Genomic DNA, 55347 nt, shown 5'->3' with positions numbered 1-55347 from the left:
CCTTCTCGCTCGACGGCGGGGACACCTGGCTGACCAACTGGATCATGGAGTTCACCCGGGCTTCCTGAAGGCCCGCAGCGCGAACACCGGGTCGGCGCGCGGCCGGTCCTGGTCCGGCAGTGCCTCGAGGCGGGCGGCGAGCGCATCGGTGCGCGGGTCGCCCGGCGGCAGCAGGGTGAACCAGCCGCGCCGCAGGTCGGCGGCCGTACGGCGGGGGCTGCGGCCCTGCCCCCGGCCCAAAAACCGGGCCCGCCCGGCGTCGACCAGGCCCTGCGCGGCGGCGTGCGCCTCGACGCGGGGCTCGGCGTCCGGGGCGGGCCGACGGGGGCGCGGGGCCAGGACGGCGTCGATGTCGCTGCCGACGTCGTGCGCGGCGGCCTTGTCGACGGTGGTGACGTACACACCGCCGGGCCGCAGCACCCGGGCGCACTCGGCGACGATGCTCCGCACGTCCTCGGCGTCGTCGACGAGATGCAGCAGCCACACACTGGTCACCGCGTCGAACACCCCGTCGGGGAAGGGCAGTCGGCGGCTGTCCGCGAGGACGATCGCCCCCGGCAGGCGGGCCGCGGCCATCCGCGCCATGCCGTACGTCAGGTCGGCGCCCGCCACCCGCAGCGCGGGCCGTGCCCCCGCGAGCCGCCGGGTGACGATCCCGGTGCCGCAGGCCACGTCGAGCAGACGGCGGGCGCCCTCGGGGACCAGGCCCAGCACGGCGTCGGCGGCCGCGGCGGCGCGGGGCTCGCCGCCGCGGGTGATGTCGTAGGCGTCGGCCTCCTTGTCGTAGTCCAGCACCTCACCGGGCTCCGTGGCCGGGGGCGAGCGCCTCCACCTTCTGCGCGAGTTCGAAGTCCTTCTCGGTCACCGCGCCGCCCACGCTGTGCGTGTTCACGGTCAGGGACACCGTGTTGTAGCCGAGCGTGAGGTCCGAGTGGTGGTCGAGCTCCTCCTGGACCTGGGCGATGTGGACGACCATCGCCGTGGCCGCGAAGTGCGAGGACAGACGGTAGGAACGGGCGAGGCGGTCCCCGTCGAGCGACCAGCCCGGCAGTTCCGCGAGCCGGTCCTCGATGTCCTTCTGCGACAGCGGTTCGAGGGGCATGACGCTGCTCCTTCCTGGACTGCGGGTTCTCCTTCAGCGTGCCACACGGAGCCCACCGAAGCCCTGGTCACAAGGGTCCCCTTCCCCGACGTACCCCTTCGTCGTCTACGGTCCTCGTATGACCACCACAGCCGCCGGAAAGGGCGTCGGCCCCCTGCTGCGGGCCTGGCGGGAGCAGCGCCGGGTCAGTCAGCTGGAGCTGGCGCTGCGGGCCGACTCCTCCGCCCGGCACATCAGCTTCATCGAGACGGGCCGTTCCCGGCCGAGCGAGGAGATGGTGCTGCGGCTGGCCGAGCATCTGGACGTCCCCGTGCGGGAGCGCAACGCGCTGCTGCTGGCGGCGGGTTACGCCCCGCGCTACTCGCAGACTCCGCTGGACGACCCGGCGCTGGACTCCGTGCGTGCGGGCATGGAGCGTCTGATCCAGGGCTACGAGCCTTATCCGGCACTGGTGTTGGACGCGATGTACAACGTGCTCGCGGCCAATCGCGGCATTCTCATGCTGCTCGACGGCATCCCGGAGTCCCTGCTCGAACCCCCGCTGAACGCGATGCGGCTGACGCTGCATCCCGAGGGCATGGCCCCTCGGATCCGCAACCTCGGTGAGTGGCGCGGGCATCTGCTCGCGCAGATGGAGCGGCAGATCGCGCTGCACCGCTCGCAGCCGCTGCGGGAGCTGTACGAGGAGGTGGCGGCGTATCCCGTGCCGGACACCGGTTGCGGTGAACCGCTGGAAGAGGCACCGTACTTCGCGCTCCCGATGCTGATCGAGCACGAGGGCCGGGTGCTGTCGTTCATCTCCTCCATCTCCACCTTCAACACCCCCATGGACGTGACCGTCGCCGAGCTGGCCATCGAGACGTTCCTCCCGGCCGACCCGGCGACGGTCAAGTACCTTCAGTCACTGATGTCCTGACGGGCCTTCAGGGCCACGTGCTGGAGGACGGCGAACCCGGCCACGGTCGAGGCCTGCACGACGGTCCACACGGCGCCCGCCGTCGAAGGGGTGAGCCACAGGACCAGGGCGAGGCAACTCACCGCGGCCCAGGCAAGGTTGATCTCGACGACGGCCCGGACCGGCAGCGTGGCGGGCCGTGCCCGGGAGGCCAGCAGGCCGACGGCCGCGGCGTACACCACCAGGAACGCCCCGAGTTCGAGCAGCAGCGTGGAGCCGACCCCCGTCAGGCGGCCCAACGGCCCGGAGAGGGCCAGGTAGGCGAGTGCGTTCGCGCCGGTCACGACCGCGTCGAGGGCGAGGAAGCGGCGCAGGGCGACGTGCGGGTCACCGGTGCGGGCAAGAGCGGACAGCTGGGTGGCGGACATGGCGAATCACCCTCCGACGGGGTCGATTTGAGGCTCTGGGAGAAGGCGGGACCCGGGTTCCGGACCGGAGTGCGCCGGCCCGGAACCCGTTGTCACCACGATCCCGCCGCCGGCCGGCACCGTCGATTACCCCCGGAGTAATGCCACACGTGGCGAGCGCCTCACCCCCGACCCCGTGAGACCGACAGCGGAACATGGCACACTGCCCTGCATACTTCGGCGCGTAGGGGAGGCGTGGCGTGAGTGAGCGGCGGCCTGCGCCCACCGTGGGTCAGGTGGTGCTCGGCAGACGGCTCCAGGAGTTGCGGGAGGCGGCCGGGCTCAAGCGCGAGGAGGCCGCGAAGGTTCTCCGCGTGGCCCCCGCGACCGTACGGCGCATGGAGATGGCCGAGGTCGCGCTGAAGATCCCCTATGTGCAGCTGCTGCTGTCCACGTACGGTGTCGCGGAGGAGGAGACGGACGCCTTCGTCGCGCTGGCCGAGGAGGCGAACCAGCCGGGCTGGTGGCAGCGGTTCCACGATGTGCTGCCGGACTGGTTCAGCCTGTACGTGAGCCTGGAGGGTGCCGCCCGCATCATCCGCTCCTACGAACCGCACTTCGTGCCCGGCCTGTTGCAGACCGAGGCGTACGCCCGCGCCGTCATGGAGGCGGGCACGATAGCGCAGCAGGGCTCCGACACCATCGAGCGGCACGTGTCCCTGCGGATGACCCGGCAGCAGCTTCTGGAGAAGCCCGATCCGCCCCACCTGTGGGTGATCATGGACGAGACGGTGCTGTGCCGGCCGGTCGGACAGGGCGGCGAGATCATGCGGGAACAGCTCGACAGACTCCTGGAGTTGGCCGAGCGCGACCGGGTCACCCTGCAGATCGCGGAGTTCGCCGCGGGCCCGCACCCGGGGACGTACGCGCCCTTCTCGCTGTTCCGTTTCGCCGAGCCGGAACTGCCCGACATGGCGTTCACCGAGTATCTGACCGGCGCCCTGTACCTGGACTCCCGCGCGGAGGTCTCCGCGCATCTGGAGGTCCTGGACCACATGACGGCGCGCGCCGCGTCGGCCGAGCGCACCAAGAAGCTCCTGCGGGAACGCCGCGCGACCTATTGAGCCACGCGCCTCCCGGGCCGCGCACGGCAACCTTCCGGCCACCCCCCGACGACTCCCGAGCAGACCCCCGTCAGGCACCGCGTACCGAGGAGAAGACACCGCATGACCGGATCCGGATCCGAAGCCGCGCCCAGCACCGTCGACACCAGCCGGCCGCATCCGGCGCGGGTGTACGACTGGTGGCTGGGCGGCAAGGACAACTACCCGGTGGACGAGGCGCTGGCCCGCAGGATCCTCGCCACGGACGGCACCGCGGTGCGCGGGGCGCGCGCCAACCGCCGGTTCATGCACCGGGCGGTGCGGACGGCCGCCGAGAGCGGGATCCGCCAGTTCCTGGACATCGGCACCGGCATCCCCACCGAGCCGAACCTCCACCAGGTGGCCCAGGAGGTCGCCCCGGAGTCGAGGGTGGTGTACGCCGACAACGACCCGATCGTCCTCAGGCACGCCCAGGCGCTGCTGCACAGCGCCCCCGAGGGCGCCACGAACTATGTGCACGCCGACGTCCGGGACCCCGACACGATCCTGCGGCTGGCCGCGGAGACCCTGGACTTCGCGCGGCCCGTCGCGCTGTCCCTGGTGGCGCTCACCCACTACCTGGACGGCGAGCCCGACGGCGACGACGCGTACGGCCTGCTCGCGCGGTACGTCGCCGAGCTCGCGCCCGGCAGCCTCGTGATCCTGTCCCAGGTCACCCCCGACCTCAGCCCGGAGGCGATCGCCAAGGTCACGGAGCACTTCCGGGCCGGCGGTACACCGTTCCACCCGCGTTCCCTGGCCGAGTTCGCGCGCTTCTTCGACGGTCTGGAGCTGCTCGGCCCCGGCGTGATCCCGGTCTCCGGCTGGCGGCCGGGCCCCGAGGACGTGGCCGCCCAGGCGGAGGGCATCGTGCCGGTCTACGCGGGGGTCGCCCGCAAGGCGTGACCTGACCCGAACGGGCGCCGCCGACGGGTGCGCTCCCCTGCCCAGCCCTAGCTTCGAGAAGCACGGGCAAGCAAGGGAGCGCATGTGACCGACAACCGGACACCGCCCTCGGAGCCGGGTGCGGCGCTGCTGCGGGCCGGGAGGTTCTTCCGGCCCGGCACGCCCGCGTCCGACCTGCACAGCATCGGGCTGACGGGTGGACGCGAGGCGGACGCCTTCTACCGGGACCGGTGGAGCCACGACAAGGTCGTGAACTCCACGCACGGCGTCAACTGCACGGGTTCGTGCCGCTGGAAGGTGTACGTCAAGGACGGCATCATCACGTGGGAGACCCAGCAGACCGACTACCCGAGCGTCGGCCCCGACCGCCCCGAGTACGAGCCGCGCGGCTGCCCCCGGGGCGCCGCCTTCTCCTGGTACACCTACTCCCCCACCCGGGTCCGCTACCCGTACATCCGCGGTGTGCTCCTGGAGCTGTACCGCGAGGCCCTCGGCCGGCTCGGCGACCCGGTGCTGGCCTGGGCGGACATCCAGAACGACCCCGAGCGCCGCCGCCGCTACCAGCAGGCCCGCGGCAAGGGCGGCCTGGTGCGCGCCACCTGGGACGAGGCGGTGGAGATCGTCGCGGCCGCACAGGTCCACACGATCAGGACCTACGGCCCCGACCGCATCGCCGGCTTCTCCCCCATCCCGGCGATGTCGATGGTGTCGCACGCGGCGGGCGCCCGGTTCCACTCCCTGATCGGCGCCCCGATGCTGTCGTTCTACGACTGGTACGCCGACCTGCCCGTGGCCTCCCCGCAGGTCTTCGGCGACCAGACCGACGTCCCGGAGTCGGGCGACTGGTGGGACGCCGCGTATCTGATGATGTGGGGCTCGAACGTCCCGGTGACCCGCACCCCTGACGCGCACTGGATGGCGGAGGCCCGTTACCGGGGCCAGAAGGTCGTCGTGGTCGCGCCCGACTACGCCGACAACGCCAAGTTCGCCGACGAGTGGCTGCACCCGCACCCCGGCACGGACGGCGCGCTGGCCCTCGCCATGGGGCACGTGATCCTCAAGGAGTTCTTCGTCGACCGCGAGACACCGTTCTTCGCGGACTACGTACGGAAGTTCACCGACCTTCCCTTCCTGGTGACCCTCAGCGAGAAGGACGGCGGCTATGTCCCGTCCAAGTTCCTGCGCGCCACCGACCTCGGCCAGGAGGGCGAGGGCGCGGAGTGGAAAACGGTCGTGCTGGACGCGGCGAGCGGTCGCGCGGTCGTCCCCAACGGCTCCCTCGGCTTCCGCTGGACCGAGTCCGGCAAGGGCCGCTGGAACCTCGAACTCGGCCCGATCGAACCGACGTTGACCCTGTACGGGCAGAAGATCTCCAGGGGCGTCGAGGTGCTGCTCCCCCGCTTCGACACCGAGGGCGGCGAGCACGGCCAGGGCCGCGGCGACGTCGTACGGCGCGGTGTCCCGGCGACCCGGCTGGGCGGCCCTGACGGCCCCCTGGTGACGACTGTCCACGATCTACTGCTGGCGCAATACGGTGTGCGGCGCCCCGATCTCCCCGGCAGCTGGCCCGCCTCCTACGAGGACACCGAGGCACCCGGCACCCCCGCCTGGCAGGAGGTGCACACCTCCGTCCCGGCCGCCAAGTGCGTCAAGATCGCCCGCGAGTTCGCGCGGACCGCCGAGCGCTCCAAGGGCCGCTGCATGATCCTGATGGGCGCCGGCACCAACCACTGGTTCCACTCCGAGACCATCTACCGTTCCTTCCTCGCCCTGCTCCAGCTGACCGGCTGCCAGGGCCGCAACGGCGGCGGCTGGGCGCACTACGTAGGCCAGGAGAAGTGCCGCCCGGTCACCGGCTGGGCGACGCTGGCCGCCGCCTCCGACTGGTCACGGCCGCCGCGGCAGATGATCGGCACGGCCTACTGGTTCCTCAACACCGACCAGTGGCGCTACGACCACTTCAGCGCCGACGTGCTCGCCTCGCCGCTCGGTGAGGGCCGCTTCAAGGGCATGACGGGCGCCGACTGCCTGGCCCTGTCGGCGCGTTCGGGATGGATGCCGTCGTATCCGACCTTCGACCGCAACCCGCTGGAGCTGGGCGAGGCCTTCGGCGATCCGGTGGCGAAGGCGGTGGCCGAACTCCGGGCGGGAACACTGAGCTTCGCGTGCGAGGACCCGGACGCCCCCGAGAACTGGCCACGCGTGCTGACGCTGTGGCGGGCCAACCTGCTCGGCTCGTCGGCGAAGGGCGCCGAGTACTTCACCAGGCATCTGCTGGGCACGCACTCGTCGTTGAACGCCCAGGAGGCCGAGCCCGACGAGCGACCCCGGGACGTGACCTGGCGCGACGAGGCCCCCGAGGGCAAGCTCGACCTGCTGCTGTCGCTGGACTTCCGGCAGACCTCCTCCACGCTGCTCTCGGACGTCGTCCTGCCGGCCGCGACCTGGTACGAGAAGCACGACCTGTCCAGCACGGACATGCACCCCTACGTGCACTCCTTCACCCCGGCCGTGGACCCGCCCTGGCAGGCCCGCACCGACTTCGACACCTTCAAGGCGCTGGCCGACCGGCTGAGCGAGATGGCGGTTGTGCACCTGGGCGTCCGCAAGGACCTGGTGGCGACCCCGATGCAGCACGACACCCCGGGCGAGACGGCCCAGCCCGGCGGCGTCGTCCTGGACTGGAAGCGCGGCGAGTGCGATCCGGTGCCCGGGAAGACGCTGCCGAACCTCACGGTCGTCGAGCGCGACTACACGGCGATCGGCGCGAAGTTCCGGGCGCTGGGCCCGCTGGTCGAGGAACTGGGCCTGCCCTGCAAAGGCATCGCCCTCAGACCGGACGAGGAGGTCGACCACCTCCGGGAGCTCAACGGGGTGGTCCGCGAGGGCCCCGCGGCGGGCCGCCCGTCCCTGGACACGGCCGTGAAGGCCGCCAACACGATCCTGTCCCTGTCCGGCACCACCAACGGCCGTCTCGCCACTCAGGGCTTCCACACCCTTCAGGAGCGCACCGGCCAGGAGATGGCACACCTGGCCGCCGAGCACGAGGGCAAGCGGATCACGTACGCCGACACCCAGGCGGCGCCCGTCCCGGTGATCACCTCGCCGGAGTGGTCCGGCAGCGAGGCCGGCGGTCGACGGTATACGGCTTTCACGCTGAACACCGAGCATCTCAAGCCGTGGCACACCCTCACCGGGCGCCAGCACTTCTTCCTCGACCACGACTGGATCCACGAGCTCGGCGAGGCACTGCCGATCTACCGTCCGCCGCTCGACATGAACAAGCTGTTCAACGAACCCGAGCTCGGCCCGGACGGCCAACGGGAGGTGACGGTCCGTTACCTCACCCCGCACAACAAGTGGTCCATCCACTCCGAGTACCAGGACAACCTGTTCATGCTCGCCCTCTCCCGCGGCGGCCAGTCCATCTGGATGTCCCCGCAGGACGCGGACGCCATCGGCGTGCGGGACGACGACTGGATCGAGGCGGTCAACCGCAACGGCGTCGTCGTCGCCCGCGCGATCGTCTCGCACCGGATGCCGGCCGGCACGGTCTACATGCACCACGCGCAGGAACGCACCGTGAACGTCCCCAAGACGGAGAGCACCGGAAAGCGCGGCGGCATCCACAACTCGCTCACCCGTCTGATCCTCAAACCGTCCCATCTCGTGGGCGGCTACGCCCAGTTGAGCTGGGCGTTCAACTACCTGGGCCCGACAGGCAACCAGCGCGACGAGGTGACGGTCATTCGCCGTCGGTCGCAGGAGGTGGAGTACTGACATGCGAGTGATGGCCCAGATCGCGATGGTCATGAACCTCGACAAGTGCATCGGCTGCCACACCTGTTCCGTCACCTGCAAGCAGGCGTGGACCAACCGGCAGGGCATGGAGTACGTCTGGTTCAACAACGTCGAGACCCGGCCCGGCCAGGGTTATCCGCGCCGCTACGAGGATCAGGAGAAGTGGCGCGGCGGTTGGGAGCTGAACAAGCGCGGCGCCCTCAAGCTCAAGGCGGGCGGCCGCTTCCACAAGCTCCTCGGGATCTTTTCCAACCCGAAGCTGCCGGAGATCAAGGACTACTACGAGCCCTGGACGTACGACTACAAGAACCTCACCGACGCCCCGCTCGGCGACGACTACCCGGTGGCCCGGCCGGTGTCGCAGATCGACGGCAAACCGATGAAGATCGAGTGGTCCTCGAACTGGGACGACAACCTCGCCGGCGCCCCCGCCTACGGCGACCTCGATCCCATGGTCGAACGCACCCGCCAACAGGCCGCGGACAAGGTGAAGTTCGAGTTCGAGCAGACCTTCATGTTCTATCTGCCGCGCATCTGCGAGCACTGCCTCAACCCGTCCTGCGTCGCCTCGTGTCCCTCGGGCGCGATGTACAAGCGGGCGGAGGACGGCATCGTCCTGGTCGACCAGGACCAGTGCCGGGGCTGGCGGATGTGCGTGACCGGATGCCCGTACAAGAAGGTCTACTTCAACCACCGCACCGGCAAGGCCGAGAAGTGCACGATGTGCTATCCGCGCGTCGAGGTCGGCCTGCCGACGGTCTGCTCGGAGACGTGCGTGGGCCGCCTCCGCTACCTCGGCGTGATCCTCTACGACGCCGACAAGGTGACCGCCGCCGCCTCCACACCCGATGAGAAGGGCCTGTACGAGGCCCAGTTGGACGTCTTCCTCGACCCCGACGACCGTGCCGTGCAACGGGCGGCGGCGGAGGCCGGGATCCCGTACGACTGGATGGAGGCGGCCCGCCGCTCCCCCGTGCGGGCGCTGATCAGCACATACAAGGTGGCGCTGCCCCTGCATCCGGAGTACCGCACCATGCCGATGGTCTGGTACATCCCGCCGCTGTCGCCGGTGGTGGACGCGCTGACCGAGACCGGTCACGACGGCGAGGACGCCCAGAACCTCTTCGGCGCCATCGACACGCTCCGCATCCCGCTGGAGTACCTCGCGGAGGTCTTCACCGCGGGCGACACCGCCCCGGTGCGGTCGTCCCTGGAGAAGCTCGCGGCGATGCGCGCCCACATGCGCGCGATCAACCTCGGCGAGGACCCGGACCCGTCGGTCACGCAGGCCGTCGGCATGACGCCCGAGGAGATCGAGGAGATGTACCGGCTGCTGGCGATCGCCAAGTACGAGGACCGCTACGTCATCCCGACCGCGGCCGTCGGTGACGCGCGCCGGCTGGAGGAGTCGGCGATCCCGGACGACTGCAGCCTCGAATACGACGGCGGCCCGGGCATGGGCGGCGACGGGCCGTTCGGCCAGGACTCCGGCCGCAAGCTGCTGCCGGTGGTGTCCGTGGAGAACTTCCACGGGCTGCGCAGACGCCAGACGTCCGACGACCCGGCAGACGCCGAGGAGGTCTGATGCCCTCGTACGCCGTGCTGTACCAGGCAGCCGCGCTCTGTCTGACGTACCCCGACGACGACTTCCGTGCCCGGCTGCCCCTGCTCCGTGAAGCGGCCCCGCAACTGCGGGAGTTCGTCGACCACGCGGCGCTCACCCCGCCGCAGGAGCTGGCCGCGCACTACGTCCAGGTCTTCGACTTCAAGAACCGGCACAGCCTCTATCTGAGCTGGTGGCAGGACGGGGACACCCGCCGACGCGGTATGTCGCTGGTCCGCTTCAAGGAGGTCTACCGCGCCGCCGGACTGGAGTTCACCGGCGAGGAGCTGCCCGACTTCCTGCCCGCGGTCCTCGAGTTCGCGGCCCGCACCGGCAGCACCGACCTGCTCACCGAACACCGGGACGGCCTGGAACAGCTGCGCTCCCGGCTCACCGGCTTCGGGACACCGTACGCGTCCGTCCTGGATGCCGTATGCGCCACACTGCCGAACGCATACACCGGGGTGCGCTCATGACCACACTCCTCTGGGGCGTCCTGCCGTACGTCGCCTTCGCCCTGCTCGTCGCCGGTCTGATCTGGCGCCACCGCTACGACAAGTTCGGCTGGACGACCCGCTCCTCGCAGGTCTACGAGTCGAAGCTGCTGAACATCGCCTCGCCGGCGTTCCATTACGGCATTCTCTTCGTGCTGGCCGGGCACCTCGTGGGCCTGTTCGTCCCGATGTCGTGGACGGACAAGCTCGGGGCCGGCGAGCACACGTACCACCTGCTCTCGCTCTACGGCGGCACGGCGGCCGGGCTGCTCGCGGTCGGCGGGATCCTGTTGCTCGTATACCGTCGACGCACGAAGGCACCCGTCTTCCGGGCGACGACCGCCAACGACAAGCTCATGTACCTGGTGCTGCTCGGCGCGATCGCGATGGGCATGATCGCCAAGCTCACCCACGCCACCGGCGACGGCTACAACTACCGCGAGTCCATCGGCCCCTGGGCGCGCAGTCTGTTCACCCTCCAGCCCGACATCGACCGGATGGAGGGTGTGCCGGTGCTGTACCGGATCCACGCGGTCATCGGGATGGCGCTGATCGCGTTCGTGCCGTACAGCCGGCTGGTGCACATGTTCAGCGCGCCGGTGCAGTACCTGTTCCGCCCGTATGTCGTGTACCGCAGCCGCGACCCCGAGCAGTTGGGGCCGCGGCCGGAGCGGCGGGGTTGGGAGAAGACGGGCGCGTAGCCGCCGTCAGCCGCCGTCGATGTGGCCGGCCGGGGCGGCGCCGCCGTCGTAGTGGCCGTCCGTGCTGTTCTCGTGATGTCCGGCCGGGGCCGCGTCCACGGACCAGTCCCGGTTGTCCGGCGTGTCCACGCCCCAGGGCATGCCCACGGCCGCGGCCCCCGCCAGCAGCGAACCCGCCGCCAGAGCCGCTGACCGTGCGCGCCGTGTCCTGTTGTCACCCATGCTCGTGTCCCTCCGTGAAGTCCGCTGCGGCCGGCCTCTCAGGCCGCCCCGCCCTTGGGATCCTTGTCGTCGTCGACGATCTCCGCGTCGACCACGCCTTCCTCCTCGGGAGACGCGGGCTGCTGGTCGGTGGGTTCCGCCTGGGCCTGGGCGTACATCGCCTGACCCATCTGCTGGCTGACGGTGGCGAGTTTCTCGACGCCGGTGCGCAGGGCGTTCGTGTCGGCGTTCTGCTCCAGGAGCGTCTTCAGCTCGGCGATGGCCGACTCCACCTCCGACTTGGTTTCGGCGGGGACGCGTTCCTCGTTGTCACGGATGAACTTCTCGGTCTGGTAGACGAGTTGCTCGGCCTGATTGCGGGTCTCGGCCGCCTCCCGGCGACCCCGGTCCTCCTCGGCGTACTGCTCCGCCTCGCGCATCATGCGGTCGATGTCGTCCTTGGGCAGGGCCGAGCCGCCGGTGACCGTCATCTTCTGTTCGCGGCCGGTCGCCAGGTCCTTGGCGGAGACGTGCATGATCCCGTTGGCGTCGATGTCGAACGCGACCTCGATCTGCGGGACGCCGCGCGGCGCGGGCGGCAGTCCGGTCAGGTCGAAGACGCCCAGCTTCTTGTTGTACGCGGCGATCTCCCGCTCGCCCTGATACACCTGGATGCCCACCGAGGGCTGGTTGTCGGTCGCCGTCGTGAAGATCTCCGAACGGCGGGTCGGGATCGTGGTGTTGCGCTCGATGAGCTTGGTCATGATGCCGCCCTTGGTCTCGATGCCCAGGGACAGCGGGGTGACATCGAGCAGCAGGACGTCCTTCACATCGCCGCGGATGACCCCGGCCTGGAGGGCCGCGCCGACGGCGACGACCTCGTCCGGGTTGACGCCCTTGTGCGGGTCCTTGCCGGTGAGTTCCTTGACGAGGTCGGTGACGGCGGGCATCCGGGTCGAGCCGCCGACGAGGATGACGTGGTCGACCGCGGCGAGCTTGATGCCGGCGTCCTTGACGGCCTGGTGGAAGGGGGTCGTGCAGCGGTCGAGGAGGTCGGCGGTCAGCTCCTGGAACTGGGCGCGCGTCATCTTCTCGTCGAGGTGCAGGGGGCCCTCGGCGGAGGCGGTGATGTAGGGGAGGTTGATCGTCGTCTCCGACGAGCTCGACAGCTCGATCTTGGCCTTCTCGGCTCCCTCGCGCAGCCGTTGCAGCGCCATCTTGTCCTTGCCGAGGTCCACGCCGTACTGCCCCTGGAACCTCTTCACCAGGTGCTCCATGACCCGCTGGTCCCAGTCGTCGCCACCGAGGTGGGTGTCGCCGTTGGTGGCCTTGACCTCGATGACGCCGTCGCCGATCTCCAGCAGGGAGACGTCGAAGGTGCCGCCGCCGAGGTCGAAGACGAGGACGGTCTGCTCCTCGCCCCGGTCCAGGCCGTAGGCGAGCGCGGCGGCCGTGGGCTCGTTGATGATCCGCAGCACGTTCAGGCCCGCGATCTCCCCGGCCTCCTTGGTGGCCTGCCGCTGGGCGTCGTCGAAGTAGGCCGGGACGGTGATCACCGCGTCGGTGACGTCCTCGCCGAGATAGGACTCGGCGTCCCGCTTCAGCTTCTGCAGCACCCGCGCGGAGAGCTCCTGCGCCCGGTAGCGGGTGCCGTCGACATCCCCCTGGTCCGGGAAGCGCCAGCCCCCGTCGCCCATGTACCGCTTCACCGAACGGGCCGTCCGCTCGACGTTCGTCACCGCCTGCCGTTTGGCGACCTCCCCGACGAGCACCTCGCCGTTCTTGGCGAAGGCCACGACCGACGGTGTGGTCCTGGCTCCCTCCGCATTGGCGACGACTGTGGGGTCGCCGCCCTCCAGGACGGCCACCACGGAGTTCGTGGTCCCCAGATCGATCCCGACCGCGCGTCCCATCGCTGTCCCCTTCCGCCAGGGCACTTCCCGGACTCCAGCACAAAACTTGAGTGGGCTGTTGTCAATGCCGCGTACCCGTGCCGGGTACCCGGAAATGGGCGATGCCGCGCCCCCCTCGCGAGGGAGGCGCGGCATCGCGGGACGTACGGGTGTCAGCCGAGTTCGGCCGTGAGCGTGATCGTCGTGCCGGTGAGTGCCTGGCTGACGGGGCAGTTCTTCTTGGCGTCCTCGGCGGCCGAGGCGAAGCCCCCGGCGTCCAGGCCCGGCACCTCACCGCGCACGGTGAGGTGGATGCCGGTGATGCCCTCGCCCGGCTGGAAGGTGACGTCGGCCTTCGTCTCCAGCCGGGTGGGCGGCGTGCCGGCGCCGGTCAGGCCGTGCGACAGCGCCATGGAGAAGCAGCTGGAGTGGGCGGCGGCGATCAGTTCCTCGGGGCTGGTCTTTCCGTTGGCCGCCTCGGCGCGCGACGGCCACGACACCGGCTGCGACCCGATGCCGGAGGAGTCGAAGGTGACGGTGCCACTGCCCTTGAGCAGTTCGCCTTCCCAGACGGTGTGTGCGGTACGCGTGGTAGCCACGGTCAGTCCTTTCGCATGCGGTCCCGGTTCCGGGTTGCCCTCCCATCCGATCACATTCCGGCCCACCGCACCCGGAAGACCGGACCACGCGCGCTGAAGGGGGACCGGGCCCCCTCCGGGATCAGACAGGCGTGCTCGCGTCGCACCCTCAGGACCTCGCACCAGCCGTCCGTGATCACCAGCACGGGCGCGCCCCGGCACCGCTCACGGGTGGGACGGGGTGATATGTGCGGGGCGCTCGGCAGTGACCGGAATGTGCCCTGGGCAAACCCGTGCCGCGGTGACACGGTGTGCGCGGTCCTCCGTGTGAGCCGCTCCTCCGTTCATGGGGGTATGGAGGAGCGGCAGACCTCGAGAGCTAGGCCGCGCGCCGGTCCTCGGTCTGACGTGTCGTCAAAGGCACCTGGGGGCCGTCCGATTCGCGCAGCCAGCGGCGCAGGACGCGGTGGACGTGCTCGGCGCCGACGAGTTCCTCGGCGTCCGCCACGGGCGCGGACAGGACGACGGGCGACAGCAGGAACGGCCGGCCCTGGGCGCCGCCGAGACCGCCGTGCGAGCCGATCTGCTCCTCGAAGGCGAGGACTTCGCCGTCGACCGGGTCGTACCAGGAGTTGACCATGATGTCGGCGGTGTGCGCGAAGCCGTGCGTGCGGCGTACGACGTCGGCGGCGCCCGGCCCGAACGCGGCCAACGGGCCCGGTTCCTCGTCGAGTCGGCCGACCGGGATCTCCGTGCCGAACGGCCCCAGGACCACTCCCCCGTGCTCCGCGCTGCGTACGAGGAGGAAACCGATGCCCGGGTGGTTGGCGAGCGTGGTCAGCAGGGCGGGGTGGCGGGCGTCGATCTCCTCCTTGGTCATCCGGTGGTGCACGTCCGGGAAGGAGACCAGGCCGAGGTTGCCGGAGGCCAGCACGAGCGGCTCCGAGCGGCGGCGCGAGGGCCGGCGCTGCTCGTCGCGCTCCTCGACGGGGATGCGCAGCGCGGCCCGCACGGCCGCGCGGGCCTCGGCGCCGCTGTGGGTGCGCTGCGCCTTGCGGGGCACGGGCAGCCCGCAGCCCGCCCGCACCAGGTCGCCGAGGGAGAGGCCGTAGCGGGTGCGGAAGGTCTCGCCGGGGCTCTGGCCGTGGTCGGACAGGACGACGATCCGGTACGGGCGCGGGGCGTGCTCGACGACGTTCGCGATCAACGCGAGGGAACGGTCGAGGCGTTCGAGGACCTTCTCGGCGTCGCGGCTGTGCGGCCCGGAGTGGTGGGCGACCTCGTCATAGGCGACGAGGTCGGCGTAGACGGCGGTGCGGCCGGCGAGCATGTCGCCCATCACCGCGGCGACGACGACGTCCCGTTCGACGACGGTCGCGAAGGCGCGGACGAGGGGGTAGAGGCCGCCGCGCTTGACGCGCGGGCGGGCCCGGCAGGCATGGCTCCTGGTCGACTGCGCGATCTCCCGGCCGACCTCGGCGAAGAACGACAGGGCCGTGCGGACGGCGTTGGCCGGGTCGGAGAAGTACGCGAAGTAGCCCGCGCGGGAGCGGGTCTCGCGGCTGCGGCGGCGGGTGGCGATGGACAGCACGAGGGCCTGCTCCTCGGCGCCGCCGCTGAAGAGGTTCCCGCGGCTCGCGCCGTCGGCGCTGAGCAGCCCGCCGTCACCGGTGCGTGCCACCGCCCGGCGCTGGAGTTCGGCGGCGCTGGTGGGGCGGTTGCAGACCATCACCTCCTGGCTGTCCTTCTCGTACCAGCGGAAGGCCGGCACGTCCTCGTTGCTGCCGTGCAGGATGCCGAGCTGGCTGGCGCCGGTCTGGCTGGACCAGTCGGTGCGCCACGGGGTGAGGCGGTGGGTGCTGTCCAGCCACTGGGCGACGGTGGGCATGAGGCCTTTCTTCACCGCGGCCTCCAGGACGTCGTGGCCGACGCCGTCCAGCTGGAGGAAGACCGTCCCCGGCGTGACGGGGCCGGCCGGTCCCGCGCTGCGGCGGCGGTCGGCGAGCCGGTAGAGCCGGCGCCGGTAGGCGTCGTCGTCGCGCACGGCCAGGGCGGCGCCGGTGGCGGAGGCGACGGCCGACATCACGGCGGCGACCACGACCGCGGTCTCCCACGCGGCCGCGCCGCGCTCGGTCGGATTCAGCCGGAGCGCCAGCAGGAGCAGGAAGCCGTTGAGGACGAAGACCAGCAGACCGAGCACGAGGGCCGGCACCAGCAGCAGGAGCCGTACGAGAAGCGGCCAGACCAGCGCCGACAGCACACCGAAGGCGCCGGCGCCCAGGGCCGCGGTGACCGCGATGTCGGTGGCGCTGTCACCGTCCGCGGACCGGAGCTGGAACTCCGGCAGGATGCCGGCCAGCACGAGCATGGTGACCGTGGAGACCGCCCACACCGTGACGCTCCGCCCCGCCTGACTGGCGACCCGCCGCCAACGCCCGCCTCGCACGCCCCGCACACCTCACGTCCCGGGCCCGTCGTCGGTGCGGGCCTGCACCCACCCTGTCACAACGCACGCAGGCCCCCGGCGTCCCCGGGCAGGTGTCAGCGGCCGTCGTAGCCCGCGGTCGGCATCGACAGCCGGCGGTGGATCCGGGCCTTCATCTGGGCGTCGTAAGACGGTTCGGCGCGCCCCACCGTCTCCACCCGCACCCCGCGACGGGTGCACTCGGCGACGAACTCCTCGATCGAGGACAGGGCGCTGGCCAGGACACGGTGGCTGGGCGCGACGAACAGATCGGTGCCGGGGCGGACACCGTCCCACAGGACGCAGTGGTCGGCGCGCAGACCCCGCACGAGGAGTTCCCGGCTGACGACGTAGCCCCGCTCCGCCGCCCAGCGAGCGCACATCGCGTGCTGGCTGCGGGAGTCCACCAGGAAGGGATCCGCCTCCAGTTCCTCGAGCGGCGTCAGACTCGCGATCGCCGTGACGCGCACCGGTCCCATGGCGTCCCCCTCACCTCCGGGTTTCGCCGCCGACCCTACTCCTGCCCGTAGGCTTCGGGGAGTCGCGCGAAGGAGGCAAAGAGGTGCCGGTGGAGATCACCTGGTGGGGTCACGCCACCTGCACGGTCGAGGACTCGGACGTCCGCGTGCTCACCGATCCTCTGTTCGCCCGCCGGCTCGCGCATCTGCGCCGCCGCCGCGGCGCGGTGCCACCGCCCGCCGCCTGGCGCGCGGACGTGGCGCTCGTGTCCCATCTGCACGCCGACCACCTGCACGTTCCCTCGCTGGCCCGGCTCGCGCCGGGCACCCGCCTGCTCGTTCCCCGGGGCGCGCCCCAGGCCGTGCCGGGGCTGCGCCGGCTCGCCCATCTCCAGGTCGACGAGGTGACGCCCGGGGACGAGACGGTGATCGGGGACGTGGTCGTACGGACCGTCCCGGCTCGGCACGACGGGCGACGGCTGCCCCTGGGGCCGCACCGTGCCCCCGCTCTCGGCTATGTCGTCGAGGGCGAGGCGCGCACCTACTTCGCCGGGGACACCGGGCTGTTCGACGCGATGGCCAAGGAGGTCGGGCCGGTCGACGTGGCGCTGCTGCCGGTCGGCGGCTGGGGACCGTACCTGGGCGAAGGGCATCTGGACGCGGGGCGGGCGGCCGAGGCGCTGGCCCGGCTCGAACCGGTGAGCGCGGTGCCGGTGCACTACGGCACGTACTGGCCGATCGGGATGGACGCCGTGCGCCCCCACGAATTCCACGCCCCCGGTGAGGAGTTCGTGCGGCTCGCGGCCGAGCGCGCGCCGGGCGTGGCGGTGCATCTGCTGGGGCACGGGCAGAGTGTGCGCCCCAGGGTGGCCCGGTGAGCTGGCTGGCGGTGGCGGCGTCGACGGTGCCGCCGGAGTCGACGCAGCAGGCGCTCGGGTATCCGTCGTTGTTTCTGCTGGTGTTGATCGGGGCGTTGGTGCCGGTGGTGCCGACGGGGGCGCTGGTGAGTTCGGCGGCCGTGGTGGCGTTCCATCAGACGGCGCCCTTCGCTCTGGGGCTGGTGTTCGTGACGGCGTCGCTGGCCGCGTTCCTCGGGGATGCGACGCTGTACTGGCTCGGGCGGCGTGGGATGCGGTCGAGGAACGGGTCGCGATGGCTGGAGGCGATCCGGTCGCGGGCGCCGGAGGAGCGGCTTGCGCAGGCGCAGGAGAGGCTCGCCGATCACGGGGTGACCGTTCTGGTGCTGTCCCGGCTCGTGCCGGCCGGTCGCATTCCGGTGATGCTGGCGTGCCTGATGGCGAAATGGCCGATGCGGAGGTTCGTCCGCGGCAACTTCCCGGCGTGCCTGGCCTGGGCGGTCACCTACCAGCTGATCGGGATTCTGGGTGGGTCGCTGTTCAAGGAGCCTTGGGAGGGGGTGGTGGCTGCGGTGGTGCTGACCGTGGTCATCAGCCTGGCACCCGGGCTGTGGCGGCGGGTTCGATCTGCCGCTTGATGTGCGTTGCGGAGTGCGGGCTGTGTGTGGTTGATCGCGCGCCGCGGCGGAGCCGCTGATTGACACAGCCCCGCGCCCCCGGGTTGGTCCCCCTGAGCGCCTGCTAATCGAGTACCCGGGATCCTCCCACCGGCAGATCCCACAGGTTCTCCCTGTTCAGGCCCGCCTTCTCCCACGCCGCCTGCACTCTGGTCAGCGGCTCCAGGACCGGCTCCGCCGACAGGACGAACGTGCCCCAGTGCATCGGCGCCATCCTGCGTGCGCCCAGGTCCTGGGCCGCCCGCACGGCTTCCTCCGGGTCGCAGTGGACGTCGCTGAGCCACCAGCGGGGGTTGTAGGCGCCGATGGGGAGGAGGGCCAGGTCGATGCCGGGGTAGCGCCGGCCGATGCGGGTGAACCAGTGGCCGTAGCCCGTGTCGCCGGCGAAGTAGACGCGCTGTCCGTCGCGGTCGGTGAGGACCCAGCCGCCCCACAGGCTGCGACAGGTGTCGGTGAGGCTGCGCTTGGACCAGTGGTGGGCGGGGACGAAGTCGAAGCGGACGCCGTCGAGTTCGGCCGCCTCCCACCAGTCCAGCTCGGTGATGCGGGTGAAGCGGCGGCGGCGGAACCAGGCGCCGAGTCCGGCGGGCACGAACACCGGGGTGTCGCGCGGGAGTCGGCGCAGGGTGGGGGCGTCCAGATGGTCGTAGTGGTTGTGGCTGATGACGACGGCGTCGACGGGGGGCAGCGCGTTCCAGGCGACACCGACCGGGGTGATACGGGCCGGGGTGCCGAGGATACGGCGGGACCAGACGGGGTCGGTGAGGATCGTCAGCCCGCCGATCCGCACCGCCCAACTGGCGTGCCCGGCCCAGGAGACGGCGACCGTGCGCGTGTCGACGCGGGGCAGCGGGACGGGCTCGAACGGCAGGCGCGGGATGTCGGCGAGGCTCTCCCGGCCCGGCCGGACGGAGCCCTCGCGGGCGAACCGGGCCATGGCCTTGAGACCGGGCAGCGGGGCGGTCAGACGGTCGTGGAAGGTCCTCGGCCACACCCGGCGTTCGCCCAGCGGCCGGGGTTCGGCGAGCGGCGGGACGGGCGGCGCGAACGGTGACAGGGCCGCCGGCCCGTCGGCGTCCCGGACGGTCGTGCTCGTGCTGGTCGACTCGGACTGCTGCGTCATCGAGGAGGCTCCCATCGCTGAGCGTCATCGCAAAGGTCGTCGAAGACCGACTTCAAGGTGATCAACGCGCGTTGCACGTGTGGCAGTTCCAACGGTGAGGGTGAACTGAGGCATTCCTCGAGTTCCGCGTCCGTCCCGGCGAGCAGCGAACCGGTCGACAACCGCACGCGCAGCGCGCCCAGGTCGTCGCCGAAGCGATGGCCGCCCGGGGCGGGCAGGCCGAGCCGGGCCGTGAGGAACTCCTCCAGGTCCTGTGCGTCGCCCACCCCGTGCGCGCCGAGCGCGGTGCGCAACGGTCCGAGGTCGACGTAGAGATGCCGGCCGGCCTGCGGGGGCCGGGCCAGGGCGCCGGCCGAGACGACCGTGGCGTGCGCGGCGGCGGCCACGCGCGCGTGCAGACGTACGGTGGCCGCCACGCGCGTGGTGACCGGTTCGGGTTCCGTGAGCGCGTACCCGGCCGCGGCGGCGACGGGGGCAGCGACGCGGGCACCCAGGGCGGTGAGCACGTCCAGCACGCGCGCGTGGAGGTCGTCGGCGGCCTCGCCCGCGGGGAAGCGGGCGACGGCGGCGGGCCAGCCCGGCGGCAGCAGGGCACCGGCCAGGTCGGTGACGACGGTGACCCGCTCCGGCAGCATCTCGGCGGGTCCGATCAGCACGGTGTCGTGCGGGGCGTGCACGGTGTCGCGCCAGGTCTCGTCGCTGACCACATGCAGTCCCTCGGCGACGGCGGCCTCCACGGTCTCGTGCACCACCTCGGGCGGGGCCACCGTGGCAGTGGGGTCGTCGGCGACGGACAGCACCAGCAGCCGGGGGTCGCCGCCCTCGTCACGAACCCGGCGCACGGTCTCCAACAGGGCGTACGGGTCCGGGACCCCGCCGCACTCCGCCGGTGTCCCCACATGGAACACGGGTCTTCCCAACAGGCGCGCGTACGGCGCCCACCAGGCCACGCAGGGCCGGGGCACCAGGACGTCCCCGCCGAGGGCGGCGGTCAGGGCGAGCAGCAGCGAGGGGGCGCCGGGCGCCGCCACCACACGCTCGGGCCCGGCGGACAGGCCACGTCGGGCCCAGTAGCCGCACGCGGCCTCCAGGAGAACGGGCCCGCCGCCGACGGGTTCGCTCCCGCCGAGGGCCGCCGCGGCGGAGAGCACGGCCGGCAGTTCGGGGAGCACCGGCAGTCCGTCGGCGGGCAGCGGCGGGCCGAAGCGGACGGGGCCGTGGCCTTCGGGATCCGTCCGCCGCATCCGTACCTCCGGGTGAGCTGCTGGGTCGCGGTGCCGTCGGGTGTGCTCCCCGGTTCCTTCTCCGTACGACGGGGGCGGCGCGCTCGGGGTCCGAGTACCCAGGGTGGCGTACGCCGATAGGGATCCGCTCGAGTTGCGCCGGTCACACGCCCCGGCTCAGACGTCCGCGCGGGACTCCTTGCGGCGCACCCGGTACACGGCCCCGCCGAGGGCGCCCGCGATCAGGAGGCCGCCGGTGACGAGGGCGGGTACGGAGTCGGCGAAGGCGCCGCCCTGGCCTGCCTGTACGCCGCGCTGGACCGTGGTGGCGGAGCAGCTCTCGGTGCGCGGCTCGGTGCACGTGTGGCTCTCGCCGCGCTGGACCGTGGTGGCGGAGCAGTCCTCGGTGCGCGGCTCGGTGCACGCGTGGCTCTCGCCGCCGCGGGTCACCGTCAAGGTCGCGCTCCACTGCTTGCCCTGCCCGCCGGGCGCGGCCGGACAGGTGCCGTCGACGGTCCACGCGGAGTCCTTGCCGGCGTCGGAGCCGACCTCGAGGTCCTGGGCGGAGGCGATCCGGGCGGTCCCGCGGTAGGCGGGCCCGGACACCGCGGCGTCGTTCCCGGCGACCAGCTGGAGCGGCACGGTCTCCTCGTCGAAGGCCTGCGAGGTGGCCTCGATGGTGGCCGGCGCCGTTCCGCCGGTGGAGTCGCAGGCGACGGAGACGGTGACGCTGCCGCCCGGCTGGACGGTACTCGGGCTGACCTCCGCGGCCGGGTCCGCGAAGGCGACCGGCACGGCGACGCCCACGGCGACTCCGGCCAGAACGGCGACGGACAGGGCACGGGCGGTGCGGCGCATGGGGTGGGCTCCTTAGGCCTGCGGCTGCGAGGGCACGCAGCCATCACAGCCCGTCGAACCCGGCCCCGCACGCGGCCGGACCCCATCAGCGGGACGTGCACAGCCAAGTGGGTGACGTGGAACCCGCCTCCCACGCGCTACGCGCCGTCGCTCATCACCTGCTCCCGCACCCGTCCACAGCAGCGGCTGATCAGCCGCGACACATGCATCTGCGAGATCCCCAGCTGCTCGGCGATCCGCGACTGCGTCATGTCGCCGAAGAACCGCATGTACAGGATCGCCCGCTCCCGCTCCGGCAACGCGGCGAGCCGCGGCTTCACGGCCTCCCGGTCCACCACGGTGTCCAGGGCCGGGTCCGCCGATCCCAGCGCGTCGCTCAGCGAGTACCCGTCCTCGCTCCCCGGCAGCTCCGCGTCCAGCGACAGCGCGGTGAAGCTCTCCAACGCCTCGAGCCCCACGAGGACGTCCTCCTCGCTCATGCTCGCGTGCGCGGCGATCTCCGCGACGGTGGGCCGTCGCCCGGAGATGGTCTGCGACAGGTCCTGGGAGGCGAAGCGCACGCGGTTGCGCAGGTCCTGGACCCGCCGGGGCACATGCAGCGTCCACATGTGGTCGCGGAAGTGCCGCTTGATCTCGCCGGTGATGGTCGGCACGGCGTAGCTCTCGAAGGCGTTGCCGCGCTCGGGGTCGTACCGGTCGACGGCCTTGACCAGGCCGAGGGCGGCGACCTGGCGCAGGTCGTCGAAGCTCTCGCCGCGGCTGCGGAAGCGGCCCGCGAGCCGGTCGGCCATGGGCAGCCAGGCCTCGATGATCCGGTCGCGCAGGGTGTCGTGCTGTGGGCCCGGGGGCAGTGCGGCGAGCCTGCGGAAGGCTTCCGCGGTGTCGGGGGCGTCGTCGTGCGGGTGGTGCTTCGCGCTCACTCGAGGGGACATGGTGCGTCGCAACTCCCTAGTGGGTGCTCTGGGTTGGACGGTCACCGTGGGAGCGCGGCCGGACAGACACAGTCGGGGCGGCCTCGGAGCCTTTCCCACGGACGTGCCTCCTGTCCGAAGCACTGAGGGTGCGCCTGCCCCCGGCCCTGGGCCGCAAACCCGGGCCCAGGTTTTCCGGGAGCCCGCACGGTCACTCGTAAGGGGCCGTATGTCCCTATGTCCGGGAGGTCCCGTCCATGAGCACCAAGGTCTCCGACCACGTTCTGCAGCGACTGCGCGAGTGGGGTGTGGACCATGTCTTCGGTTATCCCGGCGACGGCATCAACGGCCTGCTCGCCGCGTGGGGCCGGGCCGAGAACCGGCCGCGGTTCATCCAGTCGCGGCACGAGGAGATGTCGGCGTTCGAGGCGGTCGGCTACGCCAAGTTCAGCGGCCGCATCGGCGTGTGCGCGGCCACCTCGGGACCCGGGGCGATCCATCTCCTCAACGGCCTGTACGACGCCAAGCTGGACCATGTGCCGGTGCTGGCGATCGTCGGCCAGACGCACCGCACCGCGATGGGCGGCTCGTACCAGCAGGAGGTGGATCTGCACACCCTGTTCAAGGACGTCGCCTCGGACTTCGTGGAGACGGTGACGGTCCCCGAGCAGCTGCCGAACGTCCTGGACCGCGCGATCCGCACCGCGTACGCGCGCCGCTCCCCCACCGCGATCATCATCCCGGGCGACGTCCAGGAGCTCGAATACGCGGCCCCCACCCACGAGTTCAAAATGGTGCCGTCCAGCCTGGACCGCAGTTCCTGGACGGCCGTGCCGTCCGAGGAGTCGCTGCTGCGGGCAGCCGAGATCCTCAACTCCGGTGACAAGGTGGGCATTCTGGTCGGTCAGGGCGCCTCGGGTGCGCGGGAGGAGGTGGCGCGCATCGCCGAACTGCTCGGCGCGGGCGTGGCCAAGGCACTGCTCGGCAAGGACGCGCTGAGCGATGAACTCCCGTACGTCACCGGTTCGATCGGCCTGCTGGGCACCCGTGCGTCGTACGAGCTGATGCGGGACTGCGACACCCTGCTGACCATCGGATCGTCCTTTCCGTACACGCAGTTCCTGCCGGACTTCGGCCAGGCGCGCGGGGTGCAGATCGACATCGACCCGCACATGGTCGGAATGCGTTATCCGTACGAGGTGAATCTCGTCGGCGACGCGAAGGCGACCCTGGAACGGCTGATCCCGCTGCTGAACGGCGAGGAGCGCGGGCGCGAGTGGTACGACACGGTGTGCGACAACGTACGGCGCTGGCGCGAGATCATGGAGCGGCGGGCGCACCTGTCGGCTGACCCGATCAACCCGGAGTACGTGGCCCATGTCCTGGACCCGCTGCTGCCCGCGGACGCGGTCATCAGCTCCGACTCCGGTTCCGCGGCCAACTGGTACGCGCGGCACCTGACGATGCGGGACGGCATGCGGTCCTCGCTGTCCGGCACGCTCGCGACGATGGGCTGCGGAGTGCCGTACGCCATCGGCGCGAAGTTCGCCCACCCGGACCGGCCGGCGATCGCGCTGGTCGGGGACGGCGCGATGCAGATGAACGGTATGGCGGAGCTGATCACGGCGGCCAAGTACCGCGACCAGTGGGAGGATCCGCGGCTGGTGGTGGCCGTGTGGAACAACCACGATCTCAACCAGGTCACCTGGGAGATGCGTGCCATGGAGGGCGCCCCGTCGTTCCTGCCCTCGCAGGAGCTCCCGGACGTGCAGTACGCCGCGTTCGCCCGTTCCCTGGGCCTGACCGGCATCCGTGTGGAGAAGCCCGAGGACGTGGAGGCGGGCTGGCGTGCGGGGCTCGAGGCCGACGGGCCCGCGGTGATCGAGTTCCTCACCGACCCCGCCGTGCCGCCGATCCCGCCGCATGCCACCTGGGACCAGATGGAGTCGACGGCCGCGTCGATCCTGAAGGGCGACGCGGACCGCGGCTCGATGATCAAACAGGGGTTCAAGGCGAAGCTGCAGGAGTTCCTGCCGGGCCGGGAGAAGGAGAAGGAGTAGGCGGCAGTGGGGCCGCCTCCTCCCGCTCCGTGGGCAGGAGCAGCTCCTCATAGCGGCCCAGTGCCAGCACAGCGCCGAGCATGAGGAGCGGGATGAGCGCGGCGAGTACCGCCATGGCGTTTCCCTCCCCGGGATCGCGTGGGGGGCGTCCGGTCGGGTCTCCCCCGAAACGGAGGACAAACCCCCGTGTCGGGGTCCGGTCCTCGGGTACGCGGAGCCCACCCCCGAAGATCTGGAAGGAGCGCCATGCAGCGAGGCAGCGACCGGCTGAGCGTCCACCGCGACGAAGAGATGAAGCACGAACTACAGGGACTGCTGAGGTCCGGGCACCCCACCCGGAGCGAGGAGTGGCACGACCCCGAGCCGACCGCCGACGACGATCCGGAGATCGCGGGCGGGCCCGTGACGCCGGGCGGTTCCGGAGCGTCCCTGGAAGGGGTCCGGCTGGAGCTGGCCCGGCATCTGAGCCGCGGCACGTTCCCGGCGAGCTCGCGCCACCTGGCCGGCGCGCTGCGCCGCGCGTACGCGCCGGACACCCTCGTCGACGCCGTGGAGCGGCTGCCGCACAAGGAGCACTACGCGACCGTCCAGGAACTGGCGCAGGCGCTGACCCGGCCCGGCGCATAGGGGCCCGGCCCCGGGGTACTGCGGGCGGCGTCAGCCGAGAAGACCGAGGAAGGGCCCACAGTGATGGCCGATTTCGTGAAGGACGTCATGACCCCGGGCGTGGTAGCCGTCCGCCCGGGCGCCTCGCTCGTCGAGGCGGCGCAGCTGATGCGCGCGCAGGCCATCGGCGACGTCCTGGTGGCCGACGGACAGCTGATCGTCGGGGTGCTCACCGACCGCGACATCACGGTGCGGGCGGTCGCCGAGGGCGTCGATCCGCTGACGGCGAGCGCCGGGTCGGTGTGCACCCCGGACCCGGTGCTGGTCTCCCCGCACGACCCGGTGGCCGCCGCGGCGGCGCTGATGCGGGCACACGCGGTGCGCCGCCTGCCGGTCGTCGAGGAGGGGCTGCCGGTCGGCATGGTCAGCCTCGGTGACCTGGCCGAGGCGGAGAACCCCGGCTCGGTGCTCGCCGAGATCGGCCGGGCCGCACCGGACCACCAGGACACCGTATGAGCCGGGACCAGGCCACCGAGGTCCGGGCCACGAGCGCCGGCGGTGTCGACGTCGGCGAGGTCACGACCCGCTATCTGCTGTACGGGCTGCTGCCGAGCTGGTTCGTGCCCGGACTCGCCGACTGGATGATGCACCGGCGCACGCGCATCGAGGACACGGCGGGCACCAAGGAGTCGGTGATCCACTCGTTGATGATGGCCGAGGTCGGCATCCCGATCGCGGCCACACTGCGCTACGAGGTCAACCCGGCCCTTCTCGCCGTGCAGCTGGGCGGCGCGGCGGTGCACGAGGCGACCGCGCTGTGGGACGTGCGGACGGCCGTCGACAGCGGTCGCGAGGTCCGGCCGATCGAGCAGCACATCCACAGCTTCCTGGAGTCGCTGCCGTTCGGCGCGCTGGCCTCGCTGATGTGTCTGCACGCCGACCAGGTGAGGTCCCTGCTGCGCGGGGGCCGCGGCGATCCGGACGCATGGCGTCTGGTGCCACGACGGCGGCCGCTGTCCCGGGCCTATCTGGCGGGCGTCGCGGCCGCGATCGGCACCTGTGTGCTGCTGCCGTACGGCGAGGAGCTGCTGCGCTGCAGGCGGGCGGCCCGACGGAACAAGAAGCGCGCGACGAGCGACGAGGCTCGGTGGCGTGCCACGAAAGGACGTTGAGGATTCATGCGTATCGCATTCCTGACCGCGCCCGAGGGCGTCGAGCAGATCGAGCTCACCGAGCCGTGGAAGGCCGCCGTGGACGCGGGCCACGAGCCCGTCCTGGTGTCCACGAAGCCCGGGACCATTCAGGCCTTCCACCACCTCGACAAGGCGGACACGTTCCCCGTCCAGGAGGTGGTGGGCGAGACGACGGCGGACTCCTTCGGCGGGCTCGTGCTGCCGGGCGGGGTCGCCAACCCGGACAGCCTGCGGATGGACGAGAAGGCGGTCCGGTTCGTCAGGGACTTCTTCGAGCAGGGCCGGCCGGTCGCCGCGATCTGCCACGCCCCGTGGACGCTCGTGGAGGCGGACGTGGTCCGCGGCCGGGTGCTGACGTCCTGGCCGAGCCTGGCGACCGACATCCGCAACGCGGGCGGCACCTGGGTCGACGAGCAGGTGAAGGTGTGCGACCACGGCCCGAGCAAGCTGGTCACCAGCCGCAAGCCGGACGACCTGAAGGCGTTCGACGAGGCGTTCCTGGATGTGTTCACGAAGGAGGCCGCCTGATGGACACCCCGCGCGATCGCAAGCAGGAGCAACGTGAGGCCTACCGGGCGGACGACCCGGCGGCCGGCCCGCTCACCACCGACCAGGGCGTGGAGATCGACCACACCGACGACTCCCTCGCCGCCGGCGAGCGCGGTCCGACGCTGATGGAGGACTTCCACTTCCGGGAGAAGCTGACCCGCTTCGACCACGAGCGCATCCCGGAGCGGGTGGTGCACGCACGCGGCGCGGGCGCGTACGGCTACTTCGAATCGTACGAGTCCTGCGCGGAGTTCACCCGTGCCGCCTTCCTCCAGGACCCGGCGGTGCGGACACCGGTGTTCGTGCGGTTCTCGACCGTGCAGGGGCCGAGGGGCTCGGCGGACACCGTGCGCGACGTGCGCGGCTTCGCCACCAAGTTCTATACGTCGCAGGGCAATTACGACCTGGTCGGGAACAACTTCCCGGTCTTCTTCATCCAGGACGGCATCAAGTTCCCCGACTTCGTGCACGCGGTGAAGCCCGAGCCGCACAACGACATCCCCACCGGTGCCTCCGCCCATGACACCCTGTGGGACTTCGTGTCGCTGCAGCCCGAGACGCTGCACGCGATCATGTGGCTGATGTCGGACCGGGCGATCCCGCGCAGCTACCGCATGATGCAGGGCTTCGGTGTGCACACCTTCCGGTTCGTGAACGCCGAGGGGCGCGGCACGTTCGTGAAGTTCCACTGGAAGCCGCGGCTGGGCGTGCACTCGCTGGTGTGGGACGAGGCGCAGGAGTGCCAGGGCCGCAACCCGGACTTCAACCGCGGTGACCTGTGGGACGCGATCGAGGCAGGTGAGTACCCGGAGTGGGAGCTGGGCGTCCAACTGGTGCCGGAGGAGGACGAGTTCGCCTTCGACTTCGACCTGCTCGACGCCACCAAGCTGATCCCGGAGGAGCAGGTGCCGGTGCGGCCGATCGGCCGGATGGTCCTGAACCGCAACCCGGAGAACTTCTTCGCCGAGACCGAGCAGGTCGCCTTCCACACGGCCAACGTGGTCCCGGGCATCGACTTCACCAACGACCCGCTGCTCCAGGCCCGCAACTTCTCCTATCTGGACACCCAGTTGATCCGCCTGGGCGGCCCCAACTTCGCCCAGCTGCCGGTGAACCGGCCGGTGGCCCCCGTGCGGACCAACCAGCGTGACGGGTACGGCCAGAGCACGATCCACAGCGGCACGAACTACTTCCCGAACTCGATCGGCGGCGGCTGCCCGGCCCACGCCGGTGCCGACAGCAGCGCGTACACGCACTACGCGGAGCGCGTCGACGGCGCCAAGATCCGCCGTCGCAGCCCGAGTTTCCAGGACCACTACAGCCAGCCCGCGCTGTTCTGGAAGAGCATGACCGAGTGGGAGCGACAGCACATCGTCGCGGCCTTCCGGTTCGAGCTGGGCAAGGTCGACGCGATGACGGTCCGCACCCGTACGGTCGAGCAACTGGCCAAGGTGGACGGCGAGTTGGCGGTCCAGGTGGCCCGTGGCATCGGAGTCCCGGATCCGGCCGCACCCGGCGAGGCGCCGAACAAGGTGCTCTCCCCCGCGCTGAGCCTTGAGTCCCTGCGCGGCGACGGCTCGATACGCACCCGGCAGATCGCGGTGCTGGTCACCGACGGCGTGGACGCCGAGCAGGTGGTCTCGGTACGGGAGGCGCTGGCCGCCGAGGGCGCGATCGTGGAGGCGCTGGCGGCGACCGACGGCACGGTCGCCGGTGCCGACGGTGAACGGTATACGGTCGACCGCGCACTGCCGACCGTCGCCTCCGTGCTGTACGACGCGGTCCTGCTGCCCGGCGGCCCCACGGGCACTCCGCCGCTCACCGCCGATCAGGACGCGATGCGGTTCGTCCGGGACGCGTACCGGCACGGCAAGCCGGTGGGCGCGCTCGGCTCCGGGGTGGGCGTGCTCTCCGCCCTGGAACCGGAGGGCATCCAGGTGTCCACGGAGTTCCACCGCGTGGTCCGCGACCAGGGCGTCGTGACGGACACCTCGCCCGGAGCGGCGAGCGAGGAGTTCGTACGCGCCTTCGTGGAGGCGATCGCGGCGCACCGGCACCGGGACCGGCCGCCGACCCGCCGCTAGCGGGCGCCGTCAGACGTGGGGAGTCGCCGACTCCCCACGTCCGCGTTCCCTCGCGCCCTCGCGGGTGCGGCCGGCGGCGACCAGGCGCCGGGGGTTGCGGCGCAGATACTCGCCCTCCAGCTCGGCCATCCGGCCGTTGTGGGCGCGCAGCGCGTCGTTCGAGGCGTAGAGCAGCGTGTCGTGGCGCGTGCGGTGGATGGTCTCCAGCTCTTTCATGAGCTGCTGGTCGTCCAGCCTGCTGGGATCGACTCCGGTCATGGCGGTTTCCCACTCGTCGTATGCGTTCATGGGCTTCGAGTACCCGCCCGGTGAGCCCTACCCCCGAGCGGCATCCGGGACAGAACCGTGGATCTCGCCTTTCCGCACCCACTCTACGAACATCCGGGTCCCAGGGCCCGCGTATGCGGAACTAGCGCGCCCGTTCCACCCGCCGCTCGTCCCACACCGGCTCCGGCGTCTCGCGGACGCGGCCGTCGCTGCCGAAGACCAGGTAGCGGTCGAAGGAGCGGGCGAACCAGCGGTCGTGGGTGACGGCGAGGACCGTGCCGTCGAAGGCCTCCAGGCCCTCCTGGAGGGCCTCGGCGGACTCCAGGTCCAGGTTGTCCGTGGGCTCGTCCAGGAGGAGGGCCGTGACGCCCTCCAGCTCCAGCAGGAGGATCTGGAAGCGGGCCTGCTGGCCCCCGGAGAGGCGGTCGAAGGTCTGCTCGGCCTGCTGGGTGAGCTCGTAGCGGCGCAGCCTGGACATCGCGGCGCCCCGGTCCTGGGAGTGTTCCGTCCACAGGATGTCCAGGAGTGTGCGGCCCAGCAGCTCGGGGTGCGCGTGCGTCTGGGCGAAGTGCCCGGGCACGACACGCGCGCCCAGCTTCCACTGCCCCGAGTGCGCCACGGTGTCCCCCGCCAGCAGCCGCAGGAAGTGCGACTTGCCGGAGCCGTTGGAGCCGAGCACGGCGACCCGCTCGCCGTAGAAGACCTCCAGGTCGAAGGGGTTCATCAGGCCGGTCAGCTCGAGTCCCTTGCAGGTGACGGCCCGCACCCCGGTACGGCCGCCCTTGAGCCGCATCTTGATGTCCTGCTCGCGCGGCGGCTCCGGCGGCGGGCCGGCCTCCTCGAACTTGCGCAGCCGGGTCTGGGCCGCCTGGTAGCGGGAGGCCAGCTCATGGCTGATGGAGGCCGCCTGCCGGAGGTTCAGGACGAGCTTCTTCAGCTGGGCGTGCTTCTCGTCCCAGCGCCTGCGCAACTCCTCGAAGCGGGCGAAGCGTTCGCGCCGGGCGTCGTGGTACGTGGCGAAGCCGGCCCCGTGCACCCAGGCGTCCGCGCCCGTCGGCGAGGGCTCCACCGACACGATCTTCTCGGCGGAGCGGGCGAGGAGTTCACGGTCGTGGGAGACGAAGAGAACCGTCTTGCGGGTCTCCTTCAGCCGCTCCTCCAGCCAGCGCTTGCCGGGCACGTCGAGGTAGTTGTCGGGCTCGTCGAGCAGCAGCACCTCGTCGTTGCCGCGCAGCAGCGCCTCCAGCACGAGCCGCTTCTGCTCGCCTCCGGAGAGCGTGCGCACCTCGCGGAACTGGGCCTTGTCGTAGGGGACGCCCAGCGCGGCCATGGTGCACATGTCCCACAGCGTCTCGGCCTCGTACCCGTGCGCCTCGGCCCAGTCGGACAGAGCCTGCGCGTACTGCATCTGCGCGGCCTCGTCGTCCACGGTCATGATCGCGTGCTCGGCCTTGTCGACGGCCTTCGCGACCGCCTGGATGCGCGGCGAGGACACCGACACCAGCAGGTCCCGTACGGTCGTCTCGTCCCGTACGGAGCCCACGAACTGGCGCATCACGCCGAGGCCGCCGGTGACGGTGACGGTCCCGCCGTGCGGTTTCAGCTCTCCGGAGATCAGCCGCAGCAGGGTCGTCTTGCCGGCGCCGTTGGGTCCGACGAGGGCCATGACGGCCCCTTCTCCCACCCGGAAGGACACATCGCCGAGCAGCGCCCTGCCGTCGGGGAGGTAGTACTCGAGGTGTGCGGCTTCCAGATGTCCCATGGGGCCGCATTCTGCGTCTCGGGGGCCGGGCCGGGCAAACGCATATCCGACGCCGTGGCAGCTCAGCGGTATGCACTGAGCCGTACACGGCCGACTGTATGCAGTCGGCAGACGACCGTCGGCCGCACGCGGTCGACCGGCCGCGTGCCCTACACGCTCGGCGATCCTGCCCCACTCCGTCGCGTCGGGTTACTCGACCTCGTCCAGCGGCCTGCCCGCCGGCCCGCTCTCCGGCCCGCGTCCCGCGGTCTCCACGACCGCGCCCTCCCACGACAGGACCTTCCAGCCGTCGGACGGGGAGCCCTCCAGGACCACCACGCCGGTGTTGTCGAGCGGACGGGCGGCGGCGAAGCCGATGTCGACGTTGTCGGCGCGGGCCGAGGTCCACAGCCGGATCGCCGCGCCATGGCTGACCAGGGCGACCGTGCCGACCCCGAGGGCGGCGGCCTCGGCGACGACCGCGTCGTAGCGCGTGAGCACCTCGGCGCCGCTCTCGCCGCCCGGCATCCGCAGCTCCGTGTCGCCGGTCGGCCAGGCGAAGATCGTCTCCATGTAGGTCCGGCCCGCCTCCGAGTGCCCGTCCAGCATCTCCAGGTCCCCGGCGGACACCTCGCGGATGCCGTCGCGAACGACGATCTCGAGGCCGCGCGCGGCGGCCAGCGGGGCGGCGGTGAGCTGGGTGCGTATCAGCGTGGAGGCGTAGAGGGCCTCGATGTCCTCGTCGGCGAGGGCCTCGGGCAGGGCGGCGGCCTGGCGTTCACCGAGGGCGGTCAGGCCGGGTCCCGGGACGGCGGTGTCCAACAGGAAGTCGACATTGGACGGGGTCTGGCCGTGGCGGACGAGGAGCAGTCGCATGCAGAAAGCCTCCGGTGTCGGGTCCGCCTCCGCACAAGAAACGGCCACTTCAGGGTACCCGCCACCACATGACCCCTGATGTGGACCTCACCCTCCCCAAGCCCGGCCGGCACGCCGTCCGTGACGCGCTGCTGGCGCTGGACTGCCGGTTGTTCGAGTTCGGCGCCGAGCGGAACTGGCCGCTCGCCGAGCCCGTGCTGCCGCGGCTGAGCCGGAGCGCGAACCACGGTGTGCTGTGGTTCGCCGCGGCGGCCACGATCGCGGCGAGCCGCACCCCGCGGGCCCGCCGGGCAGCCGCCCGCGGACTCGCCTCGCTGACGCTGGCCTCGCTGACCATCAACACCCTCGGCAAGCGGTCCGTACGCCGTCACCGGCCCGTTCTGGACCCGGTGCCGCTGGTGCGGCAGCTGAAGCGGCAGCCCATCACCACCTCGTTCCCCTCCGGTCACTCCGCGTCGGCGGCCGCGTTCGCCGCCGGGGTCGCGCTGGAGTCGCCGGCCTGGGGTGCGGCGGTGGCGCCGATCGCGTGGTCGGTGGCGTTGTCCCGGGTCTACACCGGTGTGCATTTCCCGAGCGACGTGCTGGCCGGTGCGGCGCTCGGGGTGGGGGCCGCGTACGCCGTGCGGGGCATGGTGCCGACGCGTGCCCAGATCGTGCCGCCCGCCCGGCCGCGGGCCGAGGTGCCGGCCCTGCCGGACGGCGAGGGTCTGGTCATGGTGGCCAACGACGCCGCGGGCAGCGCCGACCGGGTGCGCGCCCTCCAGGACGCCCTGCCGGGGTGCGAGGTCGTGGAGTGCCGGCCCGCCGACGTACCGGCCGAGTTGGAGAGGGCGGCGACCCGTGCCCGGGTGCTCGGTGTGTGCGGCGGCGACGGCACGGTGAACGCCGCCGCCGAGGTCGCCCTGCGCCACGACCTGCCGCTCGCGGTCCTGCCGGGCGGCACGCTGAACCACTTCGCCTACGACCTGGGCCTGGAGGGCACCGGTGATCTGGCCAGGGCCGTCCGGGGCGGCGAGGGCGTGCGGGTGGACGCGGGCCGCTTCACCTGCGAGGGCACCGAGGGCATCTTCCTCAACACGTGCAGTCTGGGCGTCTATCCGGAGCTGGTGCGCGAGCGGGACCGCTGGTCGCACCGGATCGGCGGCTGGCCCGCCGGGGTGCTCGCGGCCCTGCGTGTCCTGCGCGCCGACCGGCATCCGCTGGAGGCCGAGTTCCGGGGCCGGGCACACCCGTTGTGGCTGCTGTTCGCCGGCAACGGCACCTACCACCGGGTGGGTCTGACGCCGGGCCGCCGCCATGATCTCGCGGACGGTCAGCTCGACGTACGCGTGGTGCACGGCGGACGGCGACCGGCGCTGCGGCTGCTCGCGGCCGCCCTGGCCGGGCCGCTGACCCGCTCCCCCGTGCACGCCGCGGTCCAGGTGGGCCGGCTCCGGCTGGCGGGCGTGGCACCGGGCTCGCTTCTCGCCTACGACGGTGAAGTCACCCGGGTGGAAGGGGAGGTGACGCTGGAGAAGCTGCCCGAGGCGCTCACGGTCTACCGCCCACTGCCCGGAATCTGATCACCCGTCAGTCCATATGGCAAAACACGGGTCTCAACATTCGACATGCGGGCGTACCGTGTCGATCACCGACAGGACGTCGAACAGGGGAGTTCAGCCATGTCGAAACCGCAGGAGACCGCCGTCTACACGCACGGGCACCACGAGTCGGTGCTGCGCTCGCACACCTGGCGCACGGCCGCCAACTCCGCGGCCTACCTGCTCGGTTCGCTGAGGCCCCACATGAAGATCCTGGACATCGGCTGCGGCCCGGGCACGATCACCGCCGACCTGGCGGAGCTGGTCCCCGACGGCCAGGTCACCGGCGTCGACCAGGCGCCCGGCGTCCTGGAGCAGGCCCGGGCCACGGCCGCCGGGCGCGGTCTGACGAACGTCGACTTCGCGGTCGCGGACGTCCACGCCCTGGAGTACCCGGACGACACCTTCTGCGTGGTCCACGCCCACCAGGTGCTGCAGCACGTGGGCGACCCGGTGCAGGCGCTGCGCGAGATGAAGCGGGTGACCAGGCCGGGCGGGTTCATCGCCGTGCGCGACTCGGACTACGCGGCGATGACCTGGTACCCGGCGTCCCGGGGCATGGACGGCTGGCTGGACCTGTACCGCCGCGTGGCCCGCGCCAACGGCGGCGAGCCCGACGCCGGGCGCCGGCTGAAGTCCTGGGCGCTGGAGGCGGGCCTGACCGACATCGCCGCCACCTCCGGCACCTGGACCTACTCCACCGCCGAGGAGCGGGCCTGGTGGAGCGGTCTGTGGGCGGACCGCACCGTGGCCTCGGCGTACGCCGAGCGGGCCACGGAGGGCGGGCATGCCACACCGGAGCAACTGACGGCCGTGTCGGCGGCCTGGCGGGAGTGGGGAAAGCAGCACGACGGCTGGTTCGCCGTGCTGCACGGAGAAATTCTGTGCAGAAAGAGTGCCTGAATCTCCACTTCCTGGAAACCCGGAAAGCAGGAGGTTCACATTATGGTTCCCATCCTGCTCGTACTGCTCCTGGTGTTGATTCTTTTCGGCGCCGGATTCGCAGTGAAGATTCTCTGGTGGATTGCAATCGCGGTGCTCGTGCTGTGGCTGCTGGGGTTCCTTATGCGCAGCACAACGGCCGGCGGAGGCAGGGGACGCTGGTACCGATGGTGAATTCCTCCGGATAGTCCGGAGGAATTCACTCCCGGGGAAGCAACGGTCCGAGCGGCCCGAGGTCCAGATTCAGGTCCTCGGGCCGCAGTCCGTAGCGCTCGCGCAGCTCGGTCATGCGGTCGTCGAGCAGCATCAGGGTGAGCCCGATCCGCTCCTCCTGCTCCTCGGTGAGACCGCCGTCGTCGAAGCGGCGCAGCGCCTGGCGTTCCATGAGCTGGCGCAGCAGTTCCACCACGGTCAGGACGAGTTTGACGAGGTCCCGCTCGACGGTGTCCGGCTCGAGGTCGAGGCGGTTGCGGTTGCGGCGGGCCTGGGTCACGACGATTCTCCCCACGGCGACGGGACGTTCGCGTTCACGGAGCTGATCAGCGCGTTGAGGTCGATGCGGACGAGGTCGACGTCGGCGATGCGCAGGGTGATGTCGCCGGTGATGACGACCCCGCCGGCCAGGAGCCGGTCCAGCAGGTCCACGAGGGCGATCTCTCGGCGTTCGACGACGGTCACGGCTTCTCCCCCGCGAAGGAATAGGCGGCCCACGGACCGGTGAGTTCGACCCGCATTCCGGGGACTTCGCCTTTCGTGCGGTCGACCAGTTCCACGAATTCCTCGGACACGGCCCGCGGCACGAGATAGGCGGCATTGAGCACATTGCGCCCGGCCGCTCCGGAGAGCTTGGCATTCTGCGGCGGGTGCAGCCGCGAATCCTCGGCGAAGACGGACAGTGATTCGTGCAGTCGGCTCGCGAATTCCTCGGCACGCTGCCACAGATCCTCGTGCGCCCGCACCCGGGAGCTGCGCTGCCGCAGATAGTCCCGGCCGCTGGTTGCCTTCGCCGCCGTCTCCTTGGCCGGTGCGTCGTCACCCGGCGGCTCGGCCTCGACGTACACCTTGACGCCCCACTCGACCCGCCCTGTCAGCCGGTCGAGGGTGCGGCCGAAGTCCGCCTCGCGGGCCTCCAGCATGGTGCGTACGCCGCTGTCGTCACGGAAGACGGTGGCGAGCCGGAGCGGCAGCGGCGTGGTGACGACGGTGAGGGCGTCGATCACGCCCTGGTGGGCGCGGGCGGTCTCGGTGAGCCAGTCCAGGTCCTCCAGGTGTGCGTGGAGCGGGCCTTCGGCGAAGTCCCGCTCCGGCACGTGGCTGACCACCGCGATCAGGCCGTGGTGGACCAGCAGTCTGGGCGGATCGCCCGCCACACCTGTCAACTGGGACTGCAGGGGCGCCTTGAAGGGCCGGCAGACGGCGTACACGTAACGCAGTCCGGTCATCAGGTCTCCTTCTCGGCTCTGCCGGGCTCCAGCCGGGCGATCCGCTCGCGCAACTCGGCGTTCTCCCGGGTGAGTTCGTCACGACGTGCCCTGGTGGACAGGGCGGGGTCGTCCTCCCACCAGTCGATACCCATCTCCTTCGCCTTGTCGACGGACGCGATGATGAGGCGCAGTTTGATGGTGAGGAGTTCGATGTCGAGCAGATTGATCCGGATGTCGCCGGCGATGACCACACCCTTGTCCAGGACGCGCTCCAGGATGTCGGCGAGGTTCGCGCTGCCGTCACCGCGGCCATAGGGCTCGGGCAGCCGTCCGGGGGTGGTCATCGACGGCTCCCGCCCTCGGCGTACTCGTAGTCCTCCTCGTCCGCGCCTTCCTCCTCGTACTCGCCCTCGGGCTCCTCCTCAGGCTCCTCCTCGCCTTCGGCGCCCTCCTGCTCGTACTCCTCCTTCTCGCCCTCCTCCTCGTCCTCCTCGGCGTACGGGCCCTCCTCCTCAGCTTGCTCTTCCTCGCCCTCGTACGCCTCCTCTTCCTGCCCGGCCTCCTCCTCGGCGACCGCGTCGTCGTGGCTCTGGACGACCTCGCCGTCGCGGATCTCGCCGCGCCAGCCGTCCTCGACCTCGCCCTTGAGCGTGGCGAAGCGGACGTAGTGCTTGAGGTCGAGACGGGCCCGGCGGCCCTGGGCGCGCCAGATGTTGCCCGTCTTCTCGAAGAGGCCCTTGGGGTAGTACTCGATCACCAGCAGGACCCGGGTGAGACGGTCGGCGAGCTGGTGGAAGGAGACCACGCCCTTGGTGGTGCCCTTCGCGCCCTCCGAGGTCCAGGCGATGCGGTCGTCGGGGACCTGTTCGGTGGTGTGGGCCTTCCAGCTGCGGTTGGACCAGAAGATCTTCATCTGCCAGTCGGAGGTCGTGTCGTCGGCGCGGTTCGCGCTCTTCACGCCCTTCGCGAAGGTGCTGAAGTCCTGGAACTGGGTCCACTGGTCGTAGGCGGCACGCAGCGGCAGACCGACGTCGACGTACTCCATGATGACGGTCGGCTTCTTGCCCGCCCCGCCCTTGCGCTTCCCCTTGCCGCCGAGCCCCTTGAAGGCGCCGACCACGTTGTCCTTCGCGCGGGAGGCGCCCAGCTCCAGGGCGGAGCGCAGCGGTCCCTTGCCCTCGGCGAGCTTGCGCCCGCCGTCGAGGGCGAGCTTGGCGAAGCCGGGGCTGTTGCCTTCGGCGATGTCGTTGAGCTTGACCGTGGTCTCGCCGAGCTTGCGGCCGGCGCCGATCAGCAGACGCTGGGCCTGCGCGGCGAGGTACTCCTGCACCTCGGCCTTGAGCCGGTCGGTGGCCTCGCTCTGGGCGATACCGCCGAGCGGGCCTGCCTTCTTCGTCGCTCCACTCGCCGCGGAGGTCGCGGATCCGACAGTCTCGGTCATCGCTCACCGCCTCCCTTCGGCACCCTGGACCTGGCACCGCGGGCGGTGGTGCGGGCAGCGGCGGCCTTCTTGCCGGTCGTCTTCTTGGCCGTTGCCGTCTTCTTGGCGGCGGTCTTCTTCGCCGGAGCCTTCTTGGCCGGCGCCTTCTCGGCGGTCTTCCTGGCCGCCTTCTTCGCCGGCGGCTTCTTCTCCGCCGCCTTGCGGCGCGGCTCGGGCTCCTCCTCCGGTTCCCGGTCGGTGTCCTCGGGCTCTTGGCCGTACTCCTCCTCGGACTCCTCGTCCTCGAAACCGAGGTCCGAGGTGTCCGGTACGACGCCCGCGATCTGATCGCGGACTTCGGCGGTACGCCCGTGCAGCCGGTCGGCGATCGCACTGATCTGCCGCTCGACCATGGCGCCCGAGGCCGCCTTGCCGACACCGCGCAGGTCCTCGCGCAGCTGGTCGCCGATCTCCTTGAACTGCGGGTTGTTCCGCAGCTGGCCGGACACCAGGTCCGCGAGCGCCCGCGGGCTCAACTGCATCCGCTTGCCGGCCACCAACGTGCCGACAGCGAAGGCCAGTTTCATTTTCTTCGTACGCCCGAGGACGTATCCGGCCCCTACCGCGAGGCCCAGTCCGAGTCGGTTCATCCTGATGTCCAGTCGTCCGTTCCGGCCCGATTGCGCGAGCCGATCTCCAGCCGGTCCAAGAGCTCGTCCTCCAATCGGTCGAACTCCTCCTCGTCGATCTCGCCCGCCTCCAACCGCTGCTCCAGCTGGGCGAGTTCGGCCCGTATCGTGGCCGGGTCGTAGTAGATGCGTTCTGCCTCCTGCAGCACCTGCCCGATCACCCACGCGCTGCCGCGCACCGGGGCGAACGGCAACAGCAGCACCTCTCCGATCAGGCCCATGTCCTCACTCTCCCGAGCTCTCGGCGCCGGCCGTGCTGCCCGCGTGCTCGGCGGGGCCGGGCTCGACGAAGCTGTACGGCGGCAGCGGGCCGTTGACCCGCAGTTCCAGATGGGGGTGGGACTTGCGGACCTGTTCCACCGAGGCCAGGAACGCCTCGGCCGAGTCGCGGTCCACCAGGAACGACACATTGGCGAGCCAGCCGGTGGACTCGGGGCCCGCGCTCACGGCCGTGGCACCGGACTCCAGCTCGCGCTGCACCTCGGCCGCGTCCTCGGCCTCCCGTGCCTTCACGGCGGAGACGACCATCTCGCCGAGCCTGAGCTTGTCCTCGTAAGAGCCGCCGCCCGCCTGCCGGTTGGCCTCGGTGAGGGCTCGCAGCTCCGGGTTCTCGGCCATCACGCGGTGCAGTACGGCCTCTTCGTCGTGGGTGGCCTTGACGTTGTACTCGACCTTGCCGTTCAGCGCCCGCAGCCGCTCCTGGTAGTGCTCGGCGCGTTCGCCGAGGACGGTGACGACGGTCTCGTCGTCGGGTGCGACGCTGCCGAACCGCATGGGCAGCACACAGCCGCCCGAACCGGCCTCGGCGAGCACGTTCTGGTGGGCGAGCAGGTCCTTGCGCTTGGGCCGCAGCCCCTCGGGCGCGTCGCTGACGACGGCCCCGAGGTCGCCCGCGGTGAGGACGCGCACGGGCCGCGGCGGGTCGCCGACGCCGTTCAGGTCCTCGGGCAGCGAAGATCCGGCGCCGTCGATGATGCCGTACACGTACGTGCTCACTCCTGCTCCTCCTTCCGACGCCCGGCGGTCGACTTGCGGGCGCGCGGCCTGGGCTGGGACTCACCCTCCTCGCGGGCCTGCTTGAAGGCGTCCGAGACGGTCTGCGCGGCCCCGCTCAACGCACCCTTGGACTTGCCCCGGGCGCCGGACTCGGTCATGTCGCCGACCAGGTCGGGCAGTCCGGGACTACGGTGCGGGCCCGCCTCGAGGTCGAGGCGGTTGCATGCCTCGGCGAAGCGCAGATAGGTGTCGACGCTGGCGACGACGACCCGGATGTCGATCTTGAGGATCTCGATGCCGACCAGGGATACCCGTACGAACACGTCGATCACGAGGCCCCGGTCGAGGACCAGTTCCAGAACGTCGTAGAGGCCGCTGGTGCCACCCGAGCCGCCGCTCTGTTGTGCCGGGACAACGGTCATGCCGACCGTGCCTCCTTGTCTGTGGGTGTGAGGGGAACGGGAAGGCGACCTAGCGGCCGCCGGCCCTGTGTGAGTCGGCCCGCCCGCGTTCGTAACGGCGAACGCGCCGGTAGCCGGTGAGCTCTCCCTGCGGGTCCAGGTCGACCTGATAGCTCGCCATCAGGCTCATCGTGTCCGGAACCCGGACGAGCTCCAGGACCTCGACCTCCAGAGACCAGCCGTCCTCCGTCTGCTCGAAGGACGACACCGACTCGGCGGACATGCCGGTGAGCTCCGCGAGCTGGGTGCGCGCATGTCGCAGCACCTGCATGGGGCTCGGCCGGTCTTCCGCGGTGTCGCTTTCCGCTCCCTTGGGTGATTCCTGTGAGTTCTGTGTTTCTGATGTGTTTTTTGTGTTCGACATGGCCACCTCTTACTCCGGGTGGCCGTAAGTACGTTGGCCAAACCTTCACGACGTAGGCGGGTCAGCCGCGCAACGCGTTGAGCCTGCGCCGGGCGGGGCCGAGGGCGCGGCCCTTGGTCATCACTCCGGCCCAGGGATCGGTGCGGGCCTGCTCGACGGCGTCCACGATGCTCCAGCGGCGGGCGTCCAGGCCCGGGTCGTCAAGCTGGGTCCAGGACATGGGGGTGGCGACGGGGGCGCCCGGTTTCGGGCGGACGGTGAACGGCACGACGGCGGTCTGGGCGTAGGCGTTGCGCTGTATGTCCAGGTAGAGCCGCTCGCCGCGGTCCTTCTTGCGGGCGGCGGTGGTGAACTTATCGGGGTGGGCGGCGGCGAGGGTGTCGGCGACGTCCCTGGCGAATTCGCGCACCTCGTCGAAGTCGTGGTGCCCGCTCACCGGGACCACCACGTGCAGACCGCGCGAACCGGTGGTCATCAGCGCGGAGGGCAGTTTCAGCTCGTCGAGGAGTTCCGCCAGCAGCCAGGCCGCCTCGTGGACCGGCGCGAAGTCGTCGCCGAAGGGATCGAGGTCGAAGACCATCCGGTCGGGCTGTTCGACGCGTCCGACACGGGACAGCCAGCGGTGCAGGGTGAGACAGGCCTGGTCGGCGAGGTAGACCAGGGTGGCGGTGTCGTCGCACACCGTGTGGAGAACGGTGCCGCCCTCCTTGGCCACCTCGACGCGGCTGATCCAGTCGGGATAGGTGTCCGGGGTGTTCTTCTGCATGAACTTCGGGCCGCCGACGCCGTCCGGGAGCCGTTCCAGCATCAGGGGGCGGCCGCGCAGGTGCGGCAGCATGAAGGGGGCGACGGCCCGGTAGTAGTCGACCAGGTCGGACTTGGTGTACTCCTTGCCCGCCCCGTCGCCGGGGAAGAGGACCTTCTCCGGCCGGTGCACCTCGACGGTGCGGCGCCCCGCCCGCACCGTCCGGGTGTCGTCCTTGCTCACCGTACGATCGCCTCCTCCACCAGCAGCCGCGCGGCGGCCGCGATGGACTCGGCGTCGATGCCCGCGGCGTGCAGCTGCTCGTCCGGCGCGGCCGAGCCCGGCATCGTGCGGACGGCCAGGCGCACCAGCCGCGGGACGGGCCGCCCGTCGACGAAGGCGTCGAGCACGGCGTCCCCGAGGCCGCCCTCCTCGTGGTGGTCCTCCACCGTCACCAGACAGCCGGTCTCCTCGGCGGCCCGGCGCAGGGTGAGCCGGGCCACGGGCTTGACCGAGTACAGGTCGACGACCCGGACGGCGATCCCCTGCCCCTGGAGCGCGTCGGCTGCGGCCAGCGCCTCGTGCACGGTGACTCCGGCCGCGACGACGGTCAGCCGGTCCCGGTCGGACGAGCGCAGCACCTTGGCTCCGCCGACCGGGAACTCCTCTTCGGGCCCGTAGATCACCGGACTCTTGCCGCGCGAGGTGCGCAGATAGCGGACGCCCTCCAGGCTCGCCATGGCGCCGACGAGGTGCGCGGTCTGGTTGGCGTCGCACGGATACAGCACCGTCGAGCCGTGCACCGCCCGCATCATCGCCAGGTCCTCCAGACCCATCTGCGAGGGCCCGTCCTGTCCGATGGCGACGCCCGCGTGCGAGCCGACCAGGTTGATCCCGGCGCCGCTGACCGAGGCCATGCGCACGAAGTCGTACGCGCGGGTGAGGAAGGCCGCGAAGGTGGAGGCGTACGGCACGAAGCCGCGCGCGGCGAGTCCCACGGCCGCGGCGACCATCTGCTGTTCGGCGATGTAGCACTCGAAGTAGCGGTCGGGGTGTTCCTTGGCGAACAACTCCGCGCGCGTGGAGTCGCTGACCTCGCCGTCGAGGGCGACGACGTCGCCGCGGCCGGTACCGAGGGCGGCGAGGGCCTGGCCGTAGGCGTCCCGGGTGGCGACGCCGTCCTCGGTTCCCTTGTCCCAGCGGGGCAGCTCGAGGTGTCCGGCGCGTACGGCGTGCAGCATGCGGGCGGCGGGCGGCTCGTGCACATGGATGCGGACGTCGCGGCGGCCGCCGAGTTCGGCGATCGCCTCGTCGGCGTCGGGCAGCGGCTTGCCGTGCAGGCCCTCACGGTCCTGGACGGCCTCGACGCCCTTGCCCTTGAGGGTGCGGGCGAGGATCGCGGTGGGCTGCCCGGAGGTGGAGATCGCCTCGCCGTACGCGCGGTCCACGGCGTCCACGTCGTGTCCGTCCACCTCCACGGTGTGCCAGCCGAAGGCCTGGAAGCGACGGGCGTAGGCGTCGAGGTCGTGGCCGTGCCGGGTCGGGCCGCGCTGGCCGAGCCGGTTGACGTCGACGATCGCGGTGAGGTTGTCGAGATGCTCGTGCGCGGCGTGCTCGGCGGCCTCCCACACCGACCCCTCGGCGAGCTCGCTGTCCCCGCACAGCACCCACACCCGGTAGCCGGTGCGCTCCAGGCGCTTGCCGGAGAGCGCGATCCCGACACCGACCGGCAGGCCCTGCCCGAGCGACCCGGTGGCCGTCTCGACCCACGGCAGCCGCCGGGGCGTGGGATGCCCCTCCAGCCGGCTGCCGAGCCGGCGGAAGGTGGCCAGTTCGGCGTCGTCGATCGCGCCGACGGCTTTGTAGGAGGCGTAGAGGAGGGGCGAGGCATGCCCCTTGGACAGGACGAAGCGGTCGTTTCCGGGGTGGGCGGGGCGGTCGAAGTCGTAGCGGATGTGGTGGGCGAGCAGTACGGCCATCAGATCGGCGGCGGACATCGACGACGTCGGATGCCCGGACCCCGCGGCATCGGCCGCGCGGACACTGTCCACGCGCAGCTGCTGTCCCAGGTCGACGAGTTCAGCGGTGTTCATGAGTCTCCCTCAGCGGGGGCGGCGGGACGGTCGGGGCACTTGACGGGGCCGGGGGCGAGGTCCGGGCCGGGTGCCTTGGCGGGACCGGGGTTCCTGGCGGGTTCGCCGCCGGGCTGGTTCCTGGCCGGTTCGCCGCCGGGCTGGTTCCTGGCCGGTTCGCCTCCCGGCTGGTTCTTCGCGGGCTCGCCGCCGGGTCGGCCCTCGGCGGGCTCGGCGGCCCCTCCGTTTCCGGCGGCCCCTCCGTTCCCGGCGGGTTTCTCGCTCGCCGCGCTCTCCGCGGACTCCTGACCAGGGGGGTCCTCCACCAGTCCGCGCGCGCTCGCATCCGGCCCCCGCTCCGGCCGTCCCGGGACCCGCGCCAGTTCCGGCGACGCCGTGTCCAACGGCACCGACCAGGACCGTACGAGCCCCAACTGCACGGCCTGGCGCGGGAGTACGGACTCCAGCAGCCAGTCCGCGGCGACCCGGACGCGATTGCCGGGCATCGCCGCGAGGTGGTAGCCGCGGGTGACGAGGCCGGCCAGCGGTCCGGGCAGCGGGACGCCCAGCGGATTGGCCGCGGCCTTGGCGCCGCCGAGGTCGACGACGAAGCCCAGATCACGGTGGCGGTACGCGAGACGGTCGCCGATCCCCAGCGACGCGGCGACGTTCCGTGCCGCGACCTCTCCATGCCGCCAGGCATGCTGCGCGGTCATCGGCGTGAAGGAACCGGGGTCGTTCAGATCGGGCACCGCGGCCGCGTCCCCGCACGCGAACACCTCGGGCCGGCCCGGCACCTGGAGGTACGGATCGACGATCAGCCGCCCCCGCTCCAGGGGCTGCCCGACACCCTCGACCAGCGGATCGGGCCGTACGCCGACACACCACACCAGCGTCCGCGTCTCGACGAACTCCCCGTCGCTCAGCAGGACTCCCTCGTGCGTGGCCTCCTTCACTGAGGTCCCCATGCGTACGTCGACGCCCCGCTGCCGCAGTACCCGGTCGGCGGTGCGCGAGAGCCGTTCGTCCATCTCGGGCAGGACGCGCGGCGCGACGTCGAGCAGCAGCCAGCGCGGCCGCACACCGTCCCGCGGCGGGCGCCTGCGCATCTGGGCGTCCGTGTACATCTGCCCGTGCGCGGCGACCTCGGTGCCGGTGTAACCGGCGCCGACCACCACGAACGTGCGGCGGGCGGCAGCGTCCTTCGCGCCGCCCGCGAGTTCCATCTGCCGGGTGACGTGGTCGCGCAGATACAGCGCCTCGGGCAGGCCCCGGAACCCGTGCGCGTGCTCGGCGACACCGGGGATCGGCAGGAGCTTGTTGACGCTGCCGACGGCGATCACCAGCCGGTCGTAGGGCAGCGTGCCGACGCCGCCCTCGGGGTCCGTGTAGTGCACGGTGCGCCCGTCCAGGTCGATGCCGTCGGCCTCGCCGAGCACCAGCCGCACCCGGGGCAGCGTGCCCGAGAGGGACACGGTGACCCGGCGCGGCTCCAGGACGCCGGCGGCGACCTGGGGCAGCAGGGGCAGGTACAGGAAGTAGTCGGTCGGGTTGAGCAGGGTGATCTCGGCCTTGTGCCGGGTGAGCCGGGACAGGGTGCGGGCCGTCCGGTACCCGGCGAAACCGGCGCCGACGATCACGATGCGGGGTCGACTCACAGTGCGCCTCCGGGGCTGTCGCGTACCTCGGGAGCCTTCCGCGTAACCCTGGTCAGGGGGCCCAAACGTGCGCCGGTTTCCGTGGATGCCACCGGGTACCCGGACCGCGTCCCGTTCGTGGAACCACCGGAGGCACCCATGCCCGAGTACGGCTACTTCCTGTCCTGCGAGGAGTTCGGCCCCGCGGACCTCGTCGAGCAGGCGAGGATGGCGGAGCAGGCCGGGTTCCGCTCGCTGTGGATCTCGGACCACTACCACCCGTGGAACGACGCCCAGGGCCAGAGCCCGTTCGTCTGGTCGGTCCTCGGCGCGCTCTCGGAGGCGGTGTCGCTGCCCGTGGAGACGGCGGTGACCTGCCCGACCGTGCGCACACACCCGGCGGTCGTGGCGCAGGCCGCGGCGACCACCGCGGTGATGACGGAGGGCCGTTTCCGGCTGGGGGTGGGCAGCGGCGAGGCGCTCAACGAGCACATCCTGGGTCATGTCTGGCCGCCCGCACACATCCGGCTGGAGATGCTGGAGGAGTCGATCCAGATCATGCGCCGGCTCTTCACCGGCGAGGAGGTCAACCACCACGGCACCCACTACACGGTGGAGAACGCCCGCCTCTACACGGTCCCCGACCAGCCCGTCCCCATCGACATCTCCGGGTTCGGCCCGGCGGCGACCTCGCTCGCGGCCCGGGTGGGCGACGGCTACATCACGATGACGCCGGACGAGTCGATGGTGGCCCAGTTCCGCAAGGGCGGCGGGGGCGCCAAGCCGGTCAGCGGCGGGACCAAGGTCTGCTGGGGCACGGATCGCGAGGAGGCCGTACGGACCGTGCACCGGCTGTGGGCGAATCAGTTCCTGCCCGGTGAGATGGCCCAGATCCTGCCCTCGCCGAGCCACTTCGAGCAGCTCCAGCCGCTGGTGACCGAGGAGTCGGTGCGGGAGAAGGCGGTGTGCGGGGACGACGTCGACGAGCACGTGGCGGCGCTGTCCGCGTTCGCCGACGCGGGGTTCGACCGGATCTACGTCAACCAGATCGGCCCCGACCAGCGCGGCTTCTTCGACTTCTACCGCACCAAGGTGCTGCCCCAGCTGCAACAGGCCTGACGGCGATGAAGCTGCGTCTGCCGGCGGTGTCCGCGTACACGGTGCCGACCGACGCACGCCCACGCCGCGGCCGCCGCGTGCGTCCCCAACCTTCGCCACCTCGAGTGGTTCCACGACCAGGTCCGTATCGAGCCGATGCTGTTCTACGGGGCGCTGGATCCGACGGGCGGTACGGTCCGGCCGGTGACGGGCCTCGGCCACGGGCTGACGCTGCGGGCGCAGGACGCAAGGGAGTTCAGGGTCGCCTAACGCCGTACGAGGCGGGCGAGCCTGCGTGCCGCGAGCGCACCCGCACCCACCGCGAGGACCTTCCCCACCTGACCACGCCTGAGGGACATCCACTCCTGCCGGCTGCCCGTGCGGGACTCCTCGTCGAAGCGCCCGTGCGCTCCGAAGTCATGACCGTGCGGGCCGTCGGCCGGACTCCACAGGTTTCCGGTGGCGCCGTGCGCCCCCTCGTCCTGCTGCGCCTCGAACGCGGTCCGCGCCAGATAGCGGTCCAGCACCCCGGGCGCCACGGCGTTGGCGATCAGCGTCGCCGCGGTGGAGCCCCCCACCCAGTACTCCCGCCGCCGGCCATGAGCCGCCGCGTGCACGACCGCGCGGGCCGCCACCTCCGGCTGGTACACCGGCGCGACGGGCCGGGCGCGCCCCGGCATCCGGTTCAACACCCAGTCGAACTGCGGGGTGTTGACGGCGGGCAGCTGCACCATCGTCGTACGGACACCGCTGCCGGAGTGCAGCAACTCGCAGCGCAGCGACTCGTTGAAGCCCTGGATGGCGTGCTTGGCACCGCAGTACGCCGACTGCAGCGGAATCCCGCGGTACGCGAGCGCCGAGCCGACCTGCACGATCGTGCCCCGGTCGCGTGGCAGCATGTGCCGCAGCGCGGCGCGGGTGCCGAACACATAGCCCAGGTACGTCACTTCGGTCACCCGGCGGAACTCGTCCGGGGTGATCTCCGTGAAGGGCGCGAAGACCCCGGCGAAGGCGTTGTTGACCCACACGTCGATGTGCCCGAACGCGTCGGCGACCTTCTGCGCCGCGTCGTCGACCGCCTTGGCGTCGGCCATGTCCACGGTGACGACGAGCGCCTCACCCCCGACGCGCTGCACCTCGTCCGCCGTCGCGGCGAGGCCCTCGCGTCCCCGGGCCAGCAGGGCGACCCGGTCGCCGCGGGCGGCGAAGGCCAGGGCCGTGGCCCGCCCCACGCCGCCGCTGGCCCCGGTCACCACGACGGCCCTGCCCCGACGGGGCAGGGCGTTCCACAGCCGTTCCACCGCGCATCACGCCCGGTGGCGCGGCTGCTCGGGGTCGATGTCGTCGGGACGCGGCGGTACGCCGGGGCCGGGCATCCCGGCTGCCGGCGTGCCCGCGCCGGGCGCCCCGGTCGCCCCGCCCACGCCGCCGGGCGCGACGGGCGGCACCGGCGGATACGGCATGCCGGTCCCGCCCGGCGGGGTGGCCGGTGCCCTGCCGCCGACGACGTGGTCGCCCTGCGGCGTCGGCCGGGACGCGGAGGGCCGGGCGGCGCCGCGCAGCACATAGGCGACGACCCCGAGGATCGCCGCGGTGATCAGCGCGGCGGCCCAGTCCGGCAGCCCGAGGGCGAGGGCCAGCCCCACCGCCAGGGCCAGGGCGGCGCCCGCGTAGAGGGCGACGGCGCCGGACGCGGCGTACAGCACGGCCTTGCGGCGCTGCTTGCGCGACTGCTCACGCAGTTCCTCGCGCACGGTCTCGCGCGTCACCTGGGCCAACTCCTCGACCAGGTGCTTGTCCAGATGCTCAAGATGATCCAAGCGGTCCATGGCCGCCGGGTACCCGTACACCCGTACGCATAACGCGGTCCGTCACGGCCACACTGCTCGACGAGGTGGCGGCCACCAAGGGCGACGAACGGAAACAGGCCTTCCATGACCTCGTCGAGGCATGGGTGTCCGGCGGCCGGGGTGCGGGGATCGCGTGAAACGATCTCCTGCCCCGGCCGCCGCTATTAGGCTCGTCCGCATGGACATTCTGGGAGCCACGCTGCGCGTCTGCGTCGACGACCTGGAGACCGCGGTCCCCTTCTACGAACGCCTGGCCGGCGGCCCGGCCCTCCGCTTCGAGCGCGGCGGGGTCCAGGTGGCCGCCGTCGGCTGCTTCCTCCTGATGAGCGGTCCCGAGGCGGAGTTGGAGATCCTGCGCAAGGTCGCGGCCACGATCGCCGTCAAGGATGTCGACGAAGCCCATCGGGTACTGACCGAACTGGGCGCGCGCATCATCGCGGGACCGGTGGGGACGCCGGCCGGGCGCAATCTGATCGCGATGCACCCGGACGGAGTGGTGTACGAGTACGTGGACCGGCGGGCGTAGGACCGGGGTCAGCGCATACGGAAGTCGTGGCGGTCCGGCAGCGGTTCGTCGCTGACCCGCTCCCACAGCCGCCCGACGGCCTCTGCCCCTTCCCTCAGGTCGGCGACCTCGAAGCCCTCCTCGAACACGGCCCGCGCCTCCTCCCTCCTGCCCTCGGCGACCAGCAACCCGGCCTCGAGCCCGCGGGCCCGCGTCGCGGGACGCAGTCGTGCCCACACCGACCGCGCGTCCCCCGTGCGCCCACCGCGAGCAGCGCCTCGATCGCCTCGCGGCCGAGCGCGGCGGTAGCCGCCGTCCAGGCCTCCCCCGCGTCGCGCCGCTCCCGGCACAGGTCGTCGAAGGCCTCGGTGTACCGGTCGGCGGCCCGCTCACCGTTGCCGACCTCCTGGTCGAAGACGGCGAGGCAGCGCAGCAACGGCCAGACGGACGGGGCGAGTTCAAGGGCCCGCTCCCAACTCCGCACGGCCTGCGCCCGGTCGCCGGCGTGCCACTGGGCGACGCCGAGGTGGTACTCGGTGTGCGGACCTGCGGGCGCGGTCTCCAGCATGTCCCGCCAGTGCGGGGCGACGAGCGTCTCGCCGGGCGGCCGCACCCGGCGTGGCTCCGGCAGCACTCCGGACCGCAGCAGCTCCAGCCAGGGTTCCTGTGCCTCGCCGAGGGTGCTGTCGTCGAAGGGGGTACCGGGCAACTTCCGGTCGGCGCACAGCACTTCGAGGGCGCCCCAGCCGGATCCGGTGGCCAGGCTCTCGCCGGGTGCGGTGTCGGCGTGCGGTTTCCACGCGGCGTACGCGGCGTCGACGTCGGCGCGCGGGAGTACGGCTTCCAGCCGCGCCTCCGCCTCTCCCACCTGTGGCGGGGAGTTCAGTGGCCCGTACGCCTCCAGCCACGACACCTCGCTCTCCGGGTCCAGCCGTATGTGCTCCAACTGGGTGCGGGCGAGCCCCGCCTGGATCTCGCAGTAGCCGTCGGTGCCGGGTTCGGTGAGCCATTCCTGCCAGCGTCGCCCGCCCGGCCCTGATCCCCAGACGAACAGTTTGCGTCCGCGCAGTACGTCGGTGGACGTCTGCACCAGGCCGTGACCGTCCTCGTCGAGGGCGGCGACCCAGCGGCGCCGGGCGTCGGGAAGGTCGTAGAAGTAGTCGGCCGCATGCGGGAGTTGCCGGGTCTCCTCGTACGTCGGCACGGGTACCCTCCGCAGTCGTCGCTCGTATCCGATGGGGGCACCTCCCGCGCCTTTCGGGCAGTGGGGGAGCCATGCCTCCTCAGCCGGTACCAGGATCCGGCGCCGCTCGGGCACGGCGATGTTGGACCACCAGTACGTCGGCACCGGCTTCGCGTGCGGATTGCGGATGCGGACGCCGACGTACAGGAAGTCGGAGCCGTCCGGCATCCAGAGGTCGACCTGGAAGGGCAGGTCGCGCAGCCGCTCCCACTCCCACAGGCGCAGCATCTCGCCGCCGTCGGGGGCGGGTACGCGGGCGGCGTGCAGGGGTGCGCAGGCGAGGGTGGTGTGGCCGGTGGCGCCGATGTTCCACTCGATACCGCCGGAGAACCAGGCGCCGTTGAGGGCGAACGCGGCGGGCTGGAACACCGGGTTGCGGTACAGGAGTTCGCGACCGGACGGCTTGTGGAGGAGGGAGGCGATCCGGCCGCCGAGACCGGGGAGCACGGTGGCCCGCAGCCGGTCGTTCTCGATCACGAGGGCATCGATCCCGCGCGGCTCGCGCACCCGCTCGTAGCCGTCCCGCAGGCGCACGGGAAGCAGGCTGCGCAGGGGCTCGTAGCCGATCTGGCGGGCCATCTGCGAAGGCAGGTCGTCGCGGTCGTCGACGCGGTGGAGCTCGTCGAGCGGCCGCAGCGGGGGAAGCGGGTTGTCGGGCCCCAGCTCCGCGGCGGGCAGCGTCAGTACCTCACGTCGGATCGTCGTCACGATCGCCATGGAAGCCGCTCGCCGGGGAGCTGAACAGGGGCGCTACGGGTCAGGATTGCGCAAAGGCGGACACCACGATGTCGGCGAGGAGGGCGCCCGCCGTGCCGTCCGGGTCGAGATCGGGGTCGTGGATGGTGACGTTCAGTCCGACGCAGTGCGCGGAAGCCAGCAACGGCCGCAGCAGCTCGACGAGTTCGCCGGGCAGGAGTCCGTCCGGGTCGGGGCTGTCGACGGCCGGCATGACGGACGGATCGAGGACGTCCGCGTCCAAGTGAACCCAGAATCCGTCGAGTTCGGGGATCTCGAAGGCCTGGGCCGTGGCCCGGGCCAGGGCGTCCGCGCCCCACTCGCGGATGTCCCCGACGGTGACGACGGGGATCTTGAGGGCGGCGAGTTCGCTGCGGTCGTCCTCGAACGCGTCGCGGCGGACGCAGCCCGAGATTGGATGGGGCGTCCAGCACCACCCTGGTACGCATCGGCCTCACTTCCGGATCATCTCGGCGGTGACGGCCCACCGCTCGTGGTCCCGCCAGGCCCCATCGATGTAGAGCATCCTCGGCGAGAAGCCCTCCCGGCGGAAGCCGCAGCTGCGGGTGAGGGCGATCGAGGCGGTGTTGGCGGGCTGCACGTTGATCTCCAGCCGGTGCAGTCGCATCCCGCCGAAGGCGTAGCGCACGACCAGCCCCAGCCCCTCCCGCATCAGACCGCGCCCGGCGGCATGCGCGAAAGCCCCGTATCCGAGCGCCCCGCACAGGAAGGCGCCCTCGACGATGTTGTTGATGTTGATGAACCCGGCGATGGCCCCCTCGCCGTGCTCCCCGTCCTTCTCGCAGACCAGGAACCCCGCCCTGGTCGGGTCCTCGATCAGCCGGCTCGCATACGCGGTGAACGCGCCCGCGCTGTCCGGCGGGAACAGCCAGGGCTGATGCAGCTCCTTGCTCTCCCGGGCCCGCGCGGTGAACTCGGCGCCGTCCTCGTGGGTGATGTGGCGTATGCCCACGCGGGGGCCCTCGACGAGATAGCGGGATGCGGTGTGCGACATCCCGTCACCCTACGACGGACTAGTTGCGGCGCTTCATGAAATACGCTCCGCACAGGGCGCCGATGACCCCCGTGGCCAGCAGCGCCATCCACAGGGGCATCGTGACCTCGGGGATCAGCAGTCTGATCCTGGTGGCGCGGGTGTTCTCGAAGATGAAGATCAGGGCGAGGACGGCGAGCAGCAGGACGACCACCCGGGCGGGCGTCACGGCGCCACCCTTGCCGCTGGTGGCGCCGCCGCTCTGGGAGGTCTTCGGGCTCATGCGACCAGGGTGGGCCCGAAGACCCGGCCCCGCGCGGCAGGGGCCGCCCACCGGGTGAATCAGCCGTCGGCCACCGGCAGCTCAAGCACCCCGGTGTTCCCGGGCGAGCTGACCACGGTCACCGGCTTGATCCCCCGGTTGCCGAAGTAGGCGTCGTCGCTCGCCGCGACCACGAACCGCAGCCGGTGCCCCTTCTCGTACCGGTGCACGATCCCCGGCAGGGTCACGGTGAAGCTCTTGGTCACGTCGGGCACCCGGACCGGTGCGACCAGCCGGTGCACCAGCGTCTTGGCGCCGTCGGGCGCGATGTCGTACAGCTTGGCGAACAGGACGAGCCTGTCGGCGGCGTTCGAGGAGTTCTGCGTCCGCTCGGCCTTCGGCGAGACCACCTTGAGTGTGGCCTTCGGCGCTCCCACGACGTCGGTGGTCCGGGCGAGCGGCTCACTGGTCCAGCCGAGGTAGGTGCCCTCGGTGTCGTAGGGCGCCTGGTCCGGCAGGCCGATCGTCCCGGCCAGCGAGTTCTCCGAGTGGCTGGTGGGGACGAGCCGGTTCGTGTACGTCCGGCTGCCGCGGGCCACCTTGGAGCGGGTGTCGACGAGCTTGCCGTCGCCGGACAGATACAGCTTCTGGCTGAGTGCGGGCAGGCGGTCGGCGGTGGCGTAGGTGTCGGCCGGGTCGGTGATCCAGTCGCGGTAGTAGGCGAGGGCCGGTCCGGTGTCGGTGCCCTTCTTCTTCTGGAGGTAGCGGTCGAACCAGGCGAGGATCCGCTTGCCGACGTACGTGGACTCCAGATTCCCCTGGCCGAGGTTCAGCTCGCCCGCCGCCATGCCGCCGCTGTGGCCCCAGGACTGCCAGATCATTCTGGTCGGTGTGCCCTGCGCCTTGAGGGTCTTGTACGTCGCCGTCGCCTCGTTGAGGTTGAAGAGGCTGTCGGCCTGTCCCTGGACCAGCAGTGTGGGTGCCTTCACGCGGTCGAGGTAGGTGACCGGGGAGACGCTGCGGGAGAAGGCGAGCAGTTCTGCGGTCCGGTCGGCGGGGTAGCTGCCGGAGTTCAGGGTGCGGACGGTGTCGCAGGCCTCGGTGACGAAGTGCAGACAGCCCAGGGAGTTGATCCGGGACGGGTCGAGGTTCGGCGCCGTCAGCGGCTGGCTCTCGCCGATCAGATAGAAACCGTTGGCCCACTGCCATTTGAAGGCGCCGGGCACCGCGCCGTGGGCACCGGCGTTGTTCGGGTCCAGGGAGTACGCCAGGTCGTTCCAGGTGATCAGCGGGACGAGTGCGTCGACGCGGTGGTCGACGGCCGCCGTCGCCATCTGGATCGCGCCGCCGTAGGAGCCGCCGATCATGCCGACGCGCGGGTCGCCCTTGCCGTCGAGGGTGACGAAGTCGGCCCTGGTGCCGTCGTCGGCGGCCCGCTTCCCGGCGAGGAAGTCGATGAGCCCGGAGGCGGCCTTGCCGTCGATGTCCGGGTCGTCGAGCGAGATCAGACAGCCGGAGTTGCCGAAGCCGAGCCCGGAGTAGACGAGCGAGACATAGCCCCGCTCGGCGAAGGCCTTGCCGATGCCGTCCGTGGAGCCGTCGGACTTGCTGCCGCCGAAGCCGTTGGTGGCGAGCACGGCGGGCGCGTGGTCGACACCGGTGGGCCGGTACAGATCGGCGTCGATCGTGCAGGTGCGGCCACCGGCCTGCACGGTGAACTTCAGGGCCGTGACGGTGTACTGGCCGGTGGCGGGGGCGGGGGTGGCGAGTGTGGCACCGAGCAGGAGAGCGAGCGGAACGCTGTATCCGAGCACACGACGAGACACGAGACCTCCACGCTGAGGACAACCCGGCTTACCGACCGGTAGGAACCGGCCAGTAGTCAGGGTGTGACACGTGTCAAAGGAGGTCAATCACCGTGACGGGTGTTTTCTTGACGATGATTCAGCGAAGGGCCGGTTCGTCGAGCGTCAACGTGCGTGCATCGGCATCGAGTTCGGCCGCGACTCCGAAGGGCATGGTCAGCGCCCCTTCGCAGTGCCCGAACCCGAACTCCTCCACGACGGGCACCCCGAGCCCGCCGAGCCGGTCGGCGAGCAGCGCCCGCACCTTCTCGTGGGGGCCGCACTCCTGCCACGACCCGAGCAGTACCCCCTGCACCCCGTCGAACCAGTCGGCGCGCAGGAGTTGGGTGAGATAGCGGTCGAGGCGGTACGTCTCCTCCCCCACGTCCTCCAGGCACAGCAGCCCGCCGCGCGCGGACGGCCGGGCGTACGGGGTGCCCCGTTCGGCGGCGAGCAGGCACAGGCAACCGCCGAGGGTGACGCCCCGCGCCCGCCCGGGGACCAGGGTCCTCCCGCCGGAGACGATCGTGCGGACTCTCTCCGGTGCGAAGAGCGTGGCCCTGAGGTGCTCCTGTGCCCGTGCGTTCTTGATGAAGTCGACCCCCGCGGCCATCGGCCCGTGGAGCGTGACGAGGCCCAGCCGGGTGGCGAACGCCTCGTGCAGCGCGGTGATGTCGCTGAACCCGACGAACACCTTCGGCCCGGCCGCCCGCATCGCCTCCCAGTCGAGCAGGTCGATCATCCGCTGCACGCCGTACCCGCCCCGCGCGCACAGGACCGCGTCGACGGACGGGTCGCACCAGGCGGTCTGCAGATCGGCGGCGCGGTCCGCGTCGCTGCCCGCCAGGTAGTCGAAGTCGCCGTGCCGCTCCAGCACATGGGGCCCCACCACCGGGTCGAGGTCCCAGCCGCGCAGGATGTCCAGCCCGGCCTGCAGCCGCTCCTCGGGAACGGGTCCGCTGGGCGCGACGACGGCCACGCGGGCACCGGGCGCGAGTCTGGACGGCCGGACGGACTTCTTCACTTGTCGAGCTCCAAGGTCGGGACGCCGAGCGGGTTCAGGACGAAGACCTGGGCGTACAGGGAGAGTTCGGACTCCAGCGCCCGGATCATCGTCTCCGCCCGCCGGAATCCGTGCCCCTCCCCCTCGAAGGCGAGGTACGCGTGCGGCACCCGCCGGCCCTCCATGCGGGTCAGGAACCGCTCGCACTGGGCGGGCGGGCAGATCACGTCGTCCAGGCCCTGCAGCAGCAGGAAGGGCGCGGTGATCCGGTCGGCGTGCTCGGTGGGCGAGCGCTCCGCGTACCGTGCGGGCACCTCGGCGAGGGGCCCGACCAGGGTCTCCAGGTACTGCGCCTCGAAGTCGTGGGTCTCGCCCTCGCCCCAGCCGGTCAGATCGAGGATGGGGTAGACGATGGTGCCGCGGGCGTAGACGTCGGTCGTGGTGAGGGAGGCGGCCGCGGTCCAGCCGCCGGCACTGCCGCCGCGGATCGCCAGCCGGTCACGGTCGGCGGTGCCCTCGTCGGCGAGGGCCTGGGCGACGGCCGCGCAGTCCTCGACATCGACCACGCCCCACTGCTCGCGCAGTCGGTTGCGGTACTCCCGGCCGTGCCCGGTGGAGCCGCCGTAGTTGACCTCGACGACGCCGATGCCCCGCGAGGTGAAGTAGGCGATCGCCAGGTCGAGGACGAGGGGGGCGCGGCTGGTGGGTCCGCCGTGCGCCCAGACGACGTACGGCGGCAGTTCGTCGCCGGGGGCCACGCAGGTGGGGTGGTGGGGCGGGTAGACGTGGGCGTGGATGTCGCGTCCGGCGGGTCCGGTGAAGGTGCGGATCTGCGGCTCGGGGTAGTAGGCGGGGTCCACGGCGTCGTCGTGCCCCCCGCCGATCACCCGGGCCCGGCCGGTCCGGGTGTCCAGCTCCACCAGTTCGTGGGCGCTGCGCGGGCTGGCGCCGACGGCGACGACCCTCCCCCACCCTTCGGGCGGGGGGACCCCCCTCTCGCTTCGCTCGCCGTGCACCGCGAGGGTGGGCGCGAACTCGGTCCAGGGGCCCGCCGCGTCGACGACCTCCGCGGTCTCGGGGTCCAGTATCCCGAGCGCGGTGGCGCCGCGGCCGTGCACGACGGCGATCAGGCCGCTCTCCAGCGGGGCGAACCAACGATGGCCCAGCTTCCAGAGCGGACCGCCGAACTCCTCCTCGCGCGGACACAGCGGTGCGCCGTCGCGGTAGAGGTTCCACCACCCGGTGCGGTCACTCGTGTACAGCAGGGCTCCGTCGTGCGCCCAGTCCACCTGGGCGATCGACTCCTCGGGCCCGCCGGCGATCGTCCGGGGCTCACCGAGCGTGCCGTCGGCCCGGACACCGGCGAGCAACAGTTCCGTGCCGTCCCACGGCATCCGCGGATGGTCCCAGGCGAGCCAGGCCGCGCTCCGCCCGTCGGGTGAGATCCGGGGGCCGGTCACGAACCGGTGCCGGGCGTCGGTGAGTTCGCGCACGGCGTCCCGGTCCTGGGCTGCCGAACCGTCCAGCGGCACCGCGGCCAGGACCCGGCGCACGTCGCTGGGCCCGTCGCCGGTGAACTCCTCCAGCACACACCACACTTCACCACGGTCCAGGAGCAGCACCGGGTCCGCCCAGCGCAGGCCGCCGCCGACCAGGGACACCGGGGTGAGGGGGCTGGGGTCGCCGTCCGGCCCGTACCGGTACAGCCGCTGGTCGACGAAGTTCACGAAGACCACGAGCGGTTCGCCGTCCACGGCCGTCCCCGCCCAGGGCTGTCCGCCGTATTCGATGACCCGGCTGCGGACGTTCCACGG

At 71.6% G+C, this 55347-nt stretch carries 56 protein-coding genes and 3 pseudogenes (2 of these 59 only partly in view); 22 read left to right on the top strand and 37 right to left on the bottom strand.

Translation table 11 applies throughout. The features are described 5' to 3' along the window. A protein-coding gene (locus TN53_RS09585; protein WP_046258013.1) for a hypothetical protein crosses the window boundary here: on the top strand, positions 1-68 show its 3' end. 394 nt of this gene lie to the left of the window's left edge; the window shows 68 of its 462 coding nt (coding positions 395-462); its start codon lies beyond the left edge, outside the window; its stop codon occupies positions 66-68. Here TN53_RS09585 and TN53_RS09580 read toward each other — a convergent pair. Together TN53_RS09580 and TN53_RS09575 are read right to left on the bottom strand one after the other, a co-directional pair. After that, positions 52-795, bottom strand: a complete 744-nt coding sequence (locus TN53_RS09580) for a class I SAM-dependent methyltransferase (RefSeq protein ID WP_046258012.1) — start codon at positions 793-795, stop codon at positions 52-54. The genes TN53_RS09585 and TN53_RS09580 overlap by 17 nt on opposite strands. Position 796: 1 nt before the next feature. Further along, on the bottom strand, positions 797-1102 hold the full coding sequence (locus TN53_RS09575; protein ID WP_046258011.1) for a 4a-hydroxytetrahydrobiopterin dehydratase: 306 nt from the start codon (positions 1100-1102) through the stop codon (positions 797-799). Positions 1103-1220: 118 nt separating this feature from the next. Between TN53_RS09575 and TN53_RS09570 the strand changes: the two genes are divergently transcribed. Further along, on the top strand, positions 1221-2018 hold the full coding sequence (locus tag TN53_RS09570; RefSeq protein WP_046258010.1) for a helix-turn-helix domain-containing protein: 798 nt from the start codon (positions 1221-1223) through the stop codon (positions 2016-2018). On the opposite strand, the gene TN53_RS09565 is transcribed toward TN53_RS09570, so the two are convergent. Next, positions 2000-2425 carry a hypothetical protein gene (locus tag TN53_RS09565; protein WP_046258009.1) on the bottom strand — a complete coding sequence of 142 codons (426 nt, stop codon included), beginning with the start codon at positions 2423-2425 and terminating at the stop codon, positions 2000-2002. The genes TN53_RS09570 and TN53_RS09565 overlap by 19 nt on opposite strands. A gap of 239 nt (positions 2426-2664) precedes the next feature. Here TN53_RS09565 and TN53_RS09560 point away from each other — a divergent pair, with 239 nt between their 5' ends. The 6 genes from TN53_RS09560 to narI all read left to right on the top strand — a co-directional run bounded on the left by TN53_RS09560 (position 2665) and on the right by narI (position 11051). Then, positions 2665-3528: a helix-turn-helix domain-containing protein gene (locus TN53_RS09560; RefSeq protein ID WP_095046393.1), complete on the top strand. Its 864-nt coding sequence runs from the start codon at positions 2665-2667 to the stop codon at positions 3526-3528. Positions 3529-3630: 102 nt separating this feature from the next. Beyond that, positions 3631-4452 carry an SAM-dependent methyltransferase gene (locus TN53_RS09555; protein WP_046258007.1) on the top strand — a complete coding sequence of 274 codons (822 nt, stop codon included), beginning with the start codon at positions 3631-3633 and terminating at the stop codon, positions 4450-4452. Between the two features lie 84 nt (positions 4453-4536). Further along, positions 4537-8232 (top strand): nitrate reductase subunit alpha, encoded by a 3696-nt coding sequence (locus TN53_RS09550; protein WP_046258006.1) that lies wholly within the window; start codon positions 4537-4539, stop codon positions 8230-8232. Between the two features lies 1 nt (position 8233). Beyond that, positions 8234-9838: a nitrate reductase subunit beta gene (gene narH, locus TN53_RS09545; protein ID WP_046258005.1), complete on the top strand. Its 1605-nt coding sequence runs from the start codon at positions 8234-8236 to the stop codon at positions 9836-9838. Further along, entirely contained in the window at positions 9838-10332 is a 495-nt protein-coding gene (narJ, locus tag TN53_RS09540) for a nitrate reductase molybdenum cofactor assembly chaperone (RefSeq protein WP_046258004.1), read from the top strand. Before narH ends, narJ begins: the two co-directional genes overlap by 1 nt. Beyond that, positions 10329-11051 (top strand): respiratory nitrate reductase subunit gamma, encoded by a 723-nt coding sequence (narI, locus tag TN53_RS09535; protein WP_046258003.1) that lies wholly within the window; start codon positions 10329-10331, stop codon positions 11049-11051. The genes narJ and narI overlap by 4 nt, the downstream gene beginning before the upstream one ends. Positions 11052-11057: 6 nt before the next feature. Here narI and TN53_RS09530 read toward each other — a convergent pair whose 3' ends face one another. From TN53_RS09530 to TN53_RS09510, 5 genes are all read right to left on the bottom strand, one after another. Next, positions 11058-11273, bottom strand: a complete 216-nt coding sequence (locus TN53_RS09530) for a hypothetical protein (protein ID WP_046258002.1) — start codon at positions 11271-11273, stop codon at positions 11058-11060. 38 nt (positions 11274-11311) lie between these two features. Then, on the bottom strand, positions 11312-13165 hold the full coding sequence (gene dnaK / locus TN53_RS09525; RefSeq protein WP_046258001.1) for a molecular chaperone DnaK: 1854 nt from the start codon (positions 13163-13165) through the stop codon (positions 11312-11314). Between the two features lie 152 nt (positions 13166-13317). Continuing rightward, positions 13318-13743, bottom strand: coding sequence for an OsmC family protein (locus tag TN53_RS09520; protein WP_046258046.1), 426 nt, complete (start codon positions 13741-13743; stop codon positions 13318-13320). 358 nt (positions 13744-14101) lie between these two features. Next, positions 14102-16177 (bottom strand): phage holin family protein, encoded by a 2076-nt coding sequence (locus tag TN53_RS09515; RefSeq protein ID WP_095046391.1) that lies wholly within the window; start codon positions 16175-16177, stop codon positions 14102-14104. 86 nt (positions 16178-16263) lie between these two features. Further along, positions 16264-16665, bottom strand: a complete 402-nt coding sequence (locus tag TN53_RS09510; RefSeq protein WP_046257999.1) for a hypothetical protein — start codon at positions 16663-16665, stop codon at positions 16264-16266. Between the two features lie 83 nt (positions 16666-16748). Here TN53_RS09510 and TN53_RS09505 point away from each other — a divergent pair, with 83 nt between their 5' ends. Together TN53_RS09505 and TN53_RS09500 are read left to right on the top strand one after the other, a co-directional pair. Beyond that, positions 16749-17522, top strand: coding sequence for an MBL fold metallo-hydrolase (locus TN53_RS09505; RefSeq protein ID WP_046257998.1), 774 nt, complete (start codon positions 16749-16751; stop codon positions 17520-17522). Then, positions 17519-18139 (top strand): DedA family protein, encoded by a 621-nt coding sequence (locus TN53_RS09500; RefSeq protein WP_046257997.1) that lies wholly within the window; start codon positions 17519-17521, stop codon positions 18137-18139. The genes TN53_RS09505 and TN53_RS09500 overlap by 4 nt, the downstream gene beginning before the upstream one ends. Positions 18140-18242: 103 nt before the next feature. Here TN53_RS09500 and TN53_RS09495 read toward each other — a convergent pair whose 3' ends face one another. From TN53_RS09495 to TN53_RS09480, 4 genes are all read right to left on the bottom strand, one after another. Next, positions 18243-19301: an MBL fold metallo-hydrolase gene (locus TN53_RS09495; RefSeq protein WP_046258045.1), complete on the bottom strand. Its 1059-nt coding sequence runs from the start codon at positions 19299-19301 to the stop codon at positions 18243-18245. After that, a complete protein-coding gene (locus TN53_RS09490) occupies positions 19298-20545 on the bottom strand; it encodes an aminotransferase class I/II-fold pyridoxal phosphate-dependent enzyme (RefSeq protein WP_046257996.1) in 1248 nt (415 codons plus the stop codon). Before TN53_RS09490 ends, TN53_RS09495 begins: the two co-directional genes overlap by 4 nt. Positions 20546-20701: 156 nt before the next feature. Then, a complete protein-coding gene (locus TN53_RS09485; RefSeq protein WP_046257995.1) occupies positions 20702-21382 on the bottom strand; it encodes a hypothetical protein in 681 nt (226 codons plus the stop codon). 137 nt (positions 21383-21519) lie between these two features. Continuing rightward, entirely contained in the window at positions 21520-22314 is a 795-nt protein-coding gene (locus TN53_RS09480; protein ID WP_046257994.1) for an RNA polymerase sigma factor SigF, read from the bottom strand. Between the two features lie 236 nt (positions 22315-22550). On the opposite strand from TN53_RS09480, the gene TN53_RS09475 reads away from it, so the two are divergent. The 6 genes from TN53_RS09475 (at position 22551) to TN53_RS09450 (ending at position 28785) form a co-directional block, all read left to right on the top strand. Then, positions 22551-24353, top strand: a complete 1803-nt coding sequence (locus TN53_RS09475) for a thiamine pyrophosphate-requiring protein (RefSeq protein ID WP_046257993.1) — start codon at positions 22551-22553, stop codon at positions 24351-24353. A 246-nt stretch (positions 24354-24599) separates the two neighbouring features. Beyond that, positions 24600-24980: a DUF2795 domain-containing protein gene (locus tag TN53_RS09470; protein ID WP_046257992.1), complete on the top strand. Its 381-nt coding sequence runs from the start codon at positions 24600-24602 to the stop codon at positions 24978-24980. 63 nt (positions 24981-25043) lie between these two features. Further along, a complete protein-coding gene (locus tag TN53_RS09465; RefSeq protein ID WP_046257991.1) occupies positions 25044-25475 on the top strand; it encodes a CBS domain-containing protein in 432 nt (143 codons plus the stop codon). Continuing rightward, positions 25472-26131 carry a hypothetical protein gene (locus TN53_RS09460; protein ID WP_046257990.1) on the top strand — a complete coding sequence of 220 codons (660 nt, stop codon included), beginning with the start codon at positions 25472-25474 and terminating at the stop codon, positions 26129-26131. The genes TN53_RS09465 and TN53_RS09460 overlap by 4 nt, the downstream gene beginning before the upstream one ends. 6 nt (positions 26132-26137) lie before the next feature. Then, complete coding sequence (locus TN53_RS09455; RefSeq protein WP_046257989.1) at positions 26138-26680, top strand: type 1 glutamine amidotransferase domain-containing protein; 543 nt, start codon at positions 26138-26140, stop codon at positions 26678-26680. Continuing rightward, positions 26680-28785: a catalase gene (locus TN53_RS09450; RefSeq protein ID WP_046257988.1), complete on the top strand. Its 2106-nt coding sequence runs from the start codon at positions 26680-26682 to the stop codon at positions 28783-28785. The genes TN53_RS09455 and TN53_RS09450 overlap by 1 nt, the downstream gene beginning before the upstream one ends. A gap of 9 nt (positions 28786-28794) precedes the next feature. Here TN53_RS09450 and TN53_RS09445 read toward each other — a convergent pair whose 3' ends face one another. From TN53_RS09445 to TN53_RS09435, 3 genes are all read right to left on the bottom strand, one after another. Further along, positions 28795-29073, bottom strand: a complete 279-nt coding sequence (locus TN53_RS09445) for a DUF6158 family protein (protein ID WP_046257987.1) — start codon at positions 29071-29073, stop codon at positions 28795-28797. A 121-nt stretch (positions 29074-29194) separates the two neighbouring features. Further along, positions 29195-30814 carry an ABC-F family ATP-binding cassette domain-containing protein gene (locus TN53_RS09440; protein WP_046257986.1) on the bottom strand — a complete coding sequence of 540 codons (1620 nt, stop codon included), beginning with the start codon at positions 30812-30814 and terminating at the stop codon, positions 29195-29197. A gap of 189 nt (positions 30815-31003) precedes the next feature. Further along, entirely contained in the window at positions 31004-31669 is a 666-nt protein-coding gene (locus TN53_RS09435; protein WP_046257985.1) for a histidine phosphatase family protein, read from the bottom strand. Positions 31670-31737: 68 nt separating this feature from the next. Here TN53_RS09435 and TN53_RS09430 point away from each other — a divergent pair, with 68 nt between their 5' ends. The 3 genes from TN53_RS09430 (at position 31738) to TN53_RS09420 (ending at position 34365) form a co-directional block, all read left to right on the top strand. Then, a complete protein-coding gene (locus TN53_RS09430) occupies positions 31738-33231 on the top strand; it encodes a bifunctional phosphatase PAP2/diacylglycerol kinase family protein (protein WP_046257984.1) in 1494 nt (497 codons plus the stop codon). 99 nt (positions 33232-33330) lie between these two features. After that, positions 33331-34152: a class I SAM-dependent methyltransferase gene (locus TN53_RS09425; protein WP_046257983.1), complete on the top strand. Its 822-nt coding sequence runs from the start codon at positions 33331-33333 to the stop codon at positions 34150-34152. 42 nt (positions 34153-34194) lie between these two features. Then, positions 34195-34365, top strand: a complete 171-nt coding sequence (locus tag TN53_RS09420; protein ID WP_046257982.1) for a hypothetical protein — start codon at positions 34195-34197, stop codon at positions 34363-34365. Between the two features lie 25 nt (positions 34366-34390). Here the strand turns inward: TN53_RS09420 and TN53_RS09415 are convergent, their stop codons facing one another. The 13 genes from TN53_RS09415 to TN53_RS09355 form a co-directional block, all read right to left on the bottom strand. Continuing rightward, positions 34391-34684 (bottom strand): gas vesicle protein K, encoded by a 294-nt coding sequence (locus TN53_RS09415; RefSeq protein ID WP_046257981.1) that lies wholly within the window; start codon positions 34682-34684, stop codon positions 34391-34393. Next, entirely contained in the window at positions 34681-34869 is a 189-nt protein-coding gene (locus TN53_RS09410) for a gas vesicle protein (protein WP_046257980.1), read from the bottom strand. Before TN53_RS09410 ends, TN53_RS09415 begins: the two co-directional genes overlap by 4 nt. Further along, entirely contained in the window at positions 34866-35633 is a 768-nt protein-coding gene (locus TN53_RS09405; RefSeq protein WP_046257979.1) for a GvpL/GvpF family gas vesicle protein, read from the bottom strand. The genes TN53_RS09410 and TN53_RS09405 overlap by 4 nt, the downstream gene beginning before the upstream one ends. After that, complete coding sequence (locus tag TN53_RS09400) at positions 35633-35959, bottom strand: gas vesicle protein (protein WP_046257978.1); 327 nt, start codon at positions 35957-35959, stop codon at positions 35633-35635. Before TN53_RS09400 ends, TN53_RS09405 begins: the two co-directional genes overlap by 1 nt. After that, positions 35956-37056, bottom strand: a complete 1101-nt coding sequence (locus TN53_RS09395) for an SRPBCC family protein (RefSeq protein WP_046257977.1) — start codon at positions 37054-37056, stop codon at positions 35956-35958. The genes TN53_RS09400 and TN53_RS09395 overlap by 4 nt, the downstream gene beginning before the upstream one ends. Beyond that, the gene (locus tag TN53_RS47775; RefSeq protein WP_046257976.1) at positions 37053-37685 is read right to left on the bottom strand and encodes a histone H1-like repetitive region-containing protein; all 633 of its coding nucleotides are present in this window, start codon (positions 37683-37685) and stop codon (positions 37053-37055) included. Before TN53_RS47775 ends, TN53_RS09395 begins: the two co-directional genes overlap by 4 nt. Then, the gene (locus TN53_RS09385; protein WP_046257975.1) at positions 37682-37945 is read right to left on the bottom strand and encodes a gas vesicle protein GvpG; all 264 of its coding nucleotides are present in this window, start codon (positions 37943-37945) and stop codon (positions 37682-37684) included. Before TN53_RS09385 ends, TN53_RS47775 begins: the two co-directional genes overlap by 4 nt. A 4-nt stretch (positions 37946-37949) precedes the next feature. Further along, positions 37950-38720, bottom strand: a complete 771-nt coding sequence (locus TN53_RS09380; RefSeq protein WP_046257974.1) for a GvpL/GvpF family gas vesicle protein — start codon at positions 38718-38720, stop codon at positions 37950-37952. Continuing rightward, a complete protein-coding gene (locus TN53_RS09375; RefSeq protein WP_046257973.1) occupies positions 38717-39142 on the bottom strand; it encodes a gas vesicle structural protein GvpA in 426 nt (141 codons plus the stop codon). The genes TN53_RS09380 and TN53_RS09375 overlap by 4 nt, the downstream gene beginning before the upstream one ends. Positions 39143-39191: 49 nt before the next feature. Continuing rightward, positions 39192-39545 carry a gas vesicle protein gene (locus tag TN53_RS09370; protein WP_095046398.1) on the bottom strand — a complete coding sequence of 118 codons (354 nt, stop codon included), beginning with the start codon at positions 39543-39545 and terminating at the stop codon, positions 39192-39194. Between the two features lie 61 nt (positions 39546-39606). Next, positions 39607-40533 carry a non-homologous end-joining DNA ligase gene (gene ligD / locus TN53_RS09365; RefSeq protein WP_199924540.1) on the bottom strand — a complete coding sequence of 309 codons (927 nt, stop codon included), beginning with the start codon at positions 40531-40533 and terminating at the stop codon, positions 39607-39609. Further along, a complete protein-coding gene (locus TN53_RS09360) occupies positions 40530-42383 on the bottom strand; it encodes a transketolase (RefSeq protein ID WP_046257971.1) in 1854 nt (617 codons plus the stop codon). The genes ligD and TN53_RS09360 overlap by 4 nt, the downstream gene beginning before the upstream one ends. After that, positions 42380-44020 (bottom strand): NAD(P)/FAD-dependent oxidoreductase, encoded by a 1641-nt coding sequence (locus TN53_RS09355; protein ID WP_046257970.1) that lies wholly within the window; start codon positions 44018-44020, stop codon positions 42380-42382. Before TN53_RS09355 ends, TN53_RS09360 begins: the two co-directional genes overlap by 4 nt. Positions 44021-44158: 138 nt before the next feature. On the opposite strand from TN53_RS09355, the gene TN53_RS09350 reads away from it, so the two are divergent. Together TN53_RS09350 and TN53_RS44795 are read left to right on the top strand one after the other, a co-directional pair. After that, positions 44159-45118 (top strand): LLM class F420-dependent oxidoreductase, encoded by a 960-nt coding sequence (locus TN53_RS09350; RefSeq protein WP_046257969.1) that lies wholly within the window; start codon positions 44159-44161, stop codon positions 45116-45118. Between the two features lie 42 nt (positions 45119-45160). Then, positions 45161-45367: pseudogene (locus TN53_RS44795) on the top strand (enolase C-terminal domain-like protein); the annotation flags it as partial. On the opposite strand, the gene TN53_RS09345 reads toward TN53_RS44795, so the two are convergent. Both TN53_RS09345 and TN53_RS09340 read right to left on the bottom strand, forming a co-directional pair. After that, the gene (locus TN53_RS09345; RefSeq protein WP_046258043.1) at positions 45364-46377 is read right to left on the bottom strand and encodes an SDR family oxidoreductase; all 1014 of its coding nucleotides are present in this window, start codon (positions 46375-46377) and stop codon (positions 45364-45366) included. The pseudogene TN53_RS44795 and the gene TN53_RS09345 sit on opposite strands and share 4 nt — an antisense overlap. A gap of 27 nt (positions 46378-46404) precedes the next feature. After that, positions 46405-46926 (bottom strand): phage holin family protein, encoded by a 522-nt coding sequence (locus tag TN53_RS09340; protein ID WP_046258042.1) that lies wholly within the window; start codon positions 46924-46926, stop codon positions 46405-46407. 199 nt (positions 46927-47125) lie between these two features. On the opposite strand from TN53_RS09340, the gene TN53_RS09335 reads away from it, so the two are divergent. Beyond that, positions 47126-47473: a VOC family protein gene (locus tag TN53_RS09335; protein ID WP_046257968.1), complete on the top strand. Its 348-nt coding sequence runs from the start codon at positions 47126-47128 to the stop codon at positions 47471-47473. 8 nt (positions 47474-47481) lie between these two features. Here TN53_RS09335 and TN53_RS09330 read toward each other — a convergent pair. The 7 genes and pseudogenes from TN53_RS09330 to TN53_RS09300 all read right to left on the bottom strand — a co-directional run. Further along, positions 47482-49412, bottom strand: a pseudogene (locus TN53_RS09330) (DUF5107 domain-containing protein). A gap of 40 nt (positions 49413-49452) precedes the next feature. Beyond that, positions 49453-49815 (bottom strand): annotated as a pseudogene (locus TN53_RS09325) (arginase family protein); the annotation flags it as partial. Between the two features lie 69 nt (positions 49816-49884). After that, positions 49885-50445: a GNAT family N-acetyltransferase gene (locus tag TN53_RS09320; RefSeq protein WP_046257967.1), complete on the bottom strand. Its 561-nt coding sequence runs from the start codon at positions 50443-50445 to the stop codon at positions 49885-49887. A 19-nt stretch (positions 50446-50464) separates the two neighbouring features. Further along, positions 50465-50707: a LapA family protein gene (locus TN53_RS09315; protein WP_046257966.1), complete on the bottom strand. Its 243-nt coding sequence runs from the start codon at positions 50705-50707 to the stop codon at positions 50465-50467. 59 nt (positions 50708-50766) lie between these two features. Then, positions 50767-52512 carry a CocE/NonD family hydrolase gene (locus TN53_RS09310; protein ID WP_046257965.1) on the bottom strand — a complete coding sequence of 582 codons (1746 nt, stop codon included), beginning with the start codon at positions 52510-52512 and terminating at the stop codon, positions 50767-50769. 118 nt (positions 52513-52630) lie between these two features. After that, positions 52631-53554: a S66 peptidase family protein gene (locus TN53_RS09305; RefSeq protein WP_046257964.1), complete on the bottom strand. Its 924-nt coding sequence runs from the start codon at positions 53552-53554 to the stop codon at positions 52631-52633. Further along, a protein-coding gene (locus TN53_RS09300) for a prolyl oligopeptidase family serine peptidase (protein WP_046257963.1) crosses the window boundary here: on the bottom strand, positions 53551-55347 show its 3' portion. Its footprint extends 195 nt past the window's final position; 1797 of the gene's 1992 nt are visible here — the last part of the coding sequence; its start codon lies off the right edge, out of view; the stop codon is at positions 53551-53553. The genes TN53_RS09305 and TN53_RS09300 overlap by 4 nt, the downstream gene beginning before the upstream one ends.

The organism is Streptomyces sp. WM6386, assembly GCF_000972385.1.
In the GTDB taxonomy this organism is placed as follows: Bacteria; Actinomycetota; Actinomycetes; order Streptomycetales; family Streptomycetaceae; genus Streptomyces.
This window is presented reverse-complemented; position numbering and strand designations above follow the sequence as displayed.

Coding starts and splice junctions, on each gene's coding strand:
- TN53_RS09575 (WP_046258011.1), bottom strand. CDS start 1,102: ATGCCCCTCGAACCGCTGTCGCAGAAGGACATCGAGGACCGGCTCGCG.
- TN53_RS09570 (WP_046258010.1), top strand. CDS start 1,221: ATGACCACCACAGCCGCCGGAAAGGGCGTCGGCCCCCTGCTGCGGGCC.
- TN53_RS09565 (WP_046258009.1), bottom strand. CDS start 2,425: ATGTCCGCCACCCAGCTGTCCGCTCTTGCCCGCACCGGTGACCCGCAC.
- TN53_RS09555 (WP_046258007.1), top strand. CDS start 3,631: ATGACCGGATCCGGATCCGAAGCCGCGCCCAGCACCGTCGACACCAGC.
- narH (WP_046258005.1), top strand. CDS start 8,234: ATGCGAGTGATGGCCCAGATCGCGATGGTCATGAACCTCGACAAGTGC.
- narJ (WP_046258004.1), top strand. CDS start 9,838: ATGCCCTCGTACGCCGTGCTGTACCAGGCAGCCGCGCTCTGTCTGACG.
- narI (WP_046258003.1), top strand. CDS start 10,329: ATGACCACACTCCTCTGGGGCGTCCTGCCGTACGTCGCCTTCGCCCTG.
- TN53_RS09530 (WP_046258002.1), bottom strand. CDS start 11,273: ATGGGTGACAACAGGACACGGCGCGCACGGTCAGCGGCTCTGGCGGCG.
- dnaK (WP_046258001.1), bottom strand. CDS start 13,165: ATGGGACGCGCGGTCGGGATCGATCTGGGGACCACGAACTCCGTGGTG.
- TN53_RS09510 (WP_046257999.1), bottom strand. CDS start 16,665: ATGGGACCGGTGCGCGTCACGGCGATCGCGAGTCTGACGCCGCTCGAG.
- TN53_RS09495 (WP_046258045.1), bottom strand. CDS start 19,301: ATGACGCAGCAGTCCGAGTCGACCAGCACGAGCACGACCGTCCGGGAC.
- TN53_RS09490 (WP_046257996.1), bottom strand. CDS start 20,545: ATGCGGCGGACGGATCCCGAAGGCCACGGCCCCGTCCGCTTCGGCCCG.
- TN53_RS09485 (WP_046257995.1), bottom strand. CDS start 21,382: ATGCGCCGCACCGCCCGTGCCCTGTCCGTCGCCGTTCTGGCCGGAGTC.
- TN53_RS09480 (WP_046257994.1), bottom strand. CDS start 22,314: ATGTCCCCTCGAGTGAGCGCGAAGCACCACCCGCACGACGACGCCCCC.
- TN53_RS09475 (WP_046257993.1), top strand. CDS start 22,551: ATGAGCACCAAGGTCTCCGACCACGTTCTGCAGCGACTGCGCGAGTGG.
- TN53_RS09470 (WP_046257992.1), top strand. CDS start 24,600: ATGCAGCGAGGCAGCGACCGGCTGAGCGTCCACCGCGACGAAGAGATG.
- TN53_RS09465 (WP_046257991.1), top strand. CDS start 25,044: ATGGCCGATTTCGTGAAGGACGTCATGACCCCGGGCGTGGTAGCCGTC.
- TN53_RS09460 (WP_046257990.1), top strand. CDS start 25,472: ATGAGCCGGGACCAGGCCACCGAGGTCCGGGCCACGAGCGCCGGCGGT.
- TN53_RS09455 (WP_046257989.1), top strand. CDS start 26,138: ATGCGTATCGCATTCCTGACCGCGCCCGAGGGCGTCGAGCAGATCGAG.
- TN53_RS09450 (WP_046257988.1), top strand. CDS start 26,680: ATGGACACCCCGCGCGATCGCAAGCAGGAGCAACGTGAGGCCTACCGG.
- TN53_RS09445 (WP_046257987.1), bottom strand. CDS start 29,073: ATGAACGCATACGACGAGTGGGAAACCGCCATGACCGGAGTCGATCCC.
- TN53_RS09440 (WP_046257986.1), bottom strand. CDS start 30,814: ATGGGACATCTGGAAGCCGCACACCTCGAGTACTACCTCCCCGACGGC.
- TN53_RS09435 (WP_046257985.1), bottom strand. CDS start 31,669: ATGCGACTGCTCCTCGTCCGCCACGGCCAGACCCCGTCCAATGTCGAC.
- TN53_RS09430 (WP_046257984.1), top strand. CDS start 31,738: ATGACCCCTGATGTGGACCTCACCCTCCCCAAGCCCGGCCGGCACGCC.
- TN53_RS09425 (WP_046257983.1), top strand. CDS start 33,331: ATGTCGAAACCGCAGGAGACCGCCGTCTACACGCACGGGCACCACGAG.
- TN53_RS09420 (WP_046257982.1), top strand. CDS start 34,195: ATGGTTCCCATCCTGCTCGTACTGCTCCTGGTGTTGATTCTTTTCGGC.
- TN53_RS09405 (WP_046257979.1), bottom strand. CDS start 35,633: ATGACCGGACTGCGTTACGTGTACGCCGTCTGCCGGCCCTTCAAGGCG.
- TN53_RS09400 (WP_046257978.1), bottom strand. CDS start 35,959: ATGACCACCCCCGGACGGCTGCCCGAGCCCTATGGCCGCGGTGACGGC.
- TN53_RS09395 (WP_046257977.1), bottom strand. CDS start 37,056: ATGACCGAGACTGTCGGATCCGCGACCTCCGCGGCGAGTGGAGCGACG.
- TN53_RS47775 (WP_046257976.1), bottom strand. CDS start 37,685: ATGAACCGACTCGGACTGGGCCTCGCGGTAGGGGCCGGATACGTCCTC.
- TN53_RS09385 (WP_046257975.1), bottom strand. CDS start 37,945: ATGGGCCTGATCGGAGAGGTGCTGCTGTTGCCGTTCGCCCCGGTGCGC.
- TN53_RS09375 (WP_046257973.1), bottom strand. CDS start 39,142: ATGACCGTTGTCCCGGCACAACAGAGCGGCGGCTCGGGTGGCACCAGC.
- TN53_RS09370 (WP_095046398.1), bottom strand. CDS start 39,545: ATGTCGAACACAAAAAACACATCAGAAACACAGAACTCACAGGAATCA.
- TN53_RS09360 (WP_046257971.1), bottom strand. CDS start 42,383: ATGAACACCGCTGAACTCGTCGACCTGGGACAGCAGCTGCGCGTGGAC.
- TN53_RS09350 (WP_046257969.1), top strand. CDS start 44,159: ATGCCCGAGTACGGCTACTTCCTGTCCTGCGAGGAGTTCGGCCCCGCG.
- TN53_RS09340 (WP_046258042.1), bottom strand. CDS start 46,926: ATGGACCGCTTGGATCATCTTGAGCATCTGGACAAGCACCTGGTCGAG.
- TN53_RS09335 (WP_046257968.1), top strand. CDS start 47,126: ATGGACATTCTGGGAGCCACGCTGCGCGTCTGCGTCGACGACCTGGAG.
- TN53_RS09320 (WP_046257967.1), bottom strand. CDS start 50,445: ATGTCGCACACCGCATCCCGCTATCTCGTCGAGGGCCCCCGCGTGGGC.
- TN53_RS09315 (WP_046257966.1), bottom strand. CDS start 50,707: ATGAGCCCGAAGACCTCCCAGAGCGGCGGCGCCACCAGCGGCAAGGGT.